Origin of the sequence: Vibrio sp. EA2 (genome assembly GCF_033042495.1) — a bacterium.
Classification (GTDB): Bacteria; Pseudomonadota; Gammaproteobacteria; order Enterobacterales; family Vibrionaceae; genus Vibrio.
The window spans coordinates 57,672-115,342 of the sequence record NZ_JAWLID010000010.1 but is presented as its reverse complement, the minus strand read 5'-3'; the positions used below and the strand labels follow the sequence as shown (position 1 = coordinate 115,342).

Sequence of the window (57,671 nt, the reverse complement as noted above, 5' to 3'; positions counted from 1 at the left end):
AAACACTTACCCAATAGCACTCACAACCAATAACAATTACAGAGCCGAATCATCGTTGTGAGGAAGGACAATCACCTATGCCAATGACAAAAGATCTATCTCACCTTCTCCCTCAAGTTATTGAGATTGCCCGCAGTGCCGGACAACTGATTCTCGATATCTACCAGAAGAAGCAATACGAAGAATACACCAAAAGTGATGAGACCCCAGTCACCAGCGCGGATCTTGCTGCACACAAATTCATCGTAGAACGTCTGAGCGAACTGACGCCTGATATTCCCGTATTGTCTGAAGAAGACGCCGACATCAGTTTAGAAAAACGCGCCCAATGGCAGCGTTATTGGCTGGTAGATCCTCTTGATGGTACTCAGGAGTTCATTGCACGCAGCGGTGACTTCGCAACCATCATTGCTTTAGTCGATAACAACAAACCGACCATGGGTGTCGTATATGGCCCTGTCTCTGGTGTCACTTATTATGCCTACAGTGGAAAAGGGGCATGGAAAATTCCCGATATGTCCGAGAGCGTGAGAATTCACACTCATAAGCACGAGCAGCCCGGACAGAACATTGCAATTGCGATCAGTCGTCGTCAAGACATCAACCGCATCACCAATCGCATGAGCAGCGCCTGGAACTACGAGCTGATCCCACTCGGTTCTGCTGCATTAAAGGCGTGCTTAGTGGCTGAAGGTGCGGTGGACTGTTACCTGCGTTTAGGACCCACAGGTGAGTGGGATACCGCTGCAACACAGTGTATCGTTGAAGAAGCTGGCGGACGTATTCTGAGTACGCAATTAGAACCGCTGTCTTACAATGAGCGCGAAACCTTGGAAAACCCTAACTTCATCGTATTAGGTGATGAAACGCTGCCTTGGGATGAAATTCTTCAACGTAAAGATTAATTTTCTCTCCTCCAGCAGAGCGAACTTCTATAAGGCCACGAATCTAATTCGTGGCCTTTCTTTTTATTGCTGTACAGCGATTAGGGCATTTGGCCTACTATGATCCAAAAGCTATACAAGCTGCACAAAAACTCATAGATAACTTTAAAATCAACCAGTTATTCCATTTTGTTTGGGTTAGGCATTTTCTCGTACAGCAATTGGAGGGTTTGGCCTACTATGACCCAAAAACAAAAAGAGCTGCACATCGGCAGCTCTTTTCGGTATTTGATTTAGGCTTTTACTTAAAAGCGCCCTTTATAATCAAACTCATATTGACCTTGTGAGTTTGGCTTACCCAGCCATTGCAATTGCTCTCCCATCGCTGAAGGGAATTCAGCACCTGGCTTGAACCATGCTTGAGTCGAGTAGCGCTGATTTGGCATTAACTCAGCTGAAAACGCCGCGGAAACCTGCGCGCTATTTTGTTCACCAGACGCAGTCAGCACGCTATCTTTGCAGCTCAGATTAGCCACGACCGGACCGAGCTCTAAGCGGCCTAATGGACTCTGTATGCCACTCGCACTCCATACCAGCGTGCCATCGCCTGTTCCACACCAAGGAGAAGCATACGTTGCATGGTGAATGTTGAGTTCCAACTGCCCATCAATACCAACCGGAACTGGCAAGCGAGCCTGCTCAACCACTTTGATAGCAGGGACAGAAGCTACTAGCTCTTTGGCATACGCATCGCCAAACAAGCCATAACCGACGAAACCACGCCCGCGCAGGTCCATATCACTGCCACGACCAAAACGTACAGCAAACTCAGTTTTCCCAGCAAACAGAGCAGACCATTGGAAATCCCAGCTAACTTCACCCAGGTTTTGACGTTGCCAACGCACATTGGAAGCCTGACCTTGCCATATGGTGCCTTGAGCCCCCTGAATATCGAGTCCTCTCACCGTTGGACTATGTTGGAGTACCCAAGATACCGGTAACCCCATTAATAAACTCACAGAAAAGCAGACAATAAAGATGCCCGCATAAAGTACAACTCGCTTCAATTTATCCTCGCTTAAACTGCAGACGATTCACCTCGATCATGCCCGCCTGTTCGGTGCGGTCAATATCTAAGAACTCGACCTCGATACCTTGCTGTTCTTTCAAATAACGCAACCAATCAACTAACTGGTTAAAGGCTAGTGGCTTGATCCACACCTGAACACTCTCGTTACGCGGCTGTACGCGTATCAACTCAACCTTATAACGGCGTGCTGAAGAAGACACCAGTTGGTTAAGAGGTTGATTTGAGTAGGTCACACCACCACTCTTGCGCAGTGCCGTTATGTCGTCTGCTTTGTCTTGCACCCAGGCAAGTAGCTGTCTTTCACTTTGTATTCTTGATTGCGCTAACTCAGCTCGCTGACTCATCGGCTGTAATATGCCCCAGTAGATGACACCAACAATGACTAGGACTGCACAACCCATCATCATACGCTGCTCACGCTGTAAGATACTGCTCCACCAAGCTTGTACTTGAGCGATTAAATTCTTCATCACCACCTCACAAACGTTTCAAGACAAAACTGCCCATCACAACTTTGTCGTTGCGATTAAGCTGGCCTTGCTCGACATTAAACTTTTCCGCCAGCTTCACACGAGCCTGTTCAAAAGGCTGAAAATCCGAGCTGCTCGCGTGGATTCTGACTTCCCCACGCTGACCATCGTATTTGAAACTGGTGATTTGCAGATCCTCAACCTGACCTAGCGTGGCTGGAAGCGCGGCTAGCCAAATCAACATGGCTTCATCACCAGAACCACCAGATAAGCGACGCTCTTCATCCGTCATTTGACGTTTAAGGTAGCTGACGGTTGGAATGCGGTTTTTGCCTGGGAACACTTGGCGGAAAATGCGTTCACTTTCTTCACGATAAGCCTGAGCCTGAGCCTCATACTTGTGTACCATCAGCAGTTGTTGAGCGACCATAACCACTAACAAAACACCCGCCGCTATGGCGGTTTTTTGCCAAATTTTCCAATACTTACCCCAAGAGGATTTCGGCTTAAACTCCCCGGTGAGTAAGTTGGCTTTGCTTTCCACCACACCTCTGGCTAACAGCGCCATCGTCATTTCTTCTGGCTGAGGTACCCACACCTCACTGACAGCAGACTCCGGAACCGAACTGTAACAGTCGAGTTTCCAACCTATATGGCTTTGTAAATAAGAGGAGAGATAAAGGTCTAACCATGAAACATCTACCACCGCGCCTTCGGTTTGTGAGTGACGAATCAGCCACTGATCGCCCATAAGTGCTGCGCTGCTGTTCTCATTCACTGGTAATGCCAAAACATCTGGCAAAACACGCTTAATTGTCATTCCCTGGCTAGAGAAGCGCTGCAGCACAGTTTGGATCCATGCTCGCTCAACCGCACATACTTGCGCTTTACCTGCCTGCTTGCCTAATACGGTGAAGTGAAGGCTGTCGACATCTTGTGCCACTTCGTCTTCCACCAGATACGGCAGCATGGTGTCGAACTGACGTTCAGCGCCTGCGGGGATATCCACTTGAGTGAGCACGACATCGTTACTTGCCAGTAAAGCAAACACCGGACGCTGGTTAGCATAAGACACTAACTCATCCAGATGTTCCCACCCGGCGATTTCGCCGCTGGCAATCACTTCCTGTTGCTCTGTCGACCACACCACCCAAGGAATGGTACTTTGTTGTTCGCTACTCAGCCGAACGGTCAGAAACTCGCTCACTGATCCCTCCAAAACGACGGCGTACTACCGTCACTGTGTCTCTGTTTGTACTTTGCAAAAGGCTGCGGATACGAACGCGTGAGTCATCCACCAGCACTTGTGCATCTAATTCGAAGAAAGCGCTATCGACGCCTAAATAAGCTTTGGCTTCCTTCGTGATATTTTCATTTAAGCCAGCTAATTCTGACTCAGCCAAAAAGGCTTCAATATTGTCCCAGCCATCGAATGGACGCTTCTCAATCAACTGCACCGCGTCGCTGTTGCTCAAACCGGGTGAGAACATCGCCACTAAAATTGGCGCTTGTTCAATTTCAATCGTATTCACGTTCAGACGCCAGTCGTCACTTGGTAGTGCGCAAACCAACGGCGCTATTTTTTGGTAGAACTCGCCACTCACCTGATAGACTGAGCGCAACTCGGTTTTATCCGCCATCCAGCTGTTTGGTGATAAATAAGCCGGGCTCATCGCTTCGTAGGTACTGTCTTCTACACCTGTCGTCGAGCGAACCACAGCGTCACTGTCAACGTACTCCCAGGTCGAATCTGCAATCACTTCAGACTGATACGGATCCACTTCTGACTCTTCTAATAAACGCTGCAGAACCTGAACCAGATAAGGTCTGGCAGTTTGCTGGCTCGTCGGCTGAACACGGCTCAGCACATTAAGGTTAAAGCACGCTTGCTTATCCACAATCTGTCCTGACGCCTGTCCGTAATCAAGCGGATAAACCTGATCTTTGATTGCCCAAGGCTGGCTGAGATTAATGGTGTCAGTATCGTCATAGCTTTGCTCAATGCCCACTTTCGCCAATGCTTCAACGCCTAAACTATACCAATACGCCTGTTGGAAATTGATTTGGTTGCCACCGCGCTGAAACTGAGCAAACAGACGCTCAGACATGCTTGCAGCTACCGTGGTCATGATCGCCAGCAACATAAGGACGATAAGTAAAGCGACACCACGCTGACTTTTAGCCATTGTCACTCTCCTCTGACTCACCCAGTCTGCCATCCGGAGTAAGGTAAGTACGCGTGATCTTTCCGTAGTCCTTCAGCGTCAGTACCACGGAGACGGCTTTGGGTAAGGTATCGTTACTATCCCAATCACTCTTCCACTGATTGCCATCATAAAAACGAATATCGAATGCTTCGACTTGCGTCAGTAATGGCGTAACAATGCCTTCCTGCCCGACAGGTGTATCCGGGTAGCGCCACCAGATACGTTGCAGAGTCTCCCCTTTAAGGCGATACCCCACTTTAGTGACCTCACCACGAGGAAACTGCTGTTGCGGGTTGTGCCAGCCCAAACGCGCAAACATCACCCCTTTGGCATCGGAGTCCAATAAATAGTCGGACCAAAAGATCAGCTGACTTGTCGGCTCCTCTCCATCAGTACGAGTACGACGCAAGGCCATTTGACGAAAGTCGTTATCCATCATCACCATGGTGCGTTGCAGCTCATTCAAACGGGCTGTACGTTCCTGAGAAAGCAGGTTACTGCGCTGTATCTGCGACACGACCTGATACGCGGCAACACTCAAGCTGGCAAAGATCGCAATCGACACCAGCACTTCGATAAGTGTAAATCCTTTTTGCTTATGCTGCTTAGTCACGTTCTTCACTCTACTGCGCCACATAACTGCGTACCGTCACAACCGGACTTGCGTCTTTCGCTGTCGCGACGCTCACATCAAATGCTTTCAGCAATGGCTGCGTGGTAGCCACTGGCGCAACTTTCCAGTACCAAGTGCGCCCAGCCAGTTCCTCAGTGCCATTTTTCGCTTTGAGTTCACCAGTGTCTAACATCACATTAGCCATTTGATTATCCACAACCATTGCTGCAAACATTTTTTCTTCTAAGTAGCTGACCGTATTAATGTGTTGGCTTACTGAGCGAATCACACTAATGGCCGCTGTCGCAAAAATCGCCAGAGCAACCAGCACTTCCAACAAGGTCATGCCTCTGGTTCGGCGACCCGTTAAGCTCAGGTGAGTTCGCTTAAAATTGCGCATTCTCATCCTCTTCTGCTTCTTCACCCGGTGCTAATAACAAAATCTGACCGGACTCTTTACCCACGACACGCCAACCATCGTTCAATGCATCGCCATTCCTGGGGAAAAAAGACAAGATAAACGGCGTCAGTTCCGCACTGGAAAACACAAACACTTGTGGCGGTTTACTCTTTTCCTCTTCCTCCAGTTCGGCAAACATATCTTCATCAAACAGGGAGCCCGGTTCAAACAGGCGATCATCTTTATCCCAAGCCCCACCACCTAACTCCAATTGCAAGGCAATATCTTCGTCTAACGTGGTTTCACTGGGTATCTGCCGCATGTCTAATGGTTGCCAGCCCTCTGCGCTCAGGCTCAGTAATGCATAGGTCGATTTAGCATCGTCAATTCGGACACCAAAATCTTTACCGCTCAGTACCGCCTCTTCATTGAGCAGCAGTAAGCGCTGAAAAAAACTTTGGGCGTATTGTTTTGAAAGGTCTTTCTGACTGGTAGGCAAGGTGGTAACTACCGCTAACGCGGTCAGAGATAATAAAACCAGCACCAATAGAATTTCTATTAATGTAAACGCTTGATGTTTTCGCATTTGCTTCCTTGGCGCTGGTTTAAGGTTCACGGTTATTGGAAATCTTGCATATTCCAGTTGCCGATATCTGCAGCTGGACCTTCACCACCTTCTTGACCATCCGCACCCAGCGTAAAGATATCAATGGTGCCGTTATCGCCCGGGCTCAGGTATTGGTACTCATAACCCCAAGGGTCATTAGGCAGACGCTTAATGTAGCCACCATCACGGTAGTTACGTGGCTCAGGGTTTGAAGGTTTGCTTACCAATGCATCCAAACCCTGATCAGTGGTTGGGTAAACGTTGTTATCTAATTTGTACATATCCAAGGCATTTTCTAACGCCACAATATCGGTGATCGCTTTTTGTTGGTCTGCCTTTTCTTTGTTGCCAAGTAGATTTGGTACAACAAAACTCGCCAAAATACCTAAAATTACGACCACCACCATCACTTCTAACAGTGTGAAGCCGCGTTGTTTACTGCGCTTAAAGTTCATTTTTTTCTCCGAAGGTTAGATTCAAGCAATGCCCTTAGTAGACACTCCTTAACCTGAATATTATCCGCTCATTAAGTTATTCATTTCTAGCATTGGCATCAAGGTCGCCATGACAATGAACAGTACCAGACCAGCCATTAATGCAATCAAGACCGGGGTAAAAATACCCAATGCGATGTTGACGGTAGATTCAAAGTTCTGGTCCTGGTTATCCGCGGCACGAGTAAGCATGCTTTCCAGCTCGCCACTCTGCTCACCACTGGCAATCATGTGCAACATCATTGGTGGGAACAGGCGAGTCTGATCAAGAGCGCGACGCAAGCTTGACCCTTCACGCACATTGTCCGCAGCCACCAACACCTGTTGCTTCACATAGCGGTTCGACATGACGTCCACCGCGACACGCATCCCGTCAAGAATAGGGATGGCGCTGGAAGTACAAATCGAAAGTGTACGAGCGAATCTCGCGGTGTTGATACCTTTAGAAATCTTACCTAACAGCGGCAAGTTAAGAATTTTTCTATCCCAGGCAAGGCGGAAATCCGGCTTTTGCAATGCCAGTTTTAGACCATAGAAAAACACCACTAAGACAACAAAGATAATCAACCCCCACTCCTGAACAAACTCACTGGCTGCCAGAAGAACTTGGGTTGATTGAGGCAGTTCTTGTCCCATCTGAATAATAGGATCGATGATTTTCGGCACGACTGTCGCCAGCAAGAAAGAGACGATAGCAACCGCGAATACCACCAAAACCACAGGATAAATCATCGCTTGCAGCAATTTAGAACGCATTTTTTGACGATTTTCTACGTAATCTGCCAAACGCTCCAATACCGCATCCAAATGTCCTGATTTTTCTCCCGCCGCAACCATCGAGCGAAACAGCTCATCAAACACATGAGGGTAGTCTGCCAGACTATCAGCCAAGGCATAACCTTCGGTCACTTTAGAGCGAACCGCAGCCATCATGGTACGAATACGTGGTTTGTCCGCTTGCTCAGACACCGCACGCAAACATTCTTCCAGTGGCATGCCTGACTGCACCAAGGTCGACAGCTGACGTGTAATCAGGGCTAGCTCTGCAGTCTTAATACCACGCTTAAAACTGACTGAGCCTGAAGATTTGGCCGCTTTTGCCTTGGCTTCCATCACTTCAATCGGGATCATTCCCTGCTCTTTGAGGCGTTGGCGCACCTGACGTGCATTATCGCCTTCGATGGTGCCTTTCTTCTGTTTCCCTTTGGCATCCAGCGCTTTGTACTCAAATGCCGCCATTACGCTTCCTTCGTCACTCGCATCACTTCTTCAAGTGACGTAATACCACGACGTACTTTGCTCAGCCCATCACTGCGGATACAAGGTGTATGCGCACGTACCGACTTCTCGATTTCCAGTTCACCGGCTTCTTTATGAATCAGTTCTTGCACTTCCTCATCGACCAGTACCAACTCGTGAATACCCGTACGACCACGGTAGCCTTTCTGATTACAGAGCTCACAACCTTTCGCCCGATGCAAAACCAACGATTCAGCTTCACTCATGCCAAACAGCTTTTTCTGCTCACTGTCTGCTTCATAAGGCTGTTTACAATCCGGACACAGCGTACGTACAAGGCGCTGAGCCAATACGCCTAGAAGTGAAGAAGAAATGAGGAACGGTTCAATACCCATATCACGCAGACGAGTAATAGCCCCCACCGCAGTGTTGGTGTGAAGGGTCGACATCACCAAGTGACCGGTCAAAGACGCTTGCACGGCAATTTGTGCGGTCTCTAAGTCACGGATCTCACCGACCATCACCACATCCGGGTCCTGACGCAAAATTGCGCGTAGGCCGCGGGCAAAGGTCATGTCCACCTTAGTATTGACCTGTGTCTGGCCGATACCATCAATATCAAATTCGATCGGGTCTTCTACCGTGAGGATGTTACGCTCGTTGCTGTTGATTTCTTGCAGGCCAGCATACAAGGTGGTGGATTTACCAGAACCCGTCGGACCAGTAACCAGGATAATGCCATGTGGGCGCTGAATAAGATGACGGAAATTGTCATGCACCGAGGTCGTCATACCTAAGCTGTGCAGATCAAGACGCGTGGCGTTTTTATCAAGAAGACGCATTACCACACGCTCACCGTGTGATGACGGCATGGTCGAAACACGTACATCCACGGCACGGCCACCGATACGCAAGGAAATACGGCCATCTTGAGGTACACGTTTTTCTGCAATATCCAGTTTGGCCATGACTTTGACACGAGAAACCAGAAGTGGCGCCAGCTTGCGGCTTGGCGTCAGGACTTCACGCAATACTCCATCGACACGGAAACGGATAGAGAGCTTTTTCTCAAACGTTTCAATGTGAATATCCGAGGCACCTTCTTTAATTGCCTCTCCCAGCATCGCGTTAATCAATTTAATGATTGGGGCGTCATCTTCGGATTCGAGCAAATCTTCATCATGTGGCAACTCTTCTGCAAGAGAGAAGAAGTCATCGCTATCTGCACCGATATCTTCCATCAGCTGACGCGCTTCAGAAGAATCTCGCTGGTACGCTTCAGTCAGCTTTTTATCGAACGCTTCCTGATCGATAGGCTGAGGCACGAAGCTCTGCTTAATCACACGACGGACTTCGACCAGAGCCGCAGGATTAAGCGGCTCAACATAATAAAGAATTGGCGGGCGCTCAGGATGTTCAGTCTCCAGCACCAGTTTAAAGCGATTGGCAAAACTGAATGGCAGACGACGCATACTTGGCGCAGTGTCTAACATATCTACCATTAGTTCATACTCATCTGATCAAGAAATGCCTGGATCTCAGCGGGATGTTCACGATCTTGTCCATACTCAGGCATCAGTGGAATCTTATCATCCGACATCAGCTTCAAACCTTGTTCCGCTTTGTATAGCTGCTCTGCACGAATAAAGTTGTACTTACGCTGAGTAATACCATCCGCTGTCATTCCATCACGGATAATGGTTGGTTTGATAAACACCATCAGGTTACGTTTTTGCGTTTCCGTATTGGTTGATTTAAACAAATGGCCCAGGACTGGAATATCACCCAATAATGGAACTTTGGCTTCACTTTCAAGTGCACGCTCATCGACTAAGCCGCCCAGTACAAGCATCTGACCATCCTGAACCATAACGGATGTGTTTAATTGACGTTTAGCAAAGCGAACGTCAACTGCGCCATTGGCTCCTAAAACGTTCGACACTTCTTGTTCAATATTCAGCTGAACAGAGTCACCCTCGTTAATTTGTGGTACCACTTTCAGCTTGATGCCGACCTCTTTACGGTCAACAGTCTGGAATGGGTTGTCGTTGTTTGAGCCAGCCGTCGAACCTGTAATAACCGGCACTTCCTCACCAACAATAAATGACGCTTCACCGTTATCCATCACCGTAATACTCGGAGATGACAGGATATTAGAGTTTGAATCCGTCGCTACTGCGTTAATCAGTGCAGTCCAGTCACCCATTACGATACTCATCGCGGCGCCGTTTACACCACTCAATGCTGATGCCAGTGTTGAGTAATCACCTTCTTCGGTGTACTCACGTGACTGCCAGCTATTTGAATCCGTATCCCAGTAGCTTTCTGTTCGTGTGGTGTCTTCCGCTTCTTCTAAACCGACCATAACTTCGCCGATTTGCGCACCAGAACCGTATTGAATAACAGCACCTGTCTCTAACGAGCCCCATTGAACGCCAAGGTTAATACCATCACCTTCCGACATCTCAACAATCAAGGCTTCAATCAATACCTGTGCTCGGCGGATATCAAGCTGGGCGATAACATCTTGTAAAGCCATCATGATATCTGGCGGTGCAGTCAGCACGAGCGCGTTCGTCGCAGGGTGAGCGGCGATCACTACTTCGCCACGCTGAGTGGTTGCTCTTCCCTGACCCGCTTGTTTTTCCGCTTGAAGGTTATCAGACACACCTTTCAGTACATCGACCAAATCTTCGGCTTTTGCGTTCTTAAGGTAGACCACTCGGTTGTTGCCTTTGGTCGCCATCTCCACATCAAGCTGACGAATTAAACGCTTCAGACGAGCACGAACTTTCGGGTCACCTGAGATAAGAATCGCGTTAGTACGGTCATCAGCCACAATCTTAGGCTCTAGGAATTCTGGCGTGCTTTTCTGGTTGGTGCTTTTGTTTAATGCTTCCACAATACGCACCATTTCTGCCGCAGAGGCATTTCGCAGCTCAACCAACTCAATATCTTTGTCACCCGCCTGGTCAACACGTTTAATGATTTCTGCCAAGCGATTGACTACCGCCGCACGACCCGTGATCAGGATGATGTTGGCCGGGTCATAGTGAACCACGTTACCAGCACCGGCATTGTTGATTAACTGACGCAGCAATGGAGACAACTCACGAACCGATACATTACGTACAGCGACAACTCGGGTGATAACGCTGTCGCCCTGCGCGCTATTATCACCTAAAACTGGGATAGCAGAGGTCTTCGAGTCTTTCGCTTTGATAACTTTCAGCACGCCATTGTCCATCTCTACGACGGCATAGCCGTATACTTCAAGTACGTTGAGGAAAAAGCTGTAGTATTGCTCTTCATTCAGCACGTCATAACTACGGACGTCAATTTTTCCGCGCACCGATGGGTCAACAATGATGGTCTTTTCTAAGTTGCGACCAACAATATTAATAAATTCCTGAATATCCGTGCCTTTGAAGCTGGCACTAAATTCATTTGCTATCGCGCCCGGAGCACAAAGTAGGCTCCCTGCCAATAACCAAGCACTTTTGCTTAACCAATGTTTCACGTATGTCTCCCTGCACTTACGCTGATAGCCTAAGTATTACAATTGGATATAAATTTCGTACTGCTGACCTTCACGCTCAACAGTCAGATTCAGCTCTTGCGGATCGCTCATTATTCGCATCAATTCAGCTGAAGAAGAAGGATCACTTAAGTCGATCCCGTTTAGTTGTACTGCGATATCGCCAGACTCTAAGCCCACATCATTAAATAATGCCGCGTCGCGTCCCGGAGCGACTCGGTAACCAATAATGTCGTCACCATTCTTCACCGGCGAAATACTGATGTATTTAAAAACACTTTTCGGATCTTGAGCGATTTCCTCGCGGATTTGCTCCAATTTGTCACCAACGCCAGACTCCTGCTGGACAGCCTGCGCTTGTCTGAACTGTGGCGATTCAGATAACTTGTTGTACTCAATGCCCTGCATCATCAGAGTTTCATCACGGCCTTGGTTTTCAATGATCACTCGATCGACTAATACGGCTTTCAGTGTCGCACGTGTGCCTTCGATTTCTTCACCGATACCATAGGTTGCTTGCTTACCTCGATTGGCAATTACCGCTAGGCTGGTTTGCAGCTCATTACTGGCAACAGCGCCCACGAGAGTTAAGTTTAGACGAGTTTTAGGGGCATCTTTGACAACGGGTTGTTCGATGATGACAGGTTTCTGTTCCGTGTATTGGCCAAATAAGTGAGCATTTTGAAGGGCATTGAAATCAATCGCGTCGTTGTTACTGCCAGCAATAACGGTACCCGCTGAAGGTCTCCAAGGAGTTATCTCAGACGTTTGTGGTATCATTAACCAGACTATTTTTCCGAGCAGCCACCCGGCTAGCGCGATAAATAAACAAGTAAACAGCAAACTAAGCTTGGTTTGAATCGCGTAGTTGTTGGATTTCATCTGAGCCAGTAGTGGGCTACTTGATAATCCAGCGCTCAGCTCTATTCGCTTCACTAAATTGATTCCTTTCTTTCGAGTTAGGTCGAACGGGTTAATAAAAAAACATCGACTCTATCTTTCTAAAATGACAGTAAAATTACTAATAAACAAATAGCAGTAAACTATATCATAACGAATGTCGCTTACCTTTTTCTTCTTCAAGTTTTTGCCAACTCCCTTGAAAAAAATAGACCTTGGCTCCATCTTCAGGTGAATAATCCATCACTCACTGATGTAAATGTCAGTGCTTAGATAGCGTAGTGTTCTATGAGTTCCCTTAATGAAGCCGTCAGGCTAGATAAATGGCTTTGGGCCGCCAGATTTTATAAAACCCGCTCCATCGCTCGTAACATGGTCGATGGCGGTAAAGTCCACTATAATGGCCAACGAAGCAAACCGAGTAAAATCGTTGAACTGGGCGCCGAAATTAAACTTCGTCAAGGTAATGAAGAGAAAACGGTGATCATCGAGAAAATCTCTGATCAGCGTAGAGGCGCACCAATCGCACAGACTCTGTATCGTGAAACTAATGAAAGTATAGCGAAACGTGAGGAACACGCGACACAACGTAAACTTAATGCCCACAACCCAAGTCCGGACCGCCGCCCTGATAAGAAGCAGCGCCGAGACATCATTAAGTTCAAACACCAGTAAAAAAGCCGGAATACCAACGAGGAAATCACTCCATGGCAAATAATGTTTTAAACCGCTACCTATTTGAAGACCTTTCAGTTCGTGGCGAGTTGGTACAATTGGATGAAGCGTACCAGCGTATTATATCCAGCAAGGAATATCCGGCAGCAGTACAAAAACTGTTGGGCGAGCTACTCGTATCAACCACACTTTTAACCGCAACGCTTAAGTTCGAAGGCTCAATCACAATTCAGCTACAAGGTGACGGTCCGGTTTCTCTTGCCGTCATCAATGGCGACCACAAACAGAGAATTCGTGGTGTTGCTCGCTGGGAAGGCGATATTGCCGATGACGCTAGCCTTCACGATATGATGGGTAAAGGTCACATGGTGATCACGATTGAACCGAAAGTCGGCGAGCGTTACCAGGGTGTGGTTGGCTTAGAAGGTGACAACCTGGCCGAAGTTCTGGAAGGCTACTTCGCAAACTCTGAGCAGCTAAAAACACGTCTTTGGATCCGCACGGGCGAATTCGAAGGTAAACCGCATGCTGCAGGTATGCTGATTCAGGTGATGCCTGACGGTACTGGCTCTCCTGATGATTTTGAACATCTAGAGCAACTGACGGATACCGTCAAAGACGAAGAGCTGTTCAGTTTAGAAGCCAACGAGCTACTTTACCGCCTCTACAACCAAGATAAAGTCCGCCTTTACGAACCACAACCAGTGTCATTCCAGTGCGGCTGTTCTCGTGAACGCAGCGGCGCAGCAATCATCACAGTTGAGAAAACCGAAATTTATGACATTTTGGCCGAGGTTGGATCCGTTTCTTTACATTGTGATTACTGCGGCACTACCTATACGTTTGATGAATCCGATATCGCTGAGCTCTACGCACAGGCTTCATCAGAGAATAAAACGCTGCATTAATTCTCATAGCTTACCAAGCACGTAATTTCCCCTACAAAAGGCCAGCTTAATGCTGGCTTTTTTGTGACCCACCCCCCGTAAACCCTAGCTTTTAACGTAATAAAATAACCGCTTAATTTTAAGTGATTAATAATCATTTTGCCCTAGCGTAAAGGTTTGCGCGCACGATAAACTATTCCAACCAATATGTGACGGGTTACCTAAAACCCCAGTAAAATCATGGATAAATTTTGAACTATATCCCTGTTTTCTCCCTGTCCCGTTGCTAGCATGGTGAGCAGACAAAAATTAAAACATTCTTACAAAATCCCTACAAAATCCTTATAAGGAGCACCTATGACCGTTATGGAACATACTAAGGCTGCAACACTTGATCTAACCAGACACGGACTGCACAACGTAAAAGAGGTTCTTCGTAACCCAAGCTACGAAGTGCTGTTTGAGGAAGAAACGCGTGAAGAACTAACCGGTTATGAACGCGGTGTGGTTACTGAATTGGGTGCCGTTGCCGTTGATACAGGCATCTTTACTGGTCGCTCACCAAAAGATAAATACATCGTGAAAGATGCAACGACAGAAGAAAACATGTGGTGGACTTCTGACGCAGTAAAAAATGACAACAAGCCAATCAACCAGGAAGTTTGGAACGAACTAAAAGATTTGGTGACAGAGCAACTCTCTGGCAAACGCCTGTTTGTGATTGACGGTTACTGTGGTGCAAACCCTGATACTCGCCTAAGCATTCGTGTTATCACAGAAGTGGCATGGCAAGCACACTTCGTGAAAAACATGTTTATTCGCCCTACAGAAGAAGAACTAGCAACGTTTGAACCCGATTTCGTGGTCATGAACGGCGCGAAATGCACTAACCCGAAATGGGAAGAACAAGGCCTTAACTCTGAAAACTTCACTGTGTTCAACTTGACTGAACGCATGCAGCTTATCGGCGGTACTTGGTACGGCGGCGAGATGAAGAAAGGTATGTTCGCGATGATGAACTACTTCCTTCCGCTGAAAGACATCGCCTCTATGCACTGTAGCGCGAACATGGGCGAAAAAGGCGATGTTGCCGTCTTCTTTGGTTTGTCTGGTACAGGTAAAACAACGCTTTCAACTGACCCTAAACGCGCTCTTATCGGTGACGATGAGCACGGCTGGGATGACGACGGCGTGTTCAACTTTGAAGGTGGCTGTTACGCGAAAACCATCAAACTATCGAAAGAAGCAGAACCAGATATCTACAACGCTATCCGTCGCGATGCGCTGCTAGAAAACGTAACGGTACGTAATGATGGCTCTATCGACTTTGATGATGGTTCTAAGACAGAGAACACTCGTGTTTCTTACCCGCTTTACCACATTGAAAACATCGTCAAGCCAGTATCGAAAGGCGGTCATGCGAATAAAGTGATCTTCCTTTCTGCTGACGCATTTGGTGTGCTCCCTCCAGTATCGAAACTAACTCCAGAGCAAACCAAGTACCACTTCCTATCTGGCTTTACTGCCAAACTGGCAGGTACAGAGCGTGGTATCACTGAACCAACGCCAACCTTCTCCGCATGTTTTGGCGCAGCGTTCCTAACCCTGCACCCAACTAAGTATGCAGAAGTACTGGTTAAGCGTATGGAAGCCGCTGGCGCAGAAGCTTATCTGGTCAACACGGGCTGGAACGGTAGCGGTAAACGTATCTCTATTCAGGATACGCGCGGCATCATTGATGCAATCCTAGACGGCTCAATTGAAGATGCGCCAACCAAGCAAATCCCAATCTTCAACCTTGAAGTGCCAACTTCGCTACCAGGTGTCGATCAAAGTATTCTTGATCCACGTGAAACTTACACTGATCCACTACAGTGGGAAAGCAAAGCGAAAGATCTGGCAGAACGCTTTATCAATAACTTTGATAAATACACAGACAACGCAGAAGGTAAATCTCTGGTTGCTGCTGGTCCACAGCTTGACTAATGTTGTGCCAAAACCCGGTCGAGAGTGACTTGGTTACCAAAATATTCTACAAGCCCCTCTTTTGAGGGGCTTTTTATTGAATCCCGCCTAAGATTGATACAAGCTAATGCAGACTTCCCTACTTTTACGCAGGTTCTGGCAAGGATGAAAACAGCGCTTCGAATTCTAATTCTGTTACTTGTATTATTGATTGCTATCCCAGCAACCGTTATTGCGCTGCTTACCACCTCCTATGCGAACCAGACCTGGGACCTGATTTCAGAACATCTGAACTTGCCGATTGAGGCAGAAAAGGTTTACTACGACTTTCCTTATCATCTTACTGCGCAAGGCATTCGTACTAAAAACGAACACATTTCTACCATCGAACAAATCGATGTGTGGCTGAACCCGGATGTACGTCGAGATGGTAAATGGATTGTTGATAGCTTGCTGATCAATGGTGTGAGTTTACAAAAAGGACTCCCTGACGTACCCAACCTGGAGTCTGTGCAGTTCCACCAAGTGGCAGTGAAAAATCTCGACTACGCCAACGACCAGTTAGTGATCAATGGGTTAAATGTTCAAGTTCAGTCACCACTCTGGCGTAACAGTCCGTATGTAATACCTTATGGTGAGATCCAGCTATCTGCGGCTCAAATATACTGGAACGGTGAAGCTATAGATAATGTCTTGCTTGATGTGGATTATCGCCCTGAAAACAGCACACTCTACGGCTCATCATTTAAATGGCGAGGCAGTCAGGTGTCTGGTCAGGGTGAGCAATATCCTCAAGGCTGGTCTTTAGTCAATGTTACCGTCGACAAACTAAAGATGAACAACACCCAGCTGCAATCGCTGCTTGCTAAACCATGGCAAGAAATACCATTTAAGATCAATCACATTAATAGCTTAGACTTGCTCAATGCGGATATTGAGTGGGGAGACTGGCATTGGCAAAACTTAGAACTTTCGCTGGAAGATGCCTCACTTCCTCTCTCACTTTGGCAAACAAAGGCGCAGCTTTCTCTGCAGGCCGATAGTGTCCGCTTTCAGGAACAAACCGCAATAGAACCCCGCTTAAATGCCGCAATGACACCCGATCAGATCGAGCTGAAAGAGCTCTACCTAGACTGGCAACAAGGTCGTGTTCAGGTTTCGGGTCAGTTCCAGCCAACGCGATGGCAGATAGAAACGGCCTCAATCCAGGGTCTAAAATGGACCATGCAGCCAGAAGAAAGCTCCGATTGGTGGCAAGCCGCAACTAATGAGCTAAAAGAAGTCGCGATAAACCAGCTCGATATTGAACACAGCCAAATCATACAAATATCACAGCAGCCCTATTGGCAGGTTTCAGGTCTGAACTTAGAAGGGCGTCACCTCGAAATCAAACGATTAGGGAAACGCTGGGCGATTTGGGATGGAGATCTGGACGTTAGTGTGGTCAATGCCAGTTACGATCAGGTGCTTGCCTCCCATGCTGCGCTTTCAACGCAGAGCGACGAGGGGCTTTGGCAATTGACTCGCCTGTTTGCGCCATTGGAGCAAGGCTATATCGAAGGTTACGGGCAAATTGATGTCAGTACCACCAGCCAGCCATGGACACTAAACTTAAATGCCGATGGCATCCCTTTACTGCTGTTCCACTCATATCTACCTGATGCATTAGCCATTGAAGGCTTTTCCGACCTCAACCTTGACCTCAAAGGCCTGGCAGGGGATCGTAATATGCTGGCGTACAGCCTAACCGGTGATGTCGAAGCCAACTTACGCGACACAACCTTACGCTCACAAGCTGACCAGTCACTGAAATCCATCATACTGTCCCCCATCCGTGTGCAAGCACAGCGTGGCGAAGTCGTTCTAAAGCCAATCACTATTTCAGGCAACGCAATCAAAGGGAAACTATCGGGCGCCTTCGATCTGGCCAACAACCCGATAAGCGGGATCGAGTATCAACTGCAAGAGCCATGCGGCTTCATTACTGGAGACCTTTTCAGCCATGAACCCGCAACGAATGAGTGCATCAAATCTAAAGAAAACCAAATCGTACAGCCGGATGATAACCCCGTAAAACCGGAATCAAAGCAAGAAGCTACCGAGCCTGCAGCCCCTATTGCAGAAATCAATCTGGAGCTGCAGGAAGAAGAGTTTGTTGAAGAAATAGTAGAAGAAGATGAGCCGACAGTAACGGATGTTGCCAGCGACGAAACGCTAGCAACTGAGTAGTTTTGAGTAATTAGGTATCAGCATATAGGTTCCGACAAAATCGACGGCCGGAGTGTCTCCACTATAAATCACTACATGAATGACAATACGCGCTTTACGGCCCGACTCCAGACGGTCTAAATCGCCACTAATGCCATCAAGCGAGGTACTGGCCACCGGGTTTTGTTCAACGGGCTGGCGATAACGAATTGAGCTATCCGCGAGAACAATATCACCATGCAGACCACGCTCTTTAAGCAGCAGCCAGGTCATTCCCCACCCTGTCAATGTCGCCAAGGTAAAAGCAGAGCCCGCAAACATCGTATTATGAGGGTTTAGGTTCGGGTTCAATTGTGCGCTGCATTCAAACTGATAGCCTGTGTACTGATTAATTTTAATCCCCATCTTGTCACTGATCGGGATCTGCTCTTCCCAACGCTTCTGGAGTTCAGTGCACCATTCAGGGCGTCGAAGAACATTGGCCATCGGGTCAAGAGGTTTCACCATTTGCTGGTGACGAACCGGGCCTCGCTCATCAGTCAACTCACCACGACGCTCAAAACCACTTTTCTCATAGAAGGCAATCGCATCTTCACGGGCATTACATACCAAGCGTTTCGCACCTTCCTGGCGCGCGAGTGATTCGAGTGCGACTAACACTAATGAACCCATGCCTTTACTACGACGATTACTTTTTACCGCCATATAGCGAATCTGGCCATCATTATCTGGCGTAATATACAAACGCCCAATCGCCATTGGCCTGCCACGACCATCCACAATCATGCGATGGTGGCTCATACCATCATATTCGTCGCGTTCCGACCCGATCGGCATTCGCCAAGGCTCACGCAACATCTGCCAGCGGAACTGATAATACTTGTTAAGCTGATTTTCGGTTTTTGGAGTAATGAGTTTGAACATATCATTCCTTTGAAAGAACTAAACAAATAAATGTCAGAGAAAATAACGCCAAGCCAATTCCATGTGCCTGGAGTTAAAGCTTAGACCATGAAGATTGTGTTACCAGATTAGACCTGTAACCAGAAAGTCACTGGGCCGTCATTAATTAATGACACTTTCATATCGGCAGCGAAACGGCCACGCTGGGTTGGCAGGACCTGTTCACATAGGTCAGAGAAGTAATCATACAGACGTTCAGCATCTGCTGGGTGTGCGCCACGCGAAAACCCGGCGCGTGTCCCTTTTTTGGTGTCGGCAGGCAAGGTAAATTGCGAAACCACTAACACCTTACCTTCCACCTGTTTGACGTTGAGGTTCATTTTTCCTTCTTCGTCTTCAAACACACGGTAGGTGGTGACACGCTCCATTAAACGCTTAGCCTTAGCTTCATCGTCGTCCTTCTCGACACCAAGCAGAACAAGCAGACCCTTATCGATTTCACCAACCACTTCACCGTCAACACGGACGGCGGCTTCACTGACTCGTTGAATTAGAGCTATCACTACGCTCGTTTCCTTTATTTGTTAACTGAGATTCCGCGACCGAGTGTATCATGTCTAGGTCTTCACTCCAGTGCTCTCGTTCACCCATCGCTGCCGTCACTTCCGCCCCTAACAGTACAATCATCCAGCACAAGTACACCCAAACAAACAGAATAGGAATCGCGGCCAGCGCACCATAGATAAGCTGGTACGACGGGAACTGAGTAATATACAAAGCGAAGCCTTTTTTACTCAGTTCAAATAATACCGCGGCCAGCGCGGCTCCCACAGCCCCATGGCTCAGGTATACTTTTTTGTTTGGCACTAAGATATACAGGCCTAAAAAAGCAAAGAAAGACAGTAATAAAGGTAACCAACGCAAAAACAGGTTAAACGCACCCGATAAGGTTTCGTGATCCAGGATCTGAAGTGATGTTACATAAGACGTGGCGGCAATACTGGCGCCGACCATAATTGGCCCGAGCGTTAATACCATCCAGTACATTGAGAAGGAAAAGACGAAGCGACGTTTGTCTTTTACTCGCCATATATAGTTGAGGTTTTTATCAATATTAGAGATCAGCATCAGTGCCGCGACAAATAAAAATCCACCGCCAACCGCACTCATTTTTCCGGTATTGGACACAAACTCTTGCAGAGCCGTATTTACCGCCTCTCCAGACGCGGGCACAAAATTCTCGATGAGATACCCTTGCAACACGTCACCAACATTCGCAAACACCGGAAATTTCGATAATATTGATAACAATACCGTTAGCATCGGCACGATGGACAGCAGGGTGATATAAGCAAGGTAGCCGGCGTTCACATTCATGCGATCGTGCGTCAAACGCTTAAGAAGATACTTAAAGAAAGCGACGCAACTTGGCAATAGATTGCTCAATCTCGCCTTGTAACTCTCTGATAACTGGTTCATAGTTCATCCCATAATTAGCGTCGAGGACATAAGAATGCCTTATTTATTAGCAATTGTACTATCAATTTTCACTTTAACAGGGTGTCAATCGGCTTATTACTCTGCAATGGAGCAAGTGGGATACCACAAACGCGACATCATGGTCGATCGTGTTGAAGATGCCAAAGAATCTCAACAAGACGCTCAGGAAGAGTTCACCAGTGCGCTTGAGGCCCTATCCGCTCTGACCAACTTTGATGGTGGTGAGCTGGAAAGTGTTTACAACAACATAAACGACAAATATGAAGACAGTGAGAAAGCGGCTCAAGATGTTCGCGATCGCATCGCTGCCATAGAAGATGTGTCTGATGCCCTGTTTGATGAATGGCAGGATGAGCTCGATCTGTACACCAGCGCAAAACTGCGTCGTTCAAGTGAACAGAAGCTGCGTGAAACCAAAGCATCCTATAAGACTATGCTTAGCGCCATGAAGCGTGCCGAGCAAAAGATGACACCAGTACTGAACACCTTGCGTGATAACACTTTGTATCTAAAGCATAACCTAAATGCGAGCGCGATTGGCTCGTTGCAAGGCGAATTCTCAAGTCTAGAGCAAGACATTCAATACGCGATCAAGCAGATGAATGCAGCGATAGCTGAATCAGACAAATTCCTCAATAAGCTGAATCAGAAATAACGGTTCGACACTTAACACCTCTTCCATCTTGGGGGGGGGTGTTAACGCTCTTCCTGACAGACTAAACTGGTCACTCCTTGAACAAACCTCAGCCTTTCTTCTACCGTTCCCCATGGTACCTCGATCACCTCATAACCGAGCTGGATGTAGGTGTCGACTAGAGTTTGATGGATATCTATCGCCTCTTCAAAGCTGTGAGGACGCACCTCATCTTGCACATAGATCGAGGCTTCAGGTCGACAAGTCAGCACCTGACTATGGTACCCAGTGCTTGCCGTCACAAACTCTGAGTCAACATCACAGCCGCCCACTCGCAGATAAGCAATAATGTCTGGAATGGCGCGATCGACAAACGCCACTTGATGATTCTGCGCCTGCTGTTTCTGCTCACTCATCAGCTGAAGACACAATCTGGCAAACTCAGGTAAGTGGTTCCAGGGCAAGATCCCCTCTTCCATCTGACTTTGTTGCTCTATTATGGTGCGTGAGCCTTCCGCAAAGGTCGCATAGCCCAGATCGCCTAAAGCGTTCAATAACGTCGTTTTGCCGGCCCCTGGCCCACCAGTAATCACTATTGGCTTCATTGCAGCTTTCCTTTCCCTTTAATACAAAAAGCCCCGGGCATAACCCGGGGCTTCCTAATTACTTGGCTCTGTTACAGCAAATTATTTCGCTGCACGAGAAGCGCGTTTACGATCGCTTTCCGTTAAGAACTTCTTACGAATACGGATGCTTTCAGGCGTTACTTCTACTAACTCGTCATCATCGATGAACTCAAGCGCTTGCTCTAGCGTCATGATGATTGGTGGAGTCAGAACCTGTGCGTCATCCGTACCAGAAGCACGAACGTTAGTGAGCTGCTTACCTTTCAGTGCGTTTACCGTCAGGTCGTTGTCACGGCTGTGAATACCGATAACCATACCTTCGTAAACCTCAACACCGTGACCAATGAATAGACGGCCACGTTCCTGAAGGTTGAACAGTGCGTTTGTTAGCGCTTTACCCATCGCGTTTGCGATTAGTACACCATTTACACGTTGACCAATGTTACCGCCTTTGTGTGGGCCGTAGTGATCAAACGTATGGTAAAGAAGGCCTGAACCAGAAGTCAGCGTCATGAATTCCGTTTGGAAGCCGATCAAACCACGAGATGGCATGACGAAGTCCATACGAACACGGCCTTTGCCATCTGGAGACATGTCTTTCAGCTCACCTTTACGTAGGCCGATGTTCTCCATGATTCCGCCTTGGTGCTCTTCCAGCACGTCGATAGTTACCGTCTCGAACGGTTCCATCAACTGACCATCTTCTTCTTTGATGATTACTTCTGGACGAGATACCGCAAGCTCGAAGCCTTCGCGACGCATGTTTTCGATCAGGATAGACAGGTGAAGTTCACCACGGCCTGATACGCGGAATTTGTCTGGATCGTCAGTTTGCTCTACGCGTAGTGCTACGTTGTGAACCAATTCTTTTTCTAAACGCTCAAGAATGTTACGCGAAGTGACGTATTTACCTTCTTTACCTGCGAATGGAGACGTGTTTACCTGGAACGTCATCGTTACTGTTGGTTCATCAACAGAAAGTGCAGGTAGCGCTTCTACCGCGTTTTGCGCACAGATAGTGTCAGAAATTTTTAGCTCGCCAAGACCAGTGATTGCAATGATATCACCCGCGTTAGCTTGATCTACATCGTGACGGTCTAGGCCTAGGTAACCCATTACGGTGCCCACTTTACCGTTGCGAGTCTTACCGTCCGCACCGATAACTGTCACTTGTTGGTTTGGCTTAACGCTACCACGAGTGACACGAGCAACGCCGATAACACCAACGTAAGAGCTGTAGTCTAGCTGAGAAACCTGCATTTGTAGTGGGCCGTCAAGGTCTACTTCTGGTGCAGCGACTTCTTCAACGATAGTTTCGAATAGCGGCTCCATGTTCTCGCCAGTTTCGCCTTCTTCTAAAGAAGCCCAACCGTTAAGTGCCGATGCGTAAACCACTTTAAAGTCTAGCTGTTCGTCAGTTGCACCCAGGTTGTCGAATAGATCGAACACTTGATCCATAACCCAGTCAGGACGAGCACCTGGACGGTCAATCTTGTTAATAACAACGATTGGCTTAAGACCATGAGCAAACGCTTTTTGCGTTACGAAACGAGTTTGCGGCATTGGGCCGTCAACTGCATCAACGATAAGTAGTACAGAATCTACCATCGACATGATACGTTCTACTTCACCACCGAAGTCCGCGTGTCCCGGAGTATCTACGATGTTGATACGGTAGTCGTTCCAGTTAATTGCTGTATTTTTAGCAAGAATGGTAATACCGCGCTCTTTTTCAATGTCGTTCGAGTCCATGACTCGCTCTTCAGCTTCACCGCGAGACTCAAGCGTGCCTGATTGTTGTAGCAGCTTGTCAACCAGCGTTGTTTTACCGTGGTCAACGTGCGCGATAATCGCGATATTTCTTAATTTATCAATCTGTGGAGTAGCCATGGATATTGATTCACTTAGATAGATGAAATGCCACCATGCTGAGAACGGGTGCTCTCTGGCGACATTTGCTGATTAAAAAAACGGCCATAATGTACCAGATTTTAGCAAAAAGCCTAGAAATATGTGATCTACTCCTGAGCATTTCTGCGATTTATACGCTTAATGCACGCTTTCATGTTCTGAGCGATGTCATAGAGTGAACTTTATTTGCTTTTACGTTCAATACAAATTGACTATTGCTTAAAAAGTGGGCTGAATAAGCGATGTGGCTGTCACATCGTGGTGCAAGAAAAATAATTTGCACCACCAAAGTGCAGCAAAGGATCATATTGGTGCAATCACTTGCACCAAACTAGCATCCAAAAACACAATCCATTGAAATTAATGGAATATTTTTTTTGGCACGGTTCTAGCTTTAGAAAAAACAGCATCGGTTAATGAAAGTTTGGTTTGATTAATCAATGCCGAATTGAATATTTACAGAATAGTTCCTAAATCGAGCTTTTACCGCTTATTTAACACTGGAGGTTATCCAAGATGTCAGTAGAAAACGTTTTATCGCTGATCCAAGAAAACGAAGTTAAGTTTGTTGACCTACGCTTCACAGATACAAAAGGTAAAGAGCAGCACATTTCGATTCCTGCTCACCAAATCGACGCAGACTTCTTCGAAGAAGGTAAAATGTTCGATGGTTCATCAGTTGCTGGCTGGAAAGGTATCAACGAATCAGACATGGTAATGATGCCGGACGCATCTTCAGCTGTGCTTGACCCTTTCACTGAAGACGCAACACTAAACATCCGTTGTGACATTCTAGAACCTGCGACAATGCAAGGTTACGATCGTGACCCACGTTCAATCGCAAAACGCGCAGAAGACTTCATGCGTTCAACTGGTGTTGCAGATACTGTACTTATCGGTCCTGAGCCAGAGTTCTTCCTGTTTGACGACGTTAAATTCGCAACTGACATGTCAGGTTCTTTCTTCAAGATCGATGACGTAGAAGCGGCATGGAACACAGGTTCTGATTACGAAGAAGGTAACAAAGGTCACCGTCCTGGCGTTAAAGGCGGTTACTTCCCAGTAGCTCCAGTTGACTCATCTCAAGACATCCGTTCTGCTATGTGTCTAATCATGGAAGAAATGGGTCTAGTTGTTGAAGCGCACCACCACGAAGTTGCAACTGCGGGTCAGAACGAAATCGCGACTCGTTTCAACACGCTAACAACTAAAGCTGACGAAATCCAAATCTACAAGTACGTTGTTCACAACGTTGCTCACGCATTTGGTAAAACAGCGACATTCATGCCTAAGCCACTAGTTGGCGACAACGGTTCTGGTATGCACGTTCACCAATCTCTAGCAAAAGACGGCGTTAACCTATTCGCAGGTGACAAGTACGGCGGCCTATCTGAAATGGCACTTTACTACATCGGCGGTATCATCAAGCACGCTCGCGCAATCAACGCATTTGCTAACCCATCAACTAACTCGTACAAGCGTCTTGTACCAGGCTTCGAAGCACCAGTTATGCTAGCTTACTCAGCTCGTAACCGTTCTGCTTCTATCCGTATCCCAGTGGTACCAAGCCCTAAAGCACGTCGTATCGAAGTTCGTTTCGGTGACCCAGCAGCAAACCCATACCTATGTTTCGCAGCAATGCTAATGGCTGGTCTTGACGGTATCAAGAACAAGATCCACCCAGGCGAAGCAATGGATAAAGACCTTTACGACCTACCAGCTGAAGAAGCAGCAGAAATCCCAACTGTTGCATACTCACTGAAAGATGCACTAGCAGAACTAGATGCTGACCGTGAGTTCCTAACTGCAGGCGGCGTATTCTCTGATGACTTTATCGATTCTTACATCGACCTTAAAGCTCAGGACGTTGAAAAAGTAAACATGACAACTCACCCAGTTGAGTTCGAACTTTACTACTCTGTATAAGGTTTAGACTGTGTAAAATGTAAACACAGTAGCAAATTATCAGGCTCGCCTCGCAGGCGGGCCTTTTTTGTATTCGTCAGGCAATCACCGCCGTTTAACATGGGAGAATAATTAAAAACGCTCAGACTCTTCTTATTTGTACCAAGAGGCTAAGCAATCTAAAACGTGAAAATATCGGTCAAGAGAAGGTGAGCCATGAAAGTTCAGCTTATTGCATTGCTGTGCGCTCTCAGTAGCGTAGCGATTATCCCCGTTGTATCTGCACAAGTCGCGTATACCTGGGTTGATAAAAATGGTGTGATTCACTTCAGTGACACGCCTAGTCAGGGTGCAAAGGCCATTGTTCTGCCCAATTTGGAAGCCTCAGCTCCAGCTCCTGAAGTCGAAAGTACCGAGTCGCTTGCACCACAAATGAATCAGAAGACAGAAGAAACAGAGACAACGCCCCAAACTCAACCAGCACAACCCCAACCTTTACAGCTGACTATGCTCAGTCCCCAACATGATGAAACGCTGCGCAGCAATCGAGGGCGGATTAGTATTCAACTCGAAGCCAACCGTAAGCTCGGGATCGGAGAACAGTTACAACTTCTCCTTGATGGAAAGCCTTACGGGGCACCGCAAACACGCCTGAATTGGCAGTTAAGTGATATTGACCGAGGGACTCACACTCTTTCAGTTCATGCCAAGCGAAGCGGCAAGCTTATTGCATCATCTAGCCCTATAACGGTGCATTTACATAGAGCTAGTATCAAGCCGACCGCAAACGGGGCAAATTAGAATTTTTAGTGAAAAAATAGCATCACAATGAAGCTTTTCACTTTTTCTTGTTAGTTTTATTGGCCATACTCAATGTTCTATTGCACCATTATTGTGCGTCGCACGATCTTAACGCAAACAAGGACATAATGTGGATACCAATCTTCCTAGTGCCATTCTCAACAATATGGTTACAGCAACGCTGATTCTCGATGATGGTTTGGCAATCCGTTATGCCAACCCAGCAGCAGAACTGTTGTTTTCACAAAGTGCTAAACGCATTGTCGAGCAGTCATTGTCTCAACTTATCCAACATGCATCGATGGATTTGGCACTGCTCACTCAACCACTGCAAAGTGGTCAAAGCATCACCGATAGCGATGTCACTTTCATTGTCGATGGAAAGCCCTTGATGCTGGAAGTGACGGTAAGTCCAATAACCTGGGCAAAGCAGTTGATGCTGTTGGTTGAAATGAGAAAGATTGACCAGCAACGCCGACTGACGCAAGAGCTAAACCAACACGCACAGCAGCAAGCCGCGAAACTGTTGGTGCGTGGTCTGGCACATGAAATTAAAAATCCATTAGGTGGGCTGCGGGGGGCAGCACAGCTACTGGAAAAAATGTTACCAGAGCCATCATTAACGGAATATACCCATATCATTATCGAGCAAGCCGATCGCTTGAGAGCCTTGGTCGATCGCTTACTTGGCCCGCAAAAGCCAGGTAAAAAAACCCAAGAAAACCTCCATCAGGTTCTGGAAAAAGTACGCCAACTGGTCGAGCTGGAGTCTCAACACTCTATCACCATTGAGCGTGATTATGACCCAAGCCTGCCAGAGATTTTGATGGATGCGGACCAAATAGAACAAGCCATGCTGAACATCGTCAGCAATGCGGCACAAATTCTGGCGGCTCAAGAACACGGTAAAATTACCATTCGCACCAGAACAGTGCACCAAGCCAATATTCATGGTAAGCGCTGTAAATTAGCCGCGCGTATAGAGATCACCGATAACGGACCGGGCATTCCACCTGAATTACAAGACACCCTGTTTTACCCAATGGTCAGTGGCCGAGAAGGCGGTACCGGACTCGGGCTGTCTATTTCACAGAACCTGATCGACCAGCACAACGGAAAAATCGATGTTGAGAGCTGGCCTGGCCACACCAATTTCACAATTTATTTGCCGATCTGACCAAACTTAGCGTTTAGCTATGGGTCAGTTTTACGGTTTTGCTGCAAGGACTAGTAGATGAGTAAAGGATATGTTTGGGTCGTTGATGACGACAGTTCAATTCGCTGGGTAATGGAAAAAACCCTGTCTTCAGCCAATATAAAATGCGAAACCTACGCTGATGGAGAAAGCGTATTAATGGCATTAGAGCGTGAAGTCCCTGACGTTCTGGTTTCAGATATACGCATGCCGGGCATCGATGGTCTCGAGCTGCTGAAACAAGTGCAGCGTGATTATCCGGACTTGCCAGTCATCATTATGACAGCTCACTCCGATTTGGACGCAGCCGTAAACGCGTACCAAAAAGGCGCGTTTGAATACCTGCCAAAACCGTTTGATATCGATGAAACCCTGACTTTGGTCGAGCGCGCTATTGCTCACAGTCATGAAAATAAACGTGTGCAGTTGTCACCAGAAGACATCCCTGCCGAAACACCAGAAATCATCGGTGAAGCACCAGCGATGCAGGAAGTGTTTCGCGCGATTGGCCGTCTTTCCCGCTCTTCAATTTCAGTATTAATCAATGGTGAATCAGGCACAGGTAAAGAACTGGTCGCCCACGCACTGCATCGCCATAGCCCTCGTGCTAACAAACCTTTTATCGCACTGAACATGGCCGCGATTCCAAAAGATCTGATTGAGTCTGAACTGTTTGGCCATGAAAAAGGCGCGTTTACTGGCGCGAACAATGTTCGCCAAGGCCGGTTCGAACAAGCCAATGGCGGTACGCTATTTCTGGATGAAATCGGTGATATGCCATTGGATATTCAGACGCGATTATTGCGTGTGCTGGCTGATGGCCAATTTTACCGCGTCGGTGGTCATTCACCAATCAGTGTCGATGTACGTATCGTGGCCGCGACTCACCAGAACCTGGAAAGATTGGTTCATGAAGGTGATTTTCGTGAGGATTTGTTCCACCGTCTGAACGTCATACGCGTACAAATCCCGGCGCTGCGTGAACGTAAGCAGGATATCGAAAAGCTAACTCAGCACTTCTTATTGCGCGCCGCAGACGAGCTTGGCGTAGAAACCAAAACACTGCACCCTTCTACGGTAGAAATTCTTAACCGATTGGACTGGCCGGGCAACGTCCGTCAGCTAGAGAACATTTGCCGTTGGTTAACGGTGATGGCCAGCGGTAGCGAAGTTTTACCCAACGACTTACCTTCAGAACTGCTGCAAGAGAAGAAAACCGTTTCAGGCTCTACACAAGGCAGCTGGCAAGAACAACTGGCGGACTGGGCACGACAATCATTAGCAGCAGGAGATAAAGAACTGCTTGCTTACGCATTACCAGAATTTGAACGTATTTTGTTGGAAGCCGCGTTAGAACACACGAAAGGCCACAAACAAGATGCGGCAAAAGTCTTAGGTTGGGGGCGTAATACTCTGACTAGAAAATTAAAAGAATTATACTGAGAGTGAGGGTAATAAAGCGGCATGCTTAGACCCGGTTCTATGTATGTTATGCCTACGTAAGTTCAGCTACTCAACGAGATGACGGCCCATCTGGCGTCATCTCTGGCCCGAGCTCCCTCCTTTACCAAACCCAGTATTGCCGCAATGCGGCTATCTCGCCCACTCTTTTATCCATATCAACAGAATCAGGAATATCGATCTCAGTGCTCACGCTCGATAAGTGATCATCCGTGACTGGCTATCATTAATGTCACTCCATGCAATAGGACGAACCCTCAACACATTTAGTTAACATGAAGTAGAAAACAACGATAATCGCTGATTTCCTGGTCACGCTCTACTGACAATCGACCAAACTGTTCATTATACTTAATTGCAAATCTTCCCCATGTATTGTCACAGATGATGTTTGGGCCTTGTTCCAGTTCATAACTATCCGGATCGACATAATGATAACTAAGCACCTTCCTCTCACCGATTTGCACCGCCACCTAGACGGCAACATCCGTACCCAGACCATCCTAGATCTTGGCCAAAAATTTGGCATGGCACTGCCTGCGTACGACGTTGAATCTCTAACACCACACGTTCAGATTGTCGAAGCGGAGCCCTCTCTTGTTGCTTTCCTTTCTAAACTGGACTGGGGCGTAGCAGTACTGGGTGATCTGGATGCATGTCGTCGCGTCGCCTACGAGAACGTTGAGGATGCGCTAAACGCTCAAATAGATTACGCAGAATTACGTTTTTCGCCTTACTACATGGCAATGAAACACAATCTGCCAGTAGCCGGTGTTGTCGAAGCGGTTGTCGATGGTGTGCAAGCGGGGATGCGTGATTTCGGCGTAAAAGCCAATTTGATTGGTATCATGAGCCGTACATTCGGTATCGATGCGTGCCAACAAGAGCTGGACGGCATTCTTAGTCAGAAAGATCACATTGTGGCGGTTGACCTTGCCGGTGACGAGCTGGGACAGCCTGGTGATCGTTTCGTTTCTCACTTTAAACAAGTACGAGATGCGGGTCTTCACGTCACAGTACACGCTGGTGAAGCCGCTGGTGCAGAAAGCATGTGGCAAGCGATCAACCAGTTAGGGGCAACGCGAATTGGCCATGGTGTTAAAGCGGTGGAAGATCCAAAGTTGATGGACTACCTAGCGGAGCACCGTATCGGTATTGAGTCTTGTCTGACATCGAATATTCAGACCAGCACCGTTGCTTCTCTTGCGAATCACCCGCTAAAACAGTTCCTTGAACATGGTGTTCTTGCATGTCTAAACACTGATGATCCAGCGGTTGAAGGTATTGAACTGCCTTACGAATACGAAGTCGCGGCACCAGCTGCAGGTTTAAGCCAAGAACAGATTCGCCAAGCGCAAATCAATGGCCTCGAATTAGCATTCCTGTCAGACGCCGAAAAAGCAGAGCTGACAGAAAAAGTACAAGATCGCGTATAATCGCAGCAATTAGACACAAAAATGCCAGCATTTGCTGGCATTTTTTGAATCCGGAATATCTCGGGCTCTATATCACGCGGGAGAATTGCTGCTGACGAGCCTTCGCACGGAGATACTTATCGAAACTCATACAGATGTTACGGATCAGAAGACGACCACGTAGAGTGACACGAATTTCGTTATCATCTACTTCGACCAGCTCGTCATTAATGAAGGTTTGCAACAGCTCTAAGTCTTCTTTGAAGTACTGATTAAACGTAACCTTAAACTCCGACTCAATGGCTTTTTTATCCAGCTTAAAGTTACAGATCAGTTGTTTAATCACTTCGCGGCGTAGTAAGTCATCCTCATCCAGCGAGACGCCTTTCCAAAGCGCATGACGCAGTTCGTTCACCTGAGCGTAGTATTTCTTCAACTCTTTTTGGTTCTGCGCGTAAGCGTCACCAATCATCGAGATCGCCGACACGCCAAAGCCGACTAAGTCACACTCACCCTGAGTTGTATAGCCCTGGAAGTTGCGATGCAACACACCTTCTCGCTGCGCGACCGCTAGTTCATCATCGGGCTTAGCGAAGTGATCCATACCGATAAACTGGTAGCCTGCATCGGTCAACGTTGCGATGGTGTCTTGTAAAATCGCCATCTTTTCTTCAGCTTGTGGCAAATCTTCATCTTTAATCTTACGCTGCGCGGCAAAAAGTTGCGGCATGTGAGCGTAATTGAACACCGAGAGACGACCCGGCGACATTTCAAGCACTTGCTCCAGTGTCTTAGCAAAAGACGCTTTGGTCTGCTTCGGCAAGCCGTAGATTAAATCCAGGTTTGTCGAGCGGAAGCCTAAGTCTTTCGCACGTGCCACCATATCAAAAATGAACTTCTCATCCTGCTCACGGTTGACCAGTTGCTGAACTTCTTTGTTAAAGTCCTGAACACCGATACTTAAGCGGTTAAAGCCTTCGCTTCGCAGGTGATCCAGCATAGTGAGTTCAATTTCTCGCGGGTCGACTTCAATGCTGATTTCAGCATCATCACTGAAGAAAAACTCCTGACGAAGCAAATTCATCACGCGTGTGATCTGTTTTTCAGATAGGAACGTTGGTGTACCACCACCAAAATGCAGTTGGGTTACTGTTCTGCCCACCAGCAAAGATGCGCGTTGACGAATTTCGTGCTCTAGAACATCAAGGTACTCATCGGCTTTATGCGAATGGCGAGTAATAACCTTGTTACAACCGCAGTAGTAACAAAGCTTATGGCAGAACGGAATGTGAACATACAACGACAACGGACGATCAGGGTACTGAGCGCATGCCATGTCATAGTCAGAAATGGTAAATGCTTCATGAAACTCTAATGCTGTTGGGTATGACGTGTAGCGAGGACCGGAATAGTTGTACTTATCCAATACTGCTTGATCCCAAACGATTTGTTGTTTCGATTCAGTGTGTTGATTCGACATGGTGGTACTTTCCGTTAAATGTTAGGGTGACGAAAACCGCCACCCAGTATCCAGATCTATCTATTTTGCCACACGATCATGATAACCGCGGTAATCGCTTGTGGCTTTTTAATTATAAAACCAAAGAAATGCTAGCGTGATCACGATAACCCCAGAGGCCATAAGCATCACTGGGGTAAAAGCGGATTCAAGCAATCAAGTGACTTTCTGGTGGCTAGATCATCTGAATATTAATTTGATTATTCAGTGGCTGGACGTTTTTCTTCAACAATTCGAGCTCTTCAATGATCGACTCGGTTAAGCGACTTTCCGCTTTTTGGCGAGCCAAGTTCTGTTGCATACGCTCTTTTTTGGCAAGTTGCTGGCGGTCTTCGCCACGCGCCATATCTTTCACAATATGGTAAAGCTCAGAAATTGCAGGATACGTTTTATCGAAATCAATGCGATCTTCACCCTGAACATAGTCCATGATGCAGTAAACACGAATACTAATTTCCGACAAGTCGCACTGGCCTTGAATGCCTGCCTGACACAAGGTATGCACATTCTCAAAAATGTTGGCGTTACGTTTATCAATCGCCAGTTTTTGATGCTTCAGCTGCAATTCCTTTTGCTTTTTCAATTGAAGCAGAAGGTAACCTGCATAAGAAGCCAGAGCGATGATGATCACCGACCCTGCAATTGCTAATAAGGTTACGTTCATCGCTTAATTATCCTTTGTAGTCGTCAAAGTTGATATCATCGAAATCCGCAAGAAGATCATCGTCATTACGAGAACCTTTCGCAGCAGGAGCAGTAAAGTCCTCTTCTTCTTCAGGTTCTAACAGACCAAGTTGGTCCATCAACTTCTCGATGCGATCCAGCTTCTCGTCTACGTATTTTTGTAGACCTGTACCCAGATTCTCACCCGACTCGATACGATCCAACAACACATTCAATTGTGCATCGTTTTCCAGCATCTCTAGTTCTTGCTCCGCAGACAGACGACGCTCTTGCTTGGTCATCTTCTTCGCAGGTTCAACAACGAGAGGAATCTTCTTCTTGCTGCCTAATCGTGGGTCACGATTTTGTGCAGCTGCGCGTTGCTTCTGTTCGTTAGCTTCCGAGTTACGGTTACCTGTTTTCAAACCTTTGCGCTTTTTCGCACGCTTACGTAAACGGCCTTCGACATCAGATTCTGTACGGTTACGAGTGACAAAAGGTTCAGGTGCGCCTGCTGCACCCGGCTTTCTAGATTTTTTACTACGGCTCATTACTGGGTCTTCCTCAGTAAAATTACATCATTACCAATAAATTCAAGTTCGAGCTTATCCCGCTCTGCCAGGAACTGGAACGTTTCACGGCTAAAAAACACCACATGCGTTGGGTCGTTCTTATAATGCCATGATTTGAAGGCCTCTGCGTCGATGACCATTTTTGTCATCAGGCCAATCCAGCCCCCAGGCTTAACTAAATTCAACCATTGCTTCCACACCATATCTGGGTGGTAGAGGTGTTCAATCACCTCTGTCGCTGTCATGAAGTCATACTGCTTTTCTAGCACCGATGTATCAGGGTGATAATAAAGATCGTATAACGCCATGTTATGCCCCGCTTCCTCTAACATTAGAGAAAGTGTCGGGCCCGGACCACAACCAAAGTCGATTCCGTTCGATTGTGGAGAAATTCGCTCTGTCATCGGGTCAGCCATGCGTGACAGAAAACGTCGATATCCCATGTCTCCGGGATCGTTCTCATGCAAATCATAGTGAGCTTTTTCGGTCTCTGCATCCAAACGTTGGTCTGGATTTACAAACACCAAACGACACTGTTCACATTGAAGGTATTCACGTCGCTTATCTTCATAATAGTGTTGAGTGTGCTGATTGTGGCATAAAGGACAGGTATGCATGGTGACTTCCTTAAACAGGGATGCGAAACATACCAGAAACTGAACTCAGATTGGAGTGTTGGTGAGTGTTTTTTCATCAATTTTTGTTAAAAAACTCTGATTCGGATAGGACATCGTCTTCTGAGAGAATTTAAACATAAAACTCGTTGCAAGAGAGAAATAAAAAAAGCGACAGTCAGACTGTCGCTTTCTAATGCCACCTTGCGTGGCGAAACTGTGTTGCACGCATTGAGTGCACCAAGAATCCTTTTGTTTTTCGAGCTTTCCTTGCCAAAAAGTGTTGTTTTTCATCTTCCTGATGAATTTTGGCTATCCATTAACGTCCTGTCTTCTGGGCAACTTCCTGTGCCTGATCCTTTTCACTGTCTTAACCGTCAGACGAGATGACCATCCTTATCCGGCAGGCTCCTTGCCTACCCAAATCCTTTTGCAATTACCAAGCATCCCTAGCTTGAATCCCTGAGACCGAAACCTTGGTCTGAACTTCCCTTTGCTCACCCCCTGTGAACAATTGCTACTTTACGCCGATCAAACCTTGCCACAAGCCGAGCACAGAAAAAAACCGCATCATTTTTTCAGTCGCTAAACAAAAATGTTACTAATCATTAATTTAATAAAAACTGCGAGTAAAAGGCAGCATCAAGTATGGCAAATGTCTTACAAACGACCGAGCTAGATATCTATTTAGCCGCTGACATCGGGTGTGAGCGGCATCACTAACAAAAATGCCCCGACGTATTCGCCGGGGCATTTTGTTAAACATTGCTCGAACTATGTAGGGGTATCAGTTATCAGTGCAGACCGCCAACGTATTGCGACAGAACTTCAATATCTTCATCTGTCATTTTCTTTGCGATGTCACGCATCATGGCATTCATATCGTTACCACGGCTACCATCACGGAATTTTGTTAACTGAGCTTTGATGTAGTCAGCATGCTGACCAGAAATTTTAGGGAAACCTGAAAGCTCAGTACCGTTACCACGCGCACCGTGACACGCAATACATGCTGTTAAGCCACGCTCTGCGTCGCCAGCAGTGTAAAGCACTTTGCCTTGCTCAACGACATTTTCAGGCGTTGAGTTCTCTGACGTTGGCAGAGAAGCATAGTATGCGGATAGATCGGCAATGTCCTCATCGCTTAGCGGCATTGCCATACCACTCATGACGGGATCGTAACGACCTTGCTTACCACCGCTTGTCATACCTAGCTTAAGATCTTGTAACTGTTTTTCAAGATACTTAGCGTGTTGGCCAGCGAGTTTAGGGTACATTGCGATTGCACTGTTGCCATCTGCACCATGACAGGCGACACAGGTTTGTGATTTTGCTTTACCAGCCTCAATACTACCTTGGGCCCATACTGAGCAGCTGGCTAAAACACTCAAAATTAGCGCTAATTTCTTCATGACATTCCATTATAATTATCAAGCTTCCAGTACCACGGAATGTGAACATACCGTGTACACTCATGGTACAATAGGCGACCTCATGCCGAGCACGGTTATTTTACACATTTTCACAAAAAAGTAATCAATCGACTACACAAAGTCGAGATGGAGTTAACAGTGAGCGTAAAAATTCATTACCAAAATACGCATTTCATCACCAGCGCACCCGATATTCGCCACTTGCCGGAGGACGAAGGTGTCGAGATTGCGTTTGCAGGACGCTCAAATGCTGGTAAATCGAGTGCACTTAACCGTCTGACTAACCAGAAAAGTTTAGCCAAGACATCAAAGACGCCGGGTCGTACCCAGTTAATCAACCTTTTCAAGGTAGAAGAAGGTTGTCACATTGTCGATCTACCGGGATATGGATTTGCTCAAGTTCCGGTAGAAATGAAAAACAAGTGGCAGAAATCTTTGGGTGAATACCTGCAGAAACGCGAGTGCCTAAAAGGCCTGGTGGTGCTAATGGATATTCGCCATCCAATGAAAGATCTCGATCAGCAAATGATTTTCTGGGCCATCGACAGCCGTATTCCTGTGCAAGTACTGCTAACCAAAGCAGACAAACTAAAAAGCGGTGCTCGTAAACAGACACTCCTTAAGATTCGTAAGCAAGTTGAAACTTTCGGTGGTGATGTCGATGTGGACGTATTCTCTTCTTTGAAAGGGTTAGGTGTTGATCAGCTGCGTGCCAAACTGGACACTTGGTTTGCGCCTGCACTGGCACATCTAATTGAAGAAGACGAATTAGAAACACCAGAAAACAACGAAGAATAATTAACAATTTTTGTTAAATGTTTTTGACATAGCCCTGCCAACCCGTTGGTGGGGCTTTTGTTTCTCTAACGAATCAGAAAAGAAATGACAGAAATAAAAATCCCCACCTTCCTGGCAGGGATAACGGGAGAGAAAACTTGGTAGTTGTTATTATGCTGAGAGCATTACTGAACGAGCAAACAATTTCAATAGTATTAAAATGCCCCACTTTCACCCAGTAAAAGTTAGCGATCACACCAAAAACAAATAAATTCAAACAGTTAGGTGACAAAGCTTTGTCGTTATCAATAACTTAGTTTCTTAAAAGAAAAAATCATAGTGTGACTGGCGTAAATTTACAGGATGTATATCAAGCCAATAGGAAAGAAAAGTGAGGTTGAGCAAGGAGTTATAAATAGGAAAGTAGAGAACAAGGTCGAAAACAAGATAAACAACTGTTCTATAAAAACTTTTCTTTCGCCCAATAAAAAACGCCCCAGTCAAAAACTGACTGGGGCGGCTGAATCAGCCTAATCCAATAACGTGAAACAAAAGGTCTGAAAGATAGAACATCTTACCTCTGTACCCTACGAGTATTAATGTACAACAATTGGTCATAATTGCAAAGAATTTTTGTAGTTTTTTTTCATTAAACTTTTATTAAATGACACTAACGCTCAGATTGGCCCAGCTTTTTTAATCGCAAAAAAAAGCCAGCGTTTGTGCGCTGGCTCATATTAAAATAGACAAATCGATTTAAAAATGACTAGTGGGCCTGATCCCAGTTATCACCATGACCAGCTTCTGCAACAAGAGGCACTTTCAGCTCTGCTGCAGATTCCATCAATTTCTGTACTTTACTTTCAATTTCGGACAATGATGACTCTTCAACCTCAAATATCAGTTCATCGTGTACTTGCATCAAAAGCTTCACTCGGCCGTTACCTTCAGACTGAATCCATTGGTCAACAAGCAACATCGCTTTCTTAATAATATCTGCTGCTGTCCCTTGCATTGGTGCATTGATCGCAGCACGCTCCGCCGCTTTACGACGCATGCCATTACGAGATTTAATTTCTGGCAGGTGCAAACGACGACCAAAGATAGTTTCCACATAGCCTTGATCAGCCGCAGTGCTGCGTGTGTCTTCCATATATTGCATCACACCAGGGTAGCGCTCGAAGTATGTATCCATGTACGTTTGCGCTTCTCCACGCGGGATACCCAACTGTTTCGCTAAGCCGAATGCACTCATACCATAGATAAGGCCGAAGTTTACCGCTTTCGCTCGGCGACGCTGCTCATTAGACACTTGCTCAATACTTACACCCATGATTTCAGCGGCGGTGGCAGCGTGGATGTCTTTGCCATCACGGAATGCATCAAGCAGAGCCTGGTCGCCAGACAGATGCGCCATAATGCGCAGTTCGATTTGCGAATAGTCGACCGCCAGGATTTTGTAACCAGTTGGCGCGACAAATGCCTGACGAATACGACGTCCCTCTTCATTACGGATAGGGATGTTTTGTAGGTTTGGATCGGTCGATGACAAACGACCCGTTGCTGTTACCGCTTGATGGTAAGAGGTATGCACGCGTCCTGTTGTTGGGTTAATCATCTTCGGTAGCTTATCGGTATAAGTCGATTTAAGCTTCGCCAGACCTCGGTATTCCAGAATCAGTTTTGGTAGCGGGTAATCTAATGCCAACTCTTGCAGTACTTCTTCATTGGTCGAAGGCGTGCCAGAAGGTGTCTTCTTAACGACTGGTAAGCCCATTTTTTCAAACAAGATCGCTTGCAGCTGTTTTGGCGAGTTCATGTTGAACTCTTGCTCAGCGATTTCATACGCTTTTTGCTCAAGCTCTTCCAAGCGTGCGGCGATTTCTACTGACTGAGCACCCAGCTTCATGTCGTCAATCAAAACGCCGGTACGTTCAATACGAGAAATGACAGGCACAAGTGGCATTTCGATCTCTTCGTAGACCGACTTTAGCTTGTCGTCTTGTTCAATATTGGCAAACAGACGGTTGTGTAGACGAAGCGTCACATCCGCATCTTCTGCTGCGTATGGCGCCGCTTGATCAAGTTCGATTTGGTTAAAGGTCAGCTGTTTTTTACCTTTACCTGCAATCTGTTCGAATGAAATACAGCTATGCTGAAGGAAACGCAGAGCCAGGCTGTCCATATCATGCTTGCCACCTACGCTGTTGTACACGTAAGACGCTAACATGGTGTCGTGCTTGATCCCTTTCATCTCAATATCGTAGCGAGCTAATACGGAGGCGTCGTATTTCAGGTTCTGACCGACTTTGGCTTGTGACTCATCTTCTAAGATAGGTTTTAACTGCTCTAACACCCAGTCACGGTCTAGCTGTTGCGGTGCATCAAGGTAGTCATGAGCGACAGGAACATAAGCAGCGATGCCTTCGTCTACCGCAAACGACAGACCAACCAAATTTGCCACCATGTAGTTGAGGCTGTCGGTTTCAGTATCAAAAGCAAACAAGTCAGAGGCTTTTAATTTTTCTAACCAAGTATTAAAAGACGCTTCGTCTAGAATGGTTTCGTACTGGCTGCGATCAATCGTCACCGCTGACGTTTCCATCTCAGCATGAGAAGACGCAGACGATGCCCGTGCAGACCCAGCCATTTCGACCGCTTCTACAGCGCCTGAGCCGCCTTCTAACAGCTCATTTAACCAAGACTTAAACGTCAGTTGACCATATAACTTGATCAGCTCGTCTTTGCTTGGTTCTGCTTTGAGCAGTGATTCCGGAGTTTCTTCCAGCTCAACATCAAGCTTAATGGTAGCGAGTTCGTACGACAGCATCGCATTTTCTTTATTGTCGACCAGCTTCTTCGCCATGGTTTTTGAACCACGGAAGCCCAATGGGGCAATATCATCTAAGTTTTCGTAAAGCTTCGTCAGGCCACCAATACCTTGCAGCAATGCGGTTGCGGTCTTGTCCCCCACACCAGGTACACCTGGAATGTTATCGACTTTATCGCCCATTAACGCCAGGTAATCGATGATCAACTCCGGCGGGATGCCGAACTTCTCAATCACACCCTCGCGATCCATCACAACGTTGGTCATGGTGTTGATCAGGGTGATGTTATCATCCACCAGCTGCGCCATGTCTTTATCACCCGTACTGATCAATACTGGCATACCTTTCTGCGAAGCTTGGTGAGCCAAAGTACCAATCACGTCATCCGCTTCTACGCCAGGAACACAAATTAATGGCAAGCCCATTGCACGAATCACATTGTGTAAAGGTTCGATCTGGCAACGAAGATCATCCGGCATTGGCGGACGATTTGCTTTGTATTCTGGATACATATCGTCACGGAAGGTTTTACCCTTAGCATCAAAAACCACTGCAATACGTTCAGACGCAAACTGACGCATCATACTGCGCAGCATGTTTACTACGCCGTAAACAGCATTGGTTGGAATTTCACCATTACTCATAGTGCCTGGGTAGGCGTGAAAAGCGCGATATAGATAAGAAGAACCGTCGATAAGAATCAGCGGATTTTCAGGAATACTTGCCATAATTGTCTGTATCCAAGTCAGTACTTAATAGATCTGCTTAGGATGCCATGACTACTGATCCGAATCTATCTTGTTCGCTCGATCCAGATCGCGTAAATATTTCGAGTGGATACACTAAAACCAAACACGCCCTGTGGATAACTCTGTTTATATTATTTATCCACTGGTTATTCAGGATGAGAATTCATAGAAAATAACAAAATCAAACCATTGATATTATTGAATTAATTAATTTATAGACGAAAAGATCAACGATCTAAAAATGATCATCCAGTGTGGAAAAGTTATGAATCGTTGCGTCAAATGAAATCGTAGAAAAGAAAAAAGCGACCCAATTGGGTCGCCTAGCAGAAGTGGTAAAGCAATTTTTATCAAGCTGCTTAACCAAGAAGCTATAAATTACACTGGAAGCAATGTGAGCAATGTCGTGTCAAAAAGAGTTCGTGCAAGTTCTGGAAAACTGTTTCATCACCTTCTCAACGCCAGTTAATCAACTTCTGTTAATAAGTCATGCAACGTCCTTGTGAACTATTCCTCATTCCCTAAGACAGTTGTAATAATAATGATTCTCATTTAGGTGTCAATGATTAAATGAGAAAAAATCTCATTTATTTTCACATCGCTTTAATGAAATGCACTCTAGATTCGCGAATATTGACATTTTTTTCAAATTTTTCAATGAGGTAGTCATTTCTCAGCAACAACCTGAGCATCGCCGGAAACTGGTTACGAGACTTCACTTTAAGGGTTTTATAGCCGTGATCTGCAACCCATTCTTCCTGAGCCTCTAACAACATTTGTGCGACCCCTTCATTACGAGCCTGAGGCGCAACGCCCCCAAACCAGCTGTAAAAAGTATCGTCATCCAATTCGTAACCAATTTTGAAACCTAAAATGGTACCGTTCTTTTCTGCCACTAGAATCAAGCTATTTTTATCGCCGATCCGCTGCGCCATAGACTCGATTGTTTCTCTATTGGCAAACTCTTTCACATGAGTGACGACTTGAAGAGCCTCTTCCAACGTGCCTTCACGAATCAGCATTGTCATTGTTCTTTCTCCAGAAATAAAATACCCAAGCACCTTGGACTACTGCTATGTAAATTAGCCTTATTTGATCCGCCAGAGGTTACTTGGGTATATACAGACGAACAACAATTGTCGGTCTGGTTTTTCTCATTAAGCGATAATTACTCTTCAGTCGCTTCCTTAGACAGATTCAGGTGCTGAGCCGCTTGAGCATTTTCTTCCGCTAACCACTCGGCAACATCTTTGGCAAAATAAGTCAGGATGCCATCAGCACCAGCGCGTTTGAAACAAAGCAGTGATTCCATCACAGTTTCGCGCTCTTTTAACCACCCATTAAGAATTGCCGCTTTGTGCATCGAGTACTCTCCCGACACTTGGTAAGCAAACGTAGGCACCTGCAACTCAGTCTTCACACGGCGAACCACATCCAGATAAGGCATTCCTGGCTTAACCATGACAGAGTCCGCACCTTCATTGATATCTAGCGCGACTTCGTGAATCGCCTCATCAATATTCGCCGGATCCATTTGGTAGTTTTTCTTCGTTCCACCTTTAAGGTTAGATGAAGAACCAACAGCGTCACGGAATGGGCCATAGTAGTTTGAGGCGTATTTCGCAGAGTAAGCCATGATTTGAGTATGAATGTAGCCAGCTTCTTCAAGCGCTTCACGGATTTTACCAATACGTCCATCCATCATGTCTGATGGCGCAACAATATCAGCACCCGCTTCTGCGTGAGACAGAGCCTGCTTAACCAGCACTTCGGTCGTTTCATCATTCATAACATAGCCGTCTTCATCAATGATGCCGTCTTGGCCATGCGTGGTAAATGGATCCAGCGCAACATCGGTAATCACACCGATTTGAGGGATATGCTCTTTAAGAGATCGCACTGCACGCTGAACTAAGCCTTCTGGGTTATAGGCTTCGGTTGCGCATAAGCTTTTTGCATCCTGGTTTACGACAGGGAAAAGCGCGATTGCAGGAACACCTAGGTTAGCAAGGTATTGCGCTTCTTCTAGCATTAAGTCAATAGACAATCGCTCTACACCCGGCATGGACTCAACGCTTTCACGACGATCTTTGCCCATCAGAATGAACATTGGGTAAATCAGATCATTAACAGAAAGTTGGTTCTCAGCCACTAGACGGCGGCTAAAGTCATGCTTACGTAAACGACGCATACGGCGTGCAGGGAATGGACCTTGAATTGATACAGACACCATTTTCTCCTTGTCTGGACGGTTATGATGATCAAATCATCTGGTGGACAAAATCATATCACTCTTGATGCACTTTGCGGGTGACAATCTGGAAAAAAGGCGCGGAAAAAAACTGAAAATGACCCCGCCCTCACACTCAAGTATACTTCTCACAAGACCTCAAAAACGAAGCACAGAGACGAACCATGATCGATACCCACGCGCACATATACGCCAGCGAATTTGATAATGACCGAGATGAAGTCGTAAAACGCGCACGAGAACAAGGCATTAATAAGATTTTGCTGCCAAACATCGATCTGGAATCGATTGAGCCTATGCTGGAAACCGAAGCCGCTTATCCTGATGTTTGCCATTCGATGATGGGCCTTCACCCATGCTATGTGGATGAGAATGTAGAACAAACGCTGGAGATTATTCATGGCTGGTTTGAGAAACATAATTTCATCGCTGTGGGCGAAATAGGCATCGATCTGTATTGGGATAAAACCTATCGCGCTGAGCAAGAAATGGCATTTATTACCCAGCTAAACTGGGCTAAAGAGATGAACTTGCCAGTTGTGATCCACACTCGTGACTCCATCGAAGAAACATTAACTCTGCTACGTCAGGAGCAAGATGGGCGCTTGCGTGGCGTATTCCATTGTTTCGGCGGCAGTTTGGAAGAAGCACAGGCTATTAACGAGTTAGGCTTCCATCTTGGCCTGGGTGGAGTATCAACGTTTAAAAATGGCGGGATGGATAAAGTCATTCCTCACCTTGATATGCAGTGGGTTATCCTGGAAACCGATTGTCCTTATTTAGCGCCGGTGCCACATCGAGGAAAACGCAACGAACCTGCTTATACCTCTCTGGTTGCCCAGCGTATCGCTGAACTACGAGATTTAACCATTGACGAGGTAGATGCATTGACGACAAAAAATGCCGAGTCCCTGTTTAATTTACCTTCTAGTCAATAAGTTAGCCATCAACAAAGTATAAGATTTTCGATACCAATTGCTACACTGAACCATAAGTTGTTCAAAAATCTCCTTTACGTACAAGGAAGTACTTATGGATTTGGATCAAGTCTATTTTGTTATCAGTATTCTTGCTGGAATTGTTTTCTTATATACCCTGATAGCAAAACGAATCGAAAATTCCGGCATATCCGGGCCGATTGTTTATGTCGTATTAGGACTTCTTCTCGGCGAGCGTGGGCTTGGGGTCATTGGTTTATCAGCAGAAGCCAATGATTTGAGGCTGCTTGCCGACCTGACATTGGCGTTGATTCTTTTCTCAGATGCCGCTCACTCCAATCTCACCGTGTTAAAACAAAAAGCGGTCTATCCGCTCCGAATGCTAATTTTTGGCTTACCAGGTGCGATTATATTGGGCACACTCGTCGCGGTTGTTCTGTTTGACGTGTTATCCATTATTGAAGCCGCCATCCTTGCAACCATGCTTGCTGCGACAGACGCCGCACTCGGTAAATCGGTCATCTCAAACCCCAAGGTTCCAACGCCTGTAAGTGAAGGGCTAAACGTAGAAAGCGGACTTAATGATGGCCTTTGCGTCCCGATCCTCCTGCTTCTGATTGCGGTGGCAACCAGTGCAACTGATACTGAGATAAATACTCAACATGCCCTAATGGTGTTTGCGGAAGAGTTAGGTATCGGAATGCTAGTTGGATTATCACTGGCCTACATTGGTGCCAAACTCCTTTACTGGAGTGCCAAAAGAGAGTGGTTGAGTGAAGTATGGGTTCAACTGACTGTAGGAGCAATTGCCCTTAGCAGCTTCGGATTAGCGCAGACTCTGCACGGTAGCGGGTATATCGCCGCATTCACAGGTGGGCTGCTGTTTGGTCATCTGGCTTCACGTCATACTCATAAGCTGGTCTTGGCCACTGAAAGCATCGCTGAACTATTAGCCATGCTAACCTGGATTCTTTTTGGCGCAGCGGTTGTTGGTCAGGTATTGGGGCTATTCTCCATCACTATGATTGTATACGCCCTTTTCAGTTTAACGCTGGTTCGGATGATCCCTATCTACCTCTCTTTTCTTGGCACTTCAGTACCTTCTCGTCATCGATGGTTTATGGGCTGATTTGGTCCTCGTGGCTTAGCCAGCATTGTTTTCACAATAATCGTTTTAGATGCGGACTTAGCGGGAGGAAGGTTCATTGCGTTAACGGTTGCTTGCACCGTGATACTAAGCCTTGTTTTACATGGCATTACAGCTCGTTCACTATCAGAACGCATTGGGAACGAGTGAGCCAGGCTTGTTACAGCACGACTGACTAAGTAAAAAATAAAGGTCTCCCACCCGCAAAACACAGTTCCTAAATATGCAACAAAGTCAACATTATTAAACTAATTACTCTAACATTTTCAAAAAAGTATCGGTCATTTCAACTTTTTAAACCAATTGCATAATAAAGAGTTAAAATTGGAAGGCATATCACATAATATATTTTTGGAATAAACATAACAAAAATAGGAATATTTATGTGTCAGCATGGTATTTACTTACAACGTCAACGCCGAACTTTTTTTCAGAAGCTAATAGGAGTCAAAGAAATATACGTATGCTCAAACTGTGGTTACGTACTCAAAGTCAAATAGTGACTCCTAATACAACAAGATGACAAATAAAAAGCGGCTCAGGTGAGCCGCTTTTTTACTGACCAATTTTTACGAGACAAAGACTACTCTTCGGCTTCATCTTCCTCATCTTTACGTGTATAGAAACGCGCAAACAGCAAACCAACTTCAAACAGCAAGCACATTGGAATAGCCAGCAGAGTCTGAGAAATCATATCCGGTGGTGTTAAAACCATACCAACAATAAATGCGGCTACGATGATGTATGGGCGTTTTTGTTTTAACTCTTTTGGGGTCGTTGCCCCCGTCCAGCACAACAAAATGATCGCAACGGGTACTTCAAAAGCAATACCAAACGCCATAAACAGTGCTAAGACAAAGTCCAGATAACTGGAAATATCAGTGGCAAACTCGACACCGCCAAGAGAAATTGCCGTAAAGAAGCCGAACACCAGCGGGAATACGACAAAATACGCAAACGCCACACCACAGTAGAACAGCAAAGAGCTGGAAAACAACAATGGCATGATCAAACGGCGTTCATGCTTATACAGACCTGGTGCGACAAATGCCCACACCTGGTACAAAATAAATGGCACGGCGATAAAGACCGACGCAATCAATGTCAACTTCAGCGGAGTGAAAAACGGTGAAGCAACATCGGTCGCAATCATCGTCGCCCCTTCGGGCAAACGCTCGACCAAAGGTGCTGAGATAAACTCGTAAATGTGGTTAGAGAAATAAACTAGCCCGACAAACACCACCAACACTGCCAATATTGCACGCAGTAGTCGGTTGCGAAGCTCCAACAAATGACTAATTAAAGGTTGTGTCTGCTCGACGGTAGACATGGCAAACCTCTTTATAAAAACCAGATCAAAAAGGAGCTACCTATCCTAGTAGCTCCTCCTAATGAGACTATTCGGCTTTCTTATCTGCCGCTGTAACCTTGATATCTTGCGCTTTTTCTACCGACTCAACGGTAGGCTCTGCTTTCGCAGGTTTAGCGTCTGACTCAGTGTTTTCCGCGTAAGGGCGGTTTACAGATTGCGCCGCTTGCTTCAGTTCTTCCACAGAAGACTTCAGCTCAGGAGATAAATCTTTCATCCCCATTTGCTCAGCTTTGCGCAAATTTTCTTGCAGCTCTTGGACTTTCAGCTCGTGCGACAATTCGTCTTTGACGTTATTTGCCATACTCTTAGCCGCACCGACAAAACGCGATACGCTTCGAATAGCATGAGGCAAACGCTCCGGCCCAAGAACGACCAGACCAACAACAGATATTAATACCAGTTCCCAAAAACCGATATCAAACACGTTTTATGCCTGCTCTTTGTCTTTTTTAGCTTCAGGTGCAGCTTCTTTTTTTTGCTGCTCCTCTAAACTTTTTGGCTCGAAGTCTGCGTCTTTAGCGTCTTTCGCCTTTTTCGCAGTCTCTTCATCATCGCTCATTGCTTTTTTGAAGCCCTTAACGGCACCGCCTAGATCACCACCGATACCACGTAGTTTCTTGGTTCCGAATAGTAATACAACAATTACAGCAATGATTAGAAGTTGCCAAACACTGATACCACCCATTCTTTTTACCTCGGGTCTTTAAACAAAATTTATTTCAAGAGTTTACCGTCTATAGACGATAAGCTCGCCAACTAAACAGCCAGAATGTGACACCTGCAACTCCGCAGGCGAACGATAGCTGCTCATAACCGTTATCCACCAATATTGCCGAGCATACGACTAAAGTGGCGCCAACACCAAATAAAAACTTACCGGTTGCCTGCTGTCGCTTACTTTGACGATAGCCCTGATAAAGCTGATCCATGCGTTGGTTCATTGCCTTACCTTGTTTGAGGCTATCATAAAGTAGCTCAGGTAACTCCGGTAACTTCTCCGCCCAAAATGGTGCTCGATCTTTAATGGCATTCACTAAAGCTTGCGGGCCGACTTGATTCATCATCCACTCTTCAAGGAATGGTTTCGCGGTCTCCCACAAGTCGAGCTGCGGATAGAGCTGTCTGCCAAGCCCTTCCACGTAAAGCAACGTTTTTTGCAGCAGCACCAGTTGAGGCTGAACCTCCATATTAAAGCGACGTGCTGTATTGAACAGGTTCAATAACACGTGACCAAAGGAGATTTCACACAATGGCTTAGCGAAAATCGGCTCACAGACAACACGGATCGCAAACTCAAATTCGTCAACATTGGTATCTGCCGGCACCCAACCTGAGTCCACATGCAATTCCGCCACTCGACGATAATCACGATTGAAGAATGCCAGGAAGTTTTCCGCCAGATAACGTTTGTCTTCACTATTAAGTGTACCAACGATCCCGCAATCTAACCCAATCCACATTGGATTATCCGGGTGTTCTGGTTTAACGAATACGTTACCAGGATGCATATCAGCATGGAAGAAACTGTCCCTGAACACCTGAGTGAAGAACACACTCACACCGCGCTCAGCAAGCAGCTTCATATTAGTGCCATTTGCTTTCAAGCCTTCTATATCAGAAACTTGAATGCCATATATTCGCTCAGAAACCATGACAGTTTCATTACTGAAGTCAGGAAAAACTTCAGGAACGTATAATTCTTCACTTCCTTCGAAATTTCGACGCAGTTGAATCGCGTTCGCCGCCTCGCGACGCAGGTCCAGTTCATCAAGGAGTGTTTTCTCGTACTCACGAACGACTTCGACCGGTTTCAAACGACGTGCTTCAGGCATCGCTCCCGCGACTATACGCGCCATTCGATGCATCAGTTTTAGATCAGAATCAATAACCGGACGAATATCCGGGCGAATGACCTTTAATACCACTTCTTGGTTAGTGTCTTTTAATCGCGCTGTGTGCACCTGAGCAATAGATGCAGAGGCCAGAGGTTTGATATCAAACTCAGTAAACCAGTTTTCGAGTGGTCCACCTAACGCTTTTTCCATCTGCTGTTTTGCCAGCTCACCGTCAAATGGGGCAACCTGATCTTGAAGTAACGCAAGGGGATCAGCGATATGAGGCGGGAATAAATCACGTCGGGTCGACATCATTTGACCGAACTTGATCCAAACGGGACCGAGTTCCTGCAATGCTAAACGAAGGCGCTCACCAAGTGGTTTTTCTGGATGTTTGTTCTTAATCCAGAACAGGCTTTTTCGCATCCAAAGCGGCGCTTTCGTCAGTTGATGCTCTGGCAATAACTCATCCAGACCATATTCCAGCTGTACTTTAACGATGTGGTATAAGCGTTTTATTTCTGCTGGGGTCATGGTTTCTCCAGCGAAGGCTTATCCGCATCCAATTTATCAAGCAGAGTATTCAAGCGAGCTTCCACTCGTGATGCCTGGCTGCGTACTTCATCTACTTGATCGCAAAAATGCGCGACTTCAAGTGGCGCAGGAGCAAACTTCCACTCTTCCGTGACAACTTGAGCGAGATGACGCTGGTGCTTTTCAGCCTGAGAAACAAAGAAGTTACCGACGTTTTTTGACCCCTGCACAACTGAATGCGCAACCACATCACCCGTCACTCGCGACAGCCACTCTTCGATGTCTGGTTTGCAATCCGTCATCAACTGAGAGAATTTCTGCGCTAGCTGGATATCCCCTTCAAGCTCAAGCTTGTCTTGCTTGATGAGTCGGGTGATGTTGGCTTGATCACGCAGTTCAGGCAACACACTCAGGTTGAGAGACAAATAACAGTCAGGGTGCCCTTCATAACTGCCCAACACATCAATTTGCTGACTGAAAATGAAGGTCAGTGTCTTATTAATTTCTTTAAGGTGAACTTGAATGATCTGCCCTTTAAGACGTGCTAAACGACGACCCAGAGCCGGATCGTCTTTAATCAGCGTGTTCAGCGACGTTTCAATCACGGCAGTTATAAGAGGTTCAAATGGCATGCCGTTAACCCTTAGAATTTGAAGCCGCGGTGCAGCGCCACAATACCACCCGTCAGGTTGTAGTATTTGGTGTTTTCGAAACCCGCGTCTTGCATCATGCCTTCCAGCGTTTCTTGATCTGGGTGCATACGAATAGATTCTGCAAGATAACGGTAACTTTCCGCATCGTTCGCCACCAGTTCACCCATTTTTGGCAACAGATGGAACGAGTACGCGTCATAAATTTTCGATAGTGGTTCAATGATTGGTTTTGAAAACTCCAGCACCAATAGACGGCCGCCCGGCTTAAGAACACGGAACATTGAACGCAGTGCTTTGTCTTTGTCGGTGACGTTACGCAGACAGAAACTGATGGTGATAGCATCAAAGTAATCATCTGGGAATGGCAGTTCTTCTGCGTTAGCCTGAACGTAATGCACATTACCCACAATGCCATTGTCGCGCAGCTTATCGCGGCCGACATTCAGCATCGAGTTATTGATATCCGCCAGAATAACATGACCCTGATCGCCGACAATACGCGAGAACTTCGCTGTCAGGTCACCGGTACCACCGCCAAGATCCAGAATTCGCTGCCCAGGACGAGCACCACTGCAATCAATGGTGAAACGCTTCCATAAGCGGTGAACACCTCCAGACATCAGGTCGTTCATGATGTCGTACTTCGCTGCCACGGAGTGAAAAACTTCGGCAACTTTGGTTACTTTTTCTTCTTTCGCCACGGTAGTGAAACCAAAGTGGGTGGTTTCGTTCTCTAATGCATTATTGGATTGCAAGCTTATGTCCGTCATTCTAATTCCTCTTAGGCAGCACTTTCACTGCTGGGCGGTTGCTAACAAATATCGTCGCCCAATGTACTGCGGGCAATTAGTTTACTTTATCCTCAGCCGGATGTCTTTCTACTAACGATTCATTTGGGGATTCATTTTCCGAAAATGCTTCACTCTGTGCTAACTGGGCAATATCAGAAGAAATAGGACGTTTAATTTCCACGCCAAGCTGCTTAAAACCTTCCGCTTGTCGGATGGCGTTACCCCGACCAGTAGCGAGTTTATTCATAGCGCCCTGATAGGTTTGGTTGGCTTTATCCAGCGCCCCACCCAACCCTTCCATATCATCAACAAACAAACGCAGTTTGTCGTAAAGTTTGGTCGCTCGTTGGGCGATCAGTTTCGCGTTCTCATTCTGACGTTCATTGCGCCACAAGTTATCAATAGTACGCAGTGCCACCAGCAGCGTGGTTGGGCTGACTAATATGATGTTTTGCTCCATCGCATCTTTAATTAAGCTTGGATCAGCCTGAATCGCGACCTGAAAAGCGGGCTCTACCGGAATAAACATCAGTACATAATCCAGGCTGTGGATGCCTTTCAGCTTGTGATAATCCTTCATGCTTAAGCCCTTGATGTGCGCACGCAGCGCGACAAGATGAGCATTCAAAGCGTGGTCTCGCTGTGCATCGGTTTCTGCGTTGAAATAACGCTCATACGCCACTAAAGCCATTTTCGAATCGACCACGACTTGCTTATTTTGCGGAAGATGCACAATCACATCAGGTTGGTAACGCTTGCCCGCTTCATTTTGCAAATTCACCTGTGTCTGGTATTCATGCCCTTCACGCAGTCCAGACTCTGCCAACACCCGGGCGAGAACCACTTCTCCCCAGTTACCTTGCTGCTTGTTGTCGCCCTTTAGAGCCTGAGTTAGGTTCACTGCTTCACGCGTCATTTGTTCGTTTAGGCGTTGCAGGTTTTTTAGCTCATGCACCAACGTATGACGTTCCTTGGCTTCCTGACTAAAACTGTCATTGACTTGCTTTTTAAACCCATCAAGCTGCTCTCGCAATGGCGAAAGTAAACCTTCCAGGCTCTGACGATTTTGTAAATCAACCTTAGCGGTTTTCTCTTCGAATAATTGGTTAGCAAGATGCTCAAATTGCTGCTTCAGTCGTACTTCTGCTTGCTCCAGTATCTGTAATTTTTCCGCGTTAGACTGATTCACTTGCTCATGGCGCGCCTGTTGCTCTCGCAGCTGGGTTTCCAGACGCGATTTTTGCTCACGCATGCTCCCAAGTTCATCAAAATACTGCTGGCGTTCTTGTTTAACAGCTTCGAAATAACGAAGCTTTTCCATTGCCGCCATCAACTTACCGTGTGATTGGCGCACTTCAAATGCCGCTTTATCGCGCTCGTCATCCAGTTCATCCAGCTCTTGTTGAGCGTCAGCCAGGCGCTGGTTAACTTGCTCAAGCTGTTGTTGATAAAAATGTTTTTCTGTAGAGAGTTGCTGCTCAAGCAATTGAGTTTGTGTGATAAAGCGCTGTTTTACCCACCAACCTACTGCTATGCCACTGGCAGCTGCGGCACAAAGAGAAGAGAGAATGAGAGATTGATGCTCAAGAATCCATTGCATAATAGCGAGTTAGCCTGTGTTTTAGTTCTATAACAATGGTATTTAGACACTGGATAAATGTCCAGTTTGTTGGATGAAAAATCCTCGCATACACTACCTGCTCAAAATAATATCCTTTGGCTCGCTCAAAACCTTATCGCCGAGCCTTTAAACACGATACAGAGGCATCATGAATGAGCGTCGCGCCCTAGGATTTGGGCTCTCAGCAGTATTACTTTGGTCAACGGTTGCAACCGCATTTAAACTCACTTTAGCTGAGTTCACTCCGATTCAGATGCTGAGTGTTGCTAGTGTCGTTTCTGCTATTGCTCTTATCATTGTATGTGGCGTGCAAGGCAAATTAAATCAGCTTAGTGATACCTTTCTGTCAAACCCTTGGTATTACCTGCTGCTGGGGTTAATTAACCCGCTGACTTATTACCTGATTCTATTTAAAGCTTATGACTTGCTTCCAGCCTCTCAGGCTCAGGCCATCAACTACAGTTGGGCGATTACCCTGACGCTCATGGCGGCGGTTTTTCTCGGGCAGAAAATTCGTGCTAAAGATTGGATTGCATGCGCATTGAGTTACTTTGGCGTGATCGTGATTGCCACCAAGGGCGATATCCTCGGCTTAAATTTTGAAAGCCCCCTCGGTGTAGGACTGGCGCTGCTCTCAACCTTGTTATGGGCTGGTTATTGGATTCTCAACACCAAAAACAAAGCGGATCCGGTCGTAGGCGTGTTACTTGGTTTTCTGGTCGCCACTCCGTTTACGATAGGCATCAGCATCTACGAAGGCGCAAGCTGGCAACAGATTTCACCTCAGGGTTGGCTGGCAGTGACTTATGTCGGTCTGTTTGAAATGGGGATTACTTTTGTGCTTTGGCTAAGCGCGCTTAAATCGACCCAGAATACGGCTCGCATCAGTAACCTGATTTTCGCTTCCCCATTCATCTCCCTGATGTTACTGGCGACGATTATTGGTGAAGACATTCATCCCTCTACGCTGATCGGGCTGGTATTGATCATCAGTGGCCTGGTGATTCAGCAGGTCAAGTTTGGCAAAAAAGAGAAAACCGCCAATGCCTCTCACTAACAGACGTTATCAATTCGTATTTTTATGAACTGAAGCGTCTTCTACCGCTTGGAATTATTTTATGGTCGGATACGATACAGCCAAAGCCCAATAGCCATCTCAGCTATATTTTTATAAACACATCGTTGGGCGATTCAGGATGCCGTACTAATTATGTTTCGCTTTGATATTCCATCTTCTTCATTAGCAGACTGGCAAGATGCCCTGCAACAGTGCTGTAATGCCAACCATGCACAGGGACAAGTCTACGCCTTCAATGACAACGAACAGTGGCAACACAGTGCGTTGTCGACCGCAGAGCAGAACCATGATGCGATTGTTGCCGAGATTGAGCAGATCAGCTGATCAACTATATCTGTGTGTTTGAAGACATTTCGGTGCGCAAAGCACATGAAGAAAAGCTGCAGCGAATGGCGTTTTATGACCCGTTGAGCAATCTGCCAAATCGTACTCATTTACTTGGATTGCTCGAGCAAGCTTGTATTCAGGGCCACACTTGGCTGGAGTCTGGAATTAATTTCGGCAGAATGGCCGTCAATGTATCCGCACTCCAACTGCAGCAATCGAACTTTATCGACCGGCTTCAGGTGATACTTCAAGATACTGGTTTTTCTGCGCATCATTTGGATATCGAAATCACCGAAAGCTTTTTGTTGATCGACCCACAACAGGCCATTGCGTCGTTAAATCAACTGCGAGAACTCGGTATTGAAATATCTTTGGATGATTTTGGTACTGGCTATTCCTCGCTTTCTTACCTGAAAGGTCTGCCGATCAACAAATTGAAGATCGACCGTTCATTTGTGAAAGATGTACCGAGTCACAGCGACAGCAATGCCATCGTTAATGCGATCATCGCTATGGGCAAAACCTTATCGCTTAAAGTCGTCGCAGAAGGTATTGAGACGCAAGAACAGGCACAATACCTGTCAGACAAAGGGTGCATTTACGGACAGGGATATCTATTTAGCCCTCCAGTTGTTCCCAACAAGCTATTCTATGACGGTTCTACATTGACAGCTAAAGCCGAGCAATAAAATATTCGGCTTTCTCTCTAAATTGAGGCTTCGTGGACAATCTAAAATGCCGGATAACTCCGGCATGTTTATGTGCTTTTAGTCACTGAGGGCAGTAAGTTGACCATCTTTCATCAGCCTGCGTTCACAGTGCGGATTTAGCCCATGTGGCTGGTGCGCAACTTCAACCACTAACTTGTCTTGCCAATCTTGGCGAAGACGCTGACGAATAACGATCTCGGTCTGTTTGTCTAACGCACTGAATGCTTCATCCAACAAATAAACGGGCGTATCGCGCAACCAGGCTCTCGCCAACGCTATCCGCTGCGCTTCTCCACCGCTGAGACGAGTACCATTAAGCCCCAACTCAGTATCTAGCCCATCGGATAATGCAAAGAACATTGGCTCCAAGCAGACTAACCGTAGTGCTTGCATCAGTTTCTCATCACTATAGTGACCACCTAGAGATAAGTTGTAGCGCAAAGACGCGGGAAAAATCACACTCTGTTGAGGTATATAACTGATTTTCAGCCAAGCTGATTCTCGATTCAAACAGGTAATCGCTTCGCCTTTGAACCGCAACGGAGTCGTCTCGGAAAGATGAATACCAGCCAAGTAACGCAGCAATGATGTCTTGCCACTTCCACTTTGCCCATGAATGACCAAATGCGTTCCCGCAGTCAGCGACAGCGATAAGTCTTCAAACAGCCAGTCAGCCTCAGGGCTATAACGATGGCTTAAACCTGTGACACTGAGTAGAGCCTCAGAATCAGATCTGGCGTGAGCTTTAGTATCGTCACTAAGTGCTGCTGACGGCTGCGCTTCCAATATAGTCAGAACTCGGTGACAAGCAGGAAACGTCTGAGGCAAGTCCTCAAAAGTCCTCGTCAACGCTAGCACCGGACCGAAAGCGCCCGCATATAAACAAAGCGCCGTTAGCGATAGCGGATCTCCCTGCCACCAAGCCCAGACAATCATGGCAATAAAGCCACTACCAATGATTAAATCTGTCAGCGCATCCTTAATACCATTGCGGACAGCTAAGGTGTTATGTAAGCGTTGAAGCGCTTGTCCTTGTTTGGTTACTTTGCGCTGAAAAAACGCCATCGCTGACCAATTCTGTATTTCATTGAAACCAGATACCACGTCGGTCAGCAAGGTATTCAACAGACCAAATTGATCGCGAATATTCTGCCCTAGCTTCGCGCTGCGACTGAGGTGCCACGCAGGCAACACACCACCGACAATCATTAACAGTAAACACAAGGCGATTGCCGCTGGACCAACTAACCAATACCCGTAAGCAGTCACCAACAGCGACACCACCAGTGCAGAGAGTACTGGAACAATGGTGTGAGCATAGAAGACTTCGATCCGCTCTATGTCCGATACTACCCGTGCGGTGAGGTCACCGGTCGAAAGGTCGTGAATATTGTCCGGCGCTTGCTGTTCTAGCCGCCAATACACTTGATTGCGTAAGTCTTCTTGGATACGAAATGCAGCGTTATGCCCTGAAAGTTGCTCGACATAACGACAGATTGCTTTGCCGATACCAATCCAAAGTAACGGCCAAAGCAGTTGTGGCCAAATCGATACGGGTTGTTGGCCAATAAATAATTCTTGCGCGTATTGCCCCGCGACAACGAGGATTGCAATGGTGCCTAACTGATTTAATATCCGACAAAGCAACGACAAACCAAGCGGAGCTAAGTGCGGTTTAGCTAGATTTAATAACTGATTGATCATGCCCAGGCCTCCGAGCTTGTTACTTTAGTTACATCGCGCCAACGGCTGACATCTACGACTCGATCAGCCTGAGCAATTAGTCGTGGTGAGTGACTGATCACCAATACGCCGGCCTGCTGCTTGAGCTGATGCAGCGCATCAATCACTTTTTGTTCGGTCACTTCATCCAACTGGCGGGTCGGTTCATCGATTAACATCAGCGCATGATCGGATAAAAATGCTCGAGATAAACCAAGCCGAGCCGCCTGCCCGCCAGAGATATGCTTTCCGCCTTCACCCGGATGCAATGACAGTGTGTCTGAGTGCACTAGCCATTCATCCAGAGCACTCTGTTTTAGCGCATCACGCACCTCATCTTGTGTAGCACTGGATGCCGCCATACGACAGTTATCTTCCAGCGTCTGATGAAACACATACGGCATCTGCTGTAAGTAACCAATCGGCTGATGGGTAATCACACCTGCATCGGGCATCAACTGACCACGGATCAGTTTGAACAAGGTGGATTTGCCGCAACCGCTTGGCCCCTGCAGCACCACCAGTTCACCTTTGTATACGCTTAAATCGACACCCTGAAATAGTTTTTCTTGCTGAGGATAACCATAAGTCAAACCGCGAATATCAAGAACAACGGCATGATTTTGCTGTGTAAGATGGTGGGATTCATTTTCGTCTAAAGACAAGATGTGTTGTACGTCAGCCTGCACTTCTCGCCCCAGCGCACCGGCAAAGAAGAACGCTCCCATTAAAGACAATGGACGTATCAGCTCGACACTGGCCAAAATGATAAAAGCTGCTGATGCTGCGTCGAGAATACCCAATTGATAACGCGTAATCGCCAACAATGACGCAGCGACTATCGTGCCCAGTGAAAACAACAGATCAACCAATAAAATCACCAGTTGATTGGTTTTGAGGAGCGACATGGTAGAGCGTCGTAATGCCTCACCATGCTGTTCAATTTCCGCTCCCCAAATTTTGGAATACTGGTACAGCTTTAACACGGGAAGGCCGTGCAAGCTCTGAGTAAACAACTCCGTCAGCAGAGCCAAGTTGTGCTTATAGGTCGCACTGACACTGGCAAAACGTTTAAACACCAACATTAGAATGGCTGGAATTAGAGGGATCATTAACAGCAAGATAAAGCCAGAAAATGGGTCTATGAATGCAATAAATAGACACACTAGCAAAGGGCCAAGCAGACCGATAAAAAACTGAGGGACAAACAGCCCCCAATATAGGTCCAGTACTTCCACACCTTCACCAAGCAGGTAATTGAGCTTCCCACGCAGCTCTGGTGTCATTTGGGCTGGCTTTAAAGCGGCCAATTTATCAAGCAGTTGCTCACGTATTGACTGCTTCACTTGCTGCGCCGTTTGTGCCCCCAAGTAACGATGAAAAATAATCACACCAAAGCGTAACGCTAATAAAGTCACACTCGCCAATAACACCTGTAGAACAATCGGTTCAAAGTTGTCACTGAACACTCGGCTCACCAGCCAATATTGACCGACTAAACCAAGAATAACCAACACGCCACTGCTGACAGAACCCAAAAGCCAAGATTTTGCGGATTGAGGAATCTTACCTATCATTTATTTTCCTCAACTGGATCAACGCGCGTCTTGTAGCGCAAAATAATGTAGGTTTCGATAAGGGCAATCACCAGCAATGTAATTTGTGCAGATGGTCGTTCACCGAGCAACCAAACGACGGTCGCCAGTATCGAGCACCACACCACTATCAGTACTCGCACCTTTTCTTTTATGGTTAGGCCACGATTTTCTTTAATGTTTCTCAGCGTTGGACCGAGCAAACGACTGGCGAGCAGCCACGACTGAAAACGAGGCGAACTGACACTAAAGCAATAGAGCGCAAGTAACGCAAAAGGAACGGTAGGCAGTAACGGAATAAACACACCAACCATACCCAGCCCTGTCGCACTGACCCCTATAGTTAAAAAGGCATATCTTTTAATCATGTTCCAATTCATTCTGTAGATTATCTGTAGTAATGAAGGGCTGAATTTCACTGCGCTTTGGCCAGTACGGCTTTACGCTATTGTTATCGAAAAAATGCGAGGTTGCCCTCGCAATAATTAAGCGGGTTGTAGCTGCTTCTCTTCCTCGGTATGGCCTTCCGTCTGATGCACTGCGTGTTGAAGGTTCTCATCCAGACGAAACGCCTGACCAAATCCTTTTACGTAGTTACCTGAGCGTGGTGCAAAACGGTAGAAGCTAAAATCTTTCATGCCACACAACTGCTCGACGATCTCGCCGTACTTTTGCTGCATTTGTTGCTTAAGCGGTGAGGCTTCCTCGCTGTGCTTATCAATACAAACGACATCGCAGTCTATGACCAGTCGCTCACGAGCAAACAAGTGACGCGCCTTATCTTCTGATTCAACTAACATCAGCGACGCTCTCGGCGTTTGTTGCAGATTACGAGCATGCTTCGAGACGGTACTCAATAACATGACGAAGTCGTTGCCTTGACGAACAAACGGAGCGTAACTCGCCAATGGTATGCCTTGTGAATCTACGGTTCCCAGCTGGGCGGTTGAGAATTGCTGAATAAACCCCTGAATTTTTTCAGGTAAACGTTCTAGCTGCTCTTTTCGGTACGACATACAGTTCCTTTCATAATGGTAGTTATTCCACCAATTCAATTTTGTTCAGTGTGGTGGCCACTTGTTGTAATACATTGCGAATAGTGCGATTGGTCGCTTGATAATAAGCACCCGGGCTGGCACAGGATTTCATCGACGGTGAGCGATTGTTGAAATCCACCGCGATGATTTCTATTCCTTTTCGCTTCATCTCTCGACATAACATCACTTGTTTTCGATCGCGAACTTCTCGATCAATCAAGTGGTCACCATCAGTAAACAGCACCATGACTTTCTTATTACTTTTCAAACCGTAATCTCGTGGCAGTTCACCCTTGGTTTTATCCCAATCACCACGCCATTCTGGAGACAGTAATCGCCATGCCCACATCACACCTTCAGCGTTATTTGTGTTC

General features: G+C 46.5%; 54 protein-coding genes and 1 pseudogene (2 of these 55 cut by a window edge). 18 read left to right on the top strand and 37 right to left on the bottom strand.

From position 1 onward, the window contains the following. A protein-coding gene (gene nudE, locus RXX31_RS18305) for an ADP compounds hydrolase NudE (RefSeq protein ID WP_317591142.1) crosses the window boundary here: on the top strand, positions 1-33 show its final stretch. 531 nt of this gene lie to the left of the window's left edge; the window shows 33 of its 564 coding nt (coding positions 532-564); its start codon lies off the left edge, out of view; the stop codon is at positions 31-33. A 44-nt stretch (positions 34-77) separates the two neighbouring features. Continuing rightward, positions 78-905 carry a 3'(2'),5'-bisphosphate nucleotidase CysQ gene (gene cysQ / locus RXX31_RS18300; RefSeq protein ID WP_317591141.1) on the top strand — a complete coding sequence of 276 codons (828 nt, stop codon included), beginning with the start codon at positions 78-80 and terminating at the stop codon, positions 903-905. 284 nt (positions 906-1,189) lie between these two features. Here the strand turns inward: cysQ and RXX31_RS18295 are convergent, their stop codons facing one another. The 12 genes from RXX31_RS18295 to gspC are packed head-to-tail and all read right to left on the bottom strand — an operon-like array spanning position 1,190 to position 12,478. Beyond that, complete coding sequence (locus RXX31_RS18295; protein WP_317591139.1) at positions 1,190-1,951, bottom strand: type II secretion system protein N; 762 nt, start codon at positions 1,949-1,951, stop codon at positions 1,190-1,192. 1 nt (position 1,952) lies between these two features. After that, on the bottom strand, positions 1,953-2,444 hold the full coding sequence (locus RXX31_RS18290) for a type II secretion system protein M (RefSeq protein WP_317591138.1): 492 nt from the start codon (positions 2,442-2,444) through the stop codon (positions 1,953-1,955). Positions 2,445-2,451: 7 nt separating this feature from the next. Continuing rightward, positions 2,452-3,651 (bottom strand): type II secretion system protein GspL, encoded by a 1,200-nt coding sequence (gspL, locus tag RXX31_RS18285; RefSeq protein WP_317591137.1) that lies wholly within the window; start codon positions 3,649-3,651, stop codon positions 2,452-2,454. Further along, complete coding sequence (gspK, locus tag RXX31_RS18280; RefSeq protein ID WP_317591136.1) at positions 3,620-4,630, bottom strand: type II secretion system minor pseudopilin GspK; 1,011 nt, start codon at positions 4,628-4,630, stop codon at positions 3,620-3,622. The genes gspL and gspK overlap by 32 nt, the downstream gene beginning before the upstream one ends. Beyond that, positions 4,623-5,288 (bottom strand): type II secretion system minor pseudopilin GspJ, encoded by a 666-nt coding sequence (gene gspJ / locus RXX31_RS18275; protein ID WP_317591134.1) that lies wholly within the window; start codon positions 5,286-5,288, stop codon positions 4,623-4,625. The genes gspK and gspJ overlap by 8 nt, the downstream gene beginning before the upstream one ends. Beyond that, positions 5,275-5,664: a type II secretion system minor pseudopilin GspI gene (gene gspI / locus RXX31_RS18270; protein ID WP_317591132.1), complete on the bottom strand. Its 390-nt coding sequence runs from the start codon at positions 5,662-5,664 to the stop codon at positions 5,275-5,277. The genes gspJ and gspI overlap by 14 nt, the downstream gene beginning before the upstream one ends. Further along, on the bottom strand, positions 5,651-6,250 hold the full coding sequence (locus tag RXX31_RS18265) for a prepilin-type N-terminal cleavage/methylation domain-containing protein (RefSeq protein WP_317591131.1): 600 nt from the start codon (positions 6,248-6,250) through the stop codon (positions 5,651-5,653). The genes gspI and RXX31_RS18265 overlap by 14 nt, the downstream gene beginning before the upstream one ends. A gap of 32 nt (positions 6,251-6,282) precedes the next feature. After that, entirely contained in the window at positions 6,283-6,726 is a 444-nt protein-coding gene (gene gspG / locus RXX31_RS18260; RefSeq protein ID WP_317591129.1) for a type II secretion system major pseudopilin GspG, read from the bottom strand. Between the two features lie 60 nt (positions 6,727-6,786). Then, positions 6,787-8,004: a type II secretion system inner membrane protein GspF gene (gspF, locus tag RXX31_RS18255; protein ID WP_317591128.1), complete on the bottom strand. Its 1,218-nt coding sequence runs from the start codon at positions 8,002-8,004 to the stop codon at positions 6,787-6,789. Beyond that, the gene (gene gspE, locus RXX31_RS18250; protein ID WP_317591126.1) at positions 8,004-9,506 is read right to left on the bottom strand and encodes a type II secretion system ATPase GspE; all 1,503 of its coding nucleotides are present in this window, start codon (positions 9,504-9,506) and stop codon (positions 8,004-8,006) included. The genes gspF and gspE overlap by 1 nt, the downstream gene beginning before the upstream one ends. After that, positions 9,506-11,524 carry a type II secretion system secretin GspD gene (gene gspD / locus RXX31_RS18245; RefSeq protein WP_317591124.1) on the bottom strand — a complete coding sequence of 673 codons (2,019 nt, stop codon included), beginning with the start codon at positions 11,522-11,524 and terminating at the stop codon, positions 9,506-9,508. Before gspD ends, gspE begins: the two co-directional genes overlap by 1 nt. A gap of 36 nt (positions 11,525-11,560) precedes the next feature. Then, positions 11,561-12,478, bottom strand: coding sequence for a type II secretion system protein GspC (gene gspC / locus RXX31_RS18240; RefSeq protein ID WP_317591122.1), 918 nt, complete (start codon positions 12,476-12,478; stop codon positions 11,561-11,563). 252 nt (positions 12,479-12,730) lie between these two features. Between gspC and hslR the strand changes: the two genes are divergently transcribed. From hslR to RXX31_RS18220, 4 genes are all read left to right on the top strand, one after another. Next, positions 12,731-13,117 (top strand): ribosome-associated heat shock protein Hsp15, encoded by a 387-nt coding sequence (hslR, locus tag RXX31_RS18235; protein ID WP_317591120.1) that lies wholly within the window; start codon positions 12,731-12,733, stop codon positions 13,115-13,117. Between the two features lie 32 nt (positions 13,118-13,149). Continuing rightward, positions 13,150-14,025, top strand: coding sequence for an Hsp33 family molecular chaperone HslO (gene hslO, locus RXX31_RS18230; protein ID WP_317591119.1), 876 nt, complete (start codon positions 13,150-13,152; stop codon positions 14,023-14,025). Between the two features lie 336 nt (positions 14,026-14,361). Continuing rightward, complete coding sequence (pckA, locus tag RXX31_RS18225; RefSeq protein ID WP_317591117.1) at positions 14,362-15,990, top strand: phosphoenolpyruvate carboxykinase (ATP); 1,629 nt, start codon at positions 14,362-14,364, stop codon at positions 15,988-15,990. Positions 15,991-16,134: 144 nt separating this feature from the next. Beyond that, positions 16,135-18,198: an AsmA family protein gene (locus tag RXX31_RS18220; protein WP_317591115.1), complete on the top strand. Its 2,064-nt coding sequence runs from the start codon at positions 16,135-16,137 to the stop codon at positions 18,196-18,198. Here the strand turns inward: RXX31_RS18220 and RXX31_RS18215 are convergent. The 3 genes from RXX31_RS18215 to RXX31_RS18205 all read right to left on the bottom strand — a co-directional run bounded on the left by RXX31_RS18215 (position 18,184) and on the right by RXX31_RS18205 (position 20,559). Further along, positions 18,184-19,101 (bottom strand): bifunctional GNAT family N-acetyltransferase/hotdog fold thioesterase, encoded by a 918-nt coding sequence (locus tag RXX31_RS18215; RefSeq protein WP_317591114.1) that lies wholly within the window; start codon positions 19,099-19,101, stop codon positions 18,184-18,186. The two genes, RXX31_RS18220 and RXX31_RS18215, sit on opposite strands and share 15 nt — an antisense overlap. A 107-nt stretch (positions 19,102-19,208) precedes the next feature. After that, positions 19,209-19,643, bottom strand: a complete 435-nt coding sequence (dtd, locus tag RXX31_RS18210; protein ID WP_317591112.1) for a D-aminoacyl-tRNA deacylase — start codon at positions 19,641-19,643, stop codon at positions 19,209-19,211. Further along, positions 19,615-20,559: a virulence factor BrkB family protein gene (locus RXX31_RS18205; RefSeq protein ID WP_317591110.1), complete on the bottom strand. Its 945-nt coding sequence runs from the start codon at positions 20,557-20,559 to the stop codon at positions 19,615-19,617. Before RXX31_RS18205 ends, dtd begins: the two co-directional genes overlap by 29 nt. Positions 20,560-20,593: 34 nt before the next feature. Between RXX31_RS18205 and RXX31_RS18200 the strand changes: the two genes are divergently transcribed. Beyond that, entirely contained in the window at positions 20,594-21,235 is a 642-nt protein-coding gene (locus tag RXX31_RS18200; RefSeq protein WP_317591109.1) for a DUF2959 domain-containing protein, read from the top strand. A gap of 41 nt (positions 21,236-21,276) precedes the next feature. Here the strand turns inward: RXX31_RS18200 and RXX31_RS18195 are convergent, their stop codons facing one another. Both RXX31_RS18195 and typA read right to left on the bottom strand, forming a co-directional pair. Further along, on the bottom strand, positions 21,277-21,819 hold the full coding sequence (locus tag RXX31_RS18195; protein WP_317591107.1) for an AAA family ATPase: 543 nt from the start codon (positions 21,817-21,819) through the stop codon (positions 21,277-21,279). Between the two features lie 81 nt (positions 21,820-21,900). Next, the gene (gene typA / locus RXX31_RS18190; RefSeq protein ID WP_317591106.1) at positions 21,901-23,730 is read right to left on the bottom strand and encodes a translational GTPase TypA; all 1,830 of its coding nucleotides are present in this window, start codon (positions 23,728-23,730) and stop codon (positions 21,901-21,903) included. A gap of 537 nt (positions 23,731-24,267) precedes the next feature. Between typA and glnA the strand changes: the two genes are divergently transcribed. The 5 genes from glnA to add all read left to right on the top strand — a co-directional run bounded on the left by glnA (position 24,268) and on the right by add (position 30,549). After that, the gene (gene glnA / locus RXX31_RS18185; RefSeq protein ID WP_317591105.1) at positions 24,268-25,677 is read left to right on the top strand and encodes a glutamate--ammonia ligase; all 1,410 of its coding nucleotides are present in this window, start codon (positions 24,268-24,270) and stop codon (positions 25,675-25,677) included. A gap of 195 nt (positions 25,678-25,872) precedes the next feature. After that, positions 25,873-26,457: a DUF4124 domain-containing protein gene (locus tag RXX31_RS18180; RefSeq protein ID WP_317591104.1), complete on the top strand. Its 585-nt coding sequence runs from the start codon at positions 25,873-25,875 to the stop codon at positions 26,455-26,457. A 130-nt stretch (positions 26,458-26,587) separates the two neighbouring features. Then, on the top strand, positions 26,588-27,634 hold the full coding sequence (glnL, locus tag RXX31_RS18175) for a nitrogen regulation protein NR(II) (protein WP_317591103.1): 1,047 nt from the start codon (positions 26,588-26,590) through the stop codon (positions 27,632-27,634). A 57-nt stretch (positions 27,635-27,691) separates the two neighbouring features. Further along, complete coding sequence (glnG, locus tag RXX31_RS18170) at positions 27,692-29,095, top strand: nitrogen regulation protein NR(I) (RefSeq protein ID WP_317591101.1); 1,404 nt, start codon at positions 27,692-27,694, stop codon at positions 29,093-29,095. Between the two features lie 449 nt (positions 29,096-29,544). Then, positions 29,545-30,549, top strand: coding sequence for an adenosine deaminase (gene add / locus RXX31_RS18165; protein WP_317591100.1), 1,005 nt, complete (start codon positions 29,545-29,547; stop codon positions 30,547-30,549). A 67-nt stretch (positions 30,550-30,616) separates the two neighbouring features. On the opposite strand, the gene hemN is transcribed toward add, so the two are convergent. From hemN to RXX31_RS18140, 5 genes are all read right to left on the bottom strand, one after another. Further along, entirely contained in the window at positions 30,617-32,008 is a 1,392-nt protein-coding gene (gene hemN / locus RXX31_RS18160) for an oxygen-independent coproporphyrinogen III oxidase (RefSeq protein ID WP_317591098.1), read from the bottom strand. Between the two features lie 214 nt (positions 32,009-32,222). Continuing rightward, positions 32,223-32,711, bottom strand: coding sequence for a DUF2489 domain-containing protein (locus RXX31_RS18155; RefSeq protein ID WP_317591097.1), 489 nt, complete (start codon positions 32,709-32,711; stop codon positions 32,223-32,225). 7 nt (positions 32,712-32,718) lie between these two features. Then, on the bottom strand, positions 32,719-33,261 hold the full coding sequence (gene yihI, locus RXX31_RS18150) for a Der GTPase-activating protein YihI (protein ID WP_317591095.1): 543 nt from the start codon (positions 33,259-33,261) through the stop codon (positions 32,719-32,721). Continuing rightward, positions 33,261-33,899, bottom strand: coding sequence for a class I SAM-dependent methyltransferase (locus RXX31_RS18145; protein WP_317591094.1), 639 nt, complete (start codon positions 33,897-33,899; stop codon positions 33,261-33,263). The genes yihI and RXX31_RS18145 overlap by 1 nt, the downstream gene beginning before the upstream one ends. 791 nt (positions 33,900-34,690) lie before the next feature. Further along, entirely contained in the window at positions 34,691-35,308 is a 618-nt protein-coding gene (locus RXX31_RS18140) for a c-type cytochrome (RefSeq protein ID WP_317591093.1), read from the bottom strand. Between the two features lie 159 nt (positions 35,309-35,467). On the opposite strand from RXX31_RS18140, the gene yihA reads away from it, so the two are divergent. Next, the gene (yihA, locus tag RXX31_RS18135) at positions 35,468-36,127 is read left to right on the top strand and encodes a ribosome biogenesis GTP-binding protein YihA/YsxC (protein WP_317591091.1); all 660 of its coding nucleotides are present in this window, start codon (positions 35,468-35,470) and stop codon (positions 36,125-36,127) included. A 745-nt stretch (positions 36,128-36,872) separates the two neighbouring features. Here the strand turns inward: yihA and polA are convergent. From polA to hemB, 3 genes are all read right to left on the bottom strand, one after another. After that, positions 36,873-39,665, bottom strand: coding sequence for a DNA polymerase I (polA, locus tag RXX31_RS18130; RefSeq protein WP_317591089.1), 2,793 nt, complete (start codon positions 39,663-39,665; stop codon positions 36,873-36,875). A 614-nt stretch (positions 39,666-40,279) separates the two neighbouring features. Then, complete coding sequence (locus RXX31_RS18125; RefSeq protein WP_317591088.1) at positions 40,280-40,714, bottom strand: GNAT family N-acetyltransferase; 435 nt, start codon at positions 40,712-40,714, stop codon at positions 40,280-40,282. Between the two features lie 140 nt (positions 40,715-40,854). Then, positions 40,855-41,916 carry a porphobilinogen synthase gene (gene hemB, locus RXX31_RS18120; RefSeq protein WP_317591087.1) on the bottom strand — a complete coding sequence of 354 codons (1,062 nt, stop codon included), beginning with the start codon at positions 41,914-41,916 and terminating at the stop codon, positions 40,855-40,857. A gap of 185 nt (positions 41,917-42,101) precedes the next feature. Between hemB and RXX31_RS18115 the strand changes: the two genes are divergently transcribed. Further along, positions 42,102-42,875, top strand: coding sequence for a TatD family hydrolase (locus RXX31_RS18115; RefSeq protein ID WP_317591086.1), 774 nt, complete (start codon positions 42,102-42,104; stop codon positions 42,873-42,875). Positions 42,876-42,969: 94 nt separating this feature from the next. Beyond that, on the top strand, positions 42,970-44,004 hold the full coding sequence (locus RXX31_RS18110; protein WP_317591085.1) for a cation:proton antiporter: 1,035 nt from the start codon (positions 42,970-42,972) through the stop codon (positions 44,002-44,004). Between the two features lie 601 nt (positions 44,005-44,605). Here RXX31_RS18110 and tatC read toward each other — a convergent pair. The 7 genes from tatC to rmuC form a co-directional block, all read right to left on the bottom strand. After that, the gene (tatC, locus tag RXX31_RS18105) at positions 44,606-45,352 is read right to left on the bottom strand and encodes a twin-arginine translocase subunit TatC (protein WP_317591084.1); all 747 of its coding nucleotides are present in this window, start codon (positions 45,350-45,352) and stop codon (positions 44,606-44,608) included. Between the two features lie 67 nt (positions 45,353-45,419). Next, a complete protein-coding gene (gene tatB, locus RXX31_RS18100; protein ID WP_317591082.1) occupies positions 45,420-45,818 on the bottom strand; it encodes a Sec-independent protein translocase protein TatB in 399 nt (132 codons plus the stop codon). Between the two features lie 3 nt (positions 45,819-45,821). Further along, positions 45,822-46,079: a Sec-independent protein translocase subunit TatA gene (gene tatA / locus RXX31_RS18095; RefSeq protein ID WP_317591080.1), complete on the bottom strand. Its 258-nt coding sequence runs from the start codon at positions 46,077-46,079 to the stop codon at positions 45,822-45,824. Between the two features lie 49 nt (positions 46,080-46,128). Then, positions 46,129-47,763, bottom strand: a complete 1,635-nt coding sequence (ubiB, locus tag RXX31_RS18090) for a ubiquinone biosynthesis regulatory protein kinase UbiB (RefSeq protein ID WP_317591079.1) — start codon at positions 47,761-47,763, stop codon at positions 46,129-46,131. Then, a complete protein-coding gene (locus RXX31_RS18085) occupies positions 47,760-48,395 on the bottom strand; it encodes an SCP2 domain-containing protein (RefSeq protein ID WP_317591078.1) in 636 nt (211 codons plus the stop codon). The genes ubiB and RXX31_RS18085 overlap by 4 nt, the downstream gene beginning before the upstream one ends. An 11-nt stretch (positions 48,396-48,406) precedes the next feature. Beyond that, positions 48,407-49,186 (bottom strand): bifunctional demethylmenaquinone methyltransferase/2-methoxy-6-polyprenyl-1,4-benzoquinol methylase UbiE, encoded by a 780-nt coding sequence (gene ubiE / locus RXX31_RS18080; RefSeq protein WP_317591077.1) that lies wholly within the window; start codon positions 49,184-49,186, stop codon positions 48,407-48,409. Between the two features lie 76 nt (positions 49,187-49,262). Beyond that, positions 49,263-50,807 (bottom strand): DNA recombination protein RmuC, encoded by a 1,545-nt coding sequence (gene rmuC / locus RXX31_RS18075; RefSeq protein ID WP_317591075.1) that lies wholly within the window; start codon positions 50,805-50,807, stop codon positions 49,263-49,265. A gap of 169 nt (positions 50,808-50,976) precedes the next feature. Here rmuC and RXX31_RS18070 point away from each other — a divergent pair, with 169 nt between their 5' ends. The 3 genes and pseudogenes from RXX31_RS18070 to RXX31_RS18060 all read left to right on the top strand — a co-directional run. Then, positions 50,977-51,885, top strand: a complete 909-nt coding sequence (locus RXX31_RS18070; protein ID WP_317591074.1) for a DMT family transporter — start codon at positions 50,977-50,979, stop codon at positions 51,883-51,885. 153 nt (positions 51,886-52,038) lie between these two features. Beyond that, a complete protein-coding gene (locus tag RXX31_RS18065; RefSeq protein WP_317591073.1) occupies positions 52,039-52,230 on the top strand; it encodes a hypothetical protein in 192 nt (63 codons plus the stop codon). A gap of 119 nt (positions 52,231-52,349) precedes the next feature. After that, a pseudogene (locus RXX31_RS18060) lies at positions 52,350-52,922 on the top strand (EAL domain-containing protein); the annotation flags it as partial. Positions 52,923-53,000: 78 nt separating this feature from the next. Here the strand turns inward: RXX31_RS18060 and RXX31_RS18055 are convergent. The 5 genes from RXX31_RS18055 to RXX31_RS18035 form a co-directional block, all read right to left on the bottom strand. Continuing rightward, a complete protein-coding gene (locus tag RXX31_RS18055) occupies positions 53,001-54,647 on the bottom strand; it encodes an amino acid ABC transporter ATP-binding/permease protein (RefSeq protein WP_317591071.1) in 1,647 nt (548 codons plus the stop codon). Next, positions 54,644-56,242 (bottom strand): ABC transporter ATP-binding protein/permease, encoded by a 1,599-nt coding sequence (locus tag RXX31_RS18050; protein ID WP_317591070.1) that lies wholly within the window; start codon positions 56,240-56,242, stop codon positions 54,644-54,646. The genes RXX31_RS18055 and RXX31_RS18050 overlap by 4 nt, the downstream gene beginning before the upstream one ends. Further along, the gene (locus RXX31_RS18045) at positions 56,239-56,628 is read right to left on the bottom strand and encodes a YbaN family protein (protein WP_081280032.1); all 390 of its coding nucleotides are present in this window, start codon (positions 56,626-56,628) and stop codon (positions 56,239-56,241) included. The genes RXX31_RS18050 and RXX31_RS18045 overlap by 4 nt, the downstream gene beginning before the upstream one ends. 117 nt (positions 56,629-56,745) lie before the next feature. Continuing rightward, positions 56,746-57,276 carry a HugZ family protein gene (locus RXX31_RS18040; protein WP_014230490.1) on the bottom strand — a complete coding sequence of 177 codons (531 nt, stop codon included), beginning with the start codon at positions 57,274-57,276 and terminating at the stop codon, positions 56,746-56,748. Between the two features lie 22 nt (positions 57,277-57,298). Further along, on the bottom strand, positions 57,299-57,671 hold the final stretch of the coding sequence (locus RXX31_RS18035) for a VWA domain-containing protein (RefSeq protein WP_317591069.1). Its footprint extends 1,028 nt past the window's final position; only the last 373 of its 1,401 coding nucleotides appear in the window; its start codon lies beyond the right edge, outside the window; it ends in the stop codon at positions 57,299-57,301.

What these genes read in the sequence shown, in the direction of transcription:
- RXX31_RS18205 (WP_317591110.1), bottom strand. Translation starts at nt 20,559, where the DNA reads ATGAACCAGTTATCAGAGAGTTACAAGGCGAGATTGAGCAATCTATTG.
- pckA (WP_317591117.1), top strand. Translation starts at nt 14,362, where the DNA reads ATGACCGTTATGGAACATACTAAGGCTGCAACACTTGATCTAACCAGA.
- RXX31_RS18040 (WP_014230490.1), bottom strand. Translation starts at nt 57,276, where the DNA reads ATGTCGTACCGAAAAGAGCAGCTAGAACGTTTACCTGAAAAAATTCAG.
- hslO (WP_317591119.1), top strand. Translation starts at nt 13,150, where the DNA reads ATGGCAAATAATGTTTTAAACCGCTACCTATTTGAAGACCTTTCAGTT.
- RXX31_RS18145 (WP_317591094.1), bottom strand. Translation starts at nt 33,899, where the DNA reads ATGCATACCTGTCCTTTATGCCACAATCAGCACACTCAACACTATTAT.
- tatC (WP_317591084.1), bottom strand. Translation starts at nt 45,352, where the DNA reads ATGTCTACCGTCGAGCAGACACAACCTTTAATTAGTCATTTGTTGGAG.
- add (WP_317591100.1), top strand. Translation starts at nt 29,545, where the DNA reads ATGATAACTAAGCACCTTCCTCTCACCGATTTGCACCGCCACCTAGAC.
- RXX31_RS18290 (WP_317591138.1), bottom strand. Translation starts at nt 2,444, where the DNA reads ATGAAGAATTTAATCGCTCAAGTACAAGCTTGGTGGAGCAGTATCTTA.
- RXX31_RS18050 (WP_317591070.1), bottom strand. Translation starts at nt 56,242, where the DNA reads ATGATAGGTAAGATTCCTCAATCCGCAAAATCTTGGCTTTTGGGTTCT.
- RXX31_RS18070 (WP_317591074.1), top strand. Translation starts at nt 50,977, where the DNA reads ATGAATGAGCGTCGCGCCCTAGGATTTGGGCTCTCAGCAGTATTACTT.
- RXX31_RS18085 (WP_317591078.1), bottom strand. Translation starts at nt 48,395, where the DNA reads ATGCCATTTGAACCTCTTATAACTGCCGTGATTGAAACGTCGCTGAAC.
- gspK (WP_317591136.1), bottom strand. Translation starts at nt 4,630, where the DNA reads ATGGCTAAAAGTCAGCGTGGTGTCGCTTTACTTATCGTCCTTATGTTG.
- RXX31_RS18115 (WP_317591086.1), top strand. Translation starts at nt 42,102, where the DNA reads ATGATCGATACCCACGCGCACATATACGCCAGCGAATTTGATAATGAC.
- hemN (WP_317591098.1), bottom strand. Translation starts at nt 32,008, where the DNA reads ATGTCGAATCAACACACTGAATCGAAACAACAAATCGTTTGGGATCAA.
- RXX31_RS18265 (WP_317591131.1), bottom strand. Translation starts at nt 6,250, where the DNA reads ATGCGAAAACATCAAGCGTTTACATTAATAGAAATTCTATTGGTGCTG.
- hslR (WP_317591120.1), top strand. Translation starts at nt 12,731, where the DNA reads ATGAGTTCCCTTAATGAAGCCGTCAGGCTAGATAAATGGCTTTGGGCC.
- RXX31_RS18055 (WP_317591071.1), bottom strand. Translation starts at nt 54,647, where the DNA reads ATGATCAATCAGTTATTAAATCTAGCTAAACCGCACTTAGCTCCGCTT.
- glnA (WP_317591105.1), top strand. Translation starts at nt 24,268, where the DNA reads ATGTCAGTAGAAAACGTTTTATCGCTGATCCAAGAAAACGAAGTTAAG.
- RXX31_RS18140 (WP_317591093.1), bottom strand. Translation starts at nt 35,308, where the DNA reads ATGAAGAAATTAGCGCTAATTTTGAGTGTTTTAGCCAGCTGCTCAGTA.
- RXX31_RS18220 (WP_317591115.1), top strand. Translation starts at nt 16,135, where the DNA reads ATGAAAACAGCGCTTCGAATTCTAATTCTGTTACTTGTATTATTGATT.
- RXX31_RS18045 (WP_081280032.1), bottom strand. Translation starts at nt 56,628, where the DNA reads ATGATTAAAAGATATGCCTTTTTAACTATAGGGGTCAGTGCGACAGGG.
- gspJ (WP_317591134.1), bottom strand. Translation starts at nt 5,288, where the DNA reads ATGTGGCGCAGTAGAGTGAAGAACGTGACTAAGCAGCATAAGCAAAAA.
- RXX31_RS18180 (WP_317591104.1), top strand. Translation starts at nt 25,873, where the DNA reads ATGAAAGTTCAGCTTATTGCATTGCTGTGCGCTCTCAGTAGCGTAGCG.
- cysQ (WP_317591141.1), top strand. Translation starts at nt 78, where the DNA reads ATGCCAATGACAAAAGATCTATCTCACCTTCTCCCTCAAGTTATTGAG.
- rmuC (WP_317591075.1), bottom strand. Translation starts at nt 50,807, where the DNA reads ATGCAATGGATTCTTGAGCATCAATCTCTCATTCTCTCTTCTCTTTGT.
- RXX31_RS18110 (WP_317591085.1), top strand. Translation starts at nt 42,970, where the DNA reads ATGGATTTGGATCAAGTCTATTTTGTTATCAGTATTCTTGCTGGAATT.
- RXX31_RS18215 (WP_317591114.1), bottom strand. Translation starts at nt 19,101, where the DNA reads ATGTTCAAACTCATTACTCCAAAAACCGAAAATCAGCTTAACAAGTAT.
- gspG (WP_317591129.1), bottom strand. Translation starts at nt 6,726, where the DNA reads ATGAACTTTAAGCGCAGTAAACAACGCGGCTTCACACTGTTAGAAGTG.
- RXX31_RS18065 (WP_317591073.1), top strand. Translation starts at nt 52,039, where the DNA reads ATGTTTCGCTTTGATATTCCATCTTCTTCATTAGCAGACTGGCAAGAT.
- gspE (WP_317591126.1), bottom strand. Translation starts at nt 9,506, where the DNA reads ATGGTAGATATGTTAGACACTGCGCCAAGTATGCGTCGTCTGCCATTC.
- tatA (WP_317591080.1), bottom strand. Translation starts at nt 46,079, where the DNA reads ATGGGTGGTATCAGTGTTTGGCAACTTCTAATCATTGCTGTAATTGTT.
- RXX31_RS18155 (WP_317591097.1), bottom strand. Translation starts at nt 32,711, where the DNA reads ATGAACGTAACCTTATTAGCAATTGCAGGGTCGGTGATCATCATCGCT.
- RXX31_RS18195 (WP_317591107.1), bottom strand. Translation starts at nt 21,819, where the DNA reads ATGAAGCCAATAGTGATTACTGGTGGGCCAGGGGCCGGCAAAACGACG.
- ubiB (WP_317591079.1), bottom strand. Translation starts at nt 47,763, where the DNA reads ATGACCCCAGCAGAAATAAAACGCTTATACCACATCGTTAAAGTACAG.
- gspF (WP_317591128.1), bottom strand. Translation starts at nt 8,004, where the DNA reads ATGGCGGCATTTGAGTACAAAGCGCTGGATGCCAAAGGGAAACAGAAG.
- yihI (WP_317591095.1), bottom strand. Translation starts at nt 33,261, where the DNA reads ATGAGCCGTAGTAAAAAATCTAGAAAGCCGGGTGCAGCAGGCGCACCT.
- typA (WP_317591106.1), bottom strand. Translation starts at nt 23,730, where the DNA reads ATGGCTACTCCACAGATTGATAAATTAAGAAATATCGCGATTATCGCG.
- glnG (WP_317591101.1), top strand. Translation starts at nt 27,692, where the DNA reads ATGAGTAAAGGATATGTTTGGGTCGTTGATGACGACAGTTCAATTCGC.
- gspI (WP_317591132.1), bottom strand. Translation starts at nt 5,664, where the DNA reads ATGCGCAATTTTAAGCGAACTCACCTGAGCTTAACGGGTCGCCGAACC.
- ubiE (WP_317591077.1), bottom strand. Translation starts at nt 49,186, where the DNA reads ATGACGGACATAAGCTTGCAATCCAATAATGCATTAGAGAACGAAACC.
- RXX31_RS18125 (WP_317591088.1), bottom strand. Translation starts at nt 40,714, where the DNA reads ATGACAATGCTGATTCGTGAAGGCACGTTGGAAGAGGCTCTTCAAGTC.
- RXX31_RS18200 (WP_317591109.1), top strand. Translation starts at nt 20,594, where the DNA reads ATGCCTTATTTATTAGCAATTGTACTATCAATTTTCACTTTAACAGGG.
- polA (WP_317591089.1), bottom strand. Translation starts at nt 39,665, where the DNA reads ATGGCAAGTATTCCTGAAAATCCGCTGATTCTTATCGACGGTTCTTCT.